Here is a 57,671-nt window from a genome sequence, read left to right as displayed (position 1 = left end):
TGGTGGCGATTTGTTGATAAAAATAGAATAGTCCAAATATTGCTTTTCGGAGCACTATTATCCATTCTCGTTGTTTTTTAGATGATATTGGAATAGAGGTACAACTTTGGTCGTATCAGTATCACCTAGTTCATATTTTACCTAAATTGCTTCTGATTGATTTAGGTATTATTATCGTGGCTCATATGTTTTTGTATCAATATTTTGTGACATGGAAAAAATTTATCATTGCTAATATGATTATGTCCGCTATTTTTACATTTGTTTTCGAACCTTTAACGGTTTGGATTGGAATATAAAAATTAGATAATTGGGAGTACATTTATTCTTTTCCAATATATATTTTAAAAGCTGTTTTTATTAAGTAGTGGCTAGTTGATGAATTTTTTCAAAAGAGAAAAGTTTCTTCTTAATTAAGGAAGTTTTGGGCTATTGAGCGTTTTCAATAGCTCTCTTCTGTATGCTTAAAACTGAAAAATCACTAATTAGCGTCCTTTTTCTTCATCTTATATAATACAATATATATCGCTAGAACACAAAAAATGTTCATACGCTCTTCCTCAATTTTTCTCTATACTCTAAAGCTAATCTATTTCCACATATAAGTGGATTAAAATGGAAACCATTGGCACTTAAAGTGATGAACCATGAAATAATAACGTAATCATTGTTAAATAATCTCTTCGAATATGGAGAATTCTCTAAAGTGGCTCTATTATGTTTTGAAAGACTACGGAAGTGAAATAGATGCAGTAGTAAGATTGCTAAATTGATTGTTTAGCTTAATTTTTTAAAATCACAGGAGGAATGTAACATGAAAAAGAAAGCACTATTAACAGCAGCATCTGCAGTGTTATCACTAGGTATTCTTGCAGCATGTGGAGATAATGAAAATGACGGCTTTGAAGAAAACAATGGCTTAAATGGCGGAAATAATATCGAAAATAACGAAACAGATTTCAATGAAGAAAATAATTTCGATAATAATGATGGCATGAATAACGATTTTGAAGATGAGAATGATGGCATGAACAATGATCTTGACGATAACAATGATTATGATGATGAAATGGACAATGACGAGTTTAATGATAACGACGAAAATATGTAATTGTTACACAGCTTAAATTTTTAAGCTTTTAAATAGATTTAACTTTTCTTTGATTCTTCTATTTCCCCCTTAATAATAGAAATCAAAATATGGACCGTTAGTGTTTAAAACACTAGCGGTCTTTTTTGGCTTAATCTCAATAACTTTTAAATTTTTTCGATTTGTTTTAATGCGTTGACACTTATCCACTCGCCATTGATCTTTAATCGTTTTAGCTGGTGGTCCATGTAATCGATAATTCCAATGATTTCTATGTTAGCACCATCTTGCCAATAAACAATTTTAACTTCTAGCGCGTAATGAAGGGAGTCCATTGCAACGATTCCAAGTTCGGTTAAATCATCTTCTGTGAGCGAAGGGGGAGCATCTTGCTCTGCTCGTTTTCTCCGTTGACGTAATGCTTGAATATGTTCAGGAAGCATCATTCGACTCCCTTCCCACATGAGGTTTCCACGCTTTAAATAATCGCTCATTTGTAGTGCCCTCCAATTTTAGCAGAACGTTCTTTCACTTGGCTTGCAGGTAACAATGACGCTGCACGCATAACGGCAGTTTTGCCGTATTTGTTTGTGATTTCATCGGTTGTGTAGCCTAAGTTTATTGACTGGGCGCGATCTTGTTGAAATAAATTCAGTTGAACCGTTTGGTCGCTCATTAAGCTACTTAAAGAGATGTGCAGTCGTCGAATTGGCTCTTCATCCCAAAATTTATCCAAGAGTTGACAAGCGTAATGAAACACTTCCATCGTCATATTTGTCGGATCTGACATTTTTTGCTGCCGGTGAAAGCCTGTTCGAATGTCATAACTAGCTCCGGAAATACCTAAAGTTACGGTTTCCCCCATGACACTAGCCATTCTCGCTCTTCGGCAAACTTCTTCACAAAGTTCCAACAACACGACTTTGATTTCTGCTTTTTCACTATAGTCACGGGGGAGGGTCATCCCGTTACCGATCCCCTTCTGTCCGTTTGTTGATGACAGAGAGATCGGAGAGTAATCGACGCCGTGGGCATTCATCCAAAGGACCTGACCGTGAATGCCCCAAACTCGCTTGATTTTGTTCACGTCCGTTTGTGCCAGTTCGCCAATCGTTCGTATCGCTCGTTTCCGCAAGTGCCGTGACATTTTCCCGCCTGCTCGAAACAGCTTTTCAATGGGCAAGGGCCAAAGTGTTTCTTCTAGCTCTTCTTTTTTTAAGTGGAAAATCCCATCCTTCTTTTTTTTTGCAAAGTTATCACATGCCATTTTAGCAAGTACTTTGTTTTCTCCTATGCCAACGCGGGCGACGACTTTTAACTTCGAGTAAATTTCGTGTTGAATGTGTTTGGCAATATCATAAGGATCACCAAAAAGCTTTTGCGAGTGCGTCACATCCATGAACTGCTCATCGATGCTATAAGGTTCTACGAGATCGGTCACACTTTCTAGAATGTCGGTAATGACAAGGGAATTATCAATGTATTCTTGCATATGAGGCGGGACCATGATGAGATTAGGGCACTTTTGCTCGGCCTCCCAAAGACGTTCACCATTTTGAATGCCATACTGTTTTGCAAGGGGGCAGGCAGCAAGGATGACACCGGAACGCCGTGTTGGATCCCCCGACACAACAAGTGGTCGATCGGTATCTTGATGATGTTTTGCCTTCTCCACGGATGCATAAAAAGACTGCATATCAACTAAGAAAATGACTTTTTTCATGATGTCTCACTCCTTCTTCTCTTAAGAATAACGAAAAAAGAAGCAAATAACAAGAACGTTTGTTCTATTTTTATAAAAAAAGAAAAACGGGCATTTGCCCGCTTTAAAAATTTTAGTGAACAGTGCGAAATACACCAATGACTCTTCCTAAAATATGCACATTTGTCAAAATAATAGGATCGAGTGTAGAGTTTTCTGGTTGCAGTCGAATATGGTCTTCTTCTTTAAAGAATCGCTTCACAGTCGCTTCATCGTCTTCTGTCATGGCGACGACGATATCTCCATTGTTTGCAGAACTTTGTTGTTTGACCACGACATAGTCTCCATCAAAGATCCCAGCTTCAATCATGGAGTCTCCAGAGATTTCTAGAATGAAAGAATTCTCATCTTGCACAAAACTAGCAGGTAGTGGTAAGTATTCTTCTACATTTTCGATCGCTGTGATCGGTTGACCAGCCGTTACTTTACCAATGACTGGGATGTGAAGATAAGGTGTTTCGGATACTTCGTTTGATCCGTTTTCTAATCCAATTACTTCGATAGCACGAGGTTTTGTTGGATCACGGCGAATATATCCCTTTTTTTCTAGTCTTGAAAGATGACCGTGAACCGTGGAGCTAGATGCAAGACCAACCGCTTCTCCGATTTCTCTTACTGAAGGTGGGTATCCTTTTGCTTTCACCTCCGCTTTAATAAAATCAAGAATGGATTGCTGACGAGAAGATATTTTTGTCATATGATACACCTCTTTTTCACATTATTTTTATACTCTTCAATGTTCTATTAGACGCTTGTCCAACATAGACATGATTTAGATTCTTATTTATTTACAGGAACATTATACCATGAGAACACGAGTTGCGCAAACGAACGTTCTATTTAACACTTGACACGAACACTCGTTCTAAGTATAGTAAAGGGAACAAACATTCTTATTTGAGGAGATGAAAGGAATATGAGTCATTTTCTACGTAAAAAGTTGGACGGGTCTATTCTAATTTTGCTATTATCTGTTGTATTATTTACATGGACACATTTTTCTGATCATGAGCAGGAACATGATTTTTATATGACATCACAATGGACGGTTTCACAAGGGGAATCGTTATGGACCATTGCAAGCGCGGCTTCCACTGAAATGGATTTGACGATTGAAGAAGCGATCGTATGGATCAAGCAAGAAAATGAATTGAACGACGAATCGATTTACCCTGGCCAAATGTTGAAAGTACCAGCGGAAATGAAGGGTGTTGCACAAGAGTGAAAGCGATCATTTATGTTAGAGTAAGCACAGAAAAAGAATCACAACAATCATCTATTTCTCGGCAAAAAGAAGAGTTGCTTGCCGCAGCAAAAAAATGGAAGATGACTGTTATCGACGTCATTGAAGAGCGAGCAAGTGGGTATGACGTTGACCGAGATGGTATCTTAACCGTGTTAGACCGGTTAAAAGAGGAAGATGCCAAGATATTACTCATCCAAGATGAAACACGACTAGGGAGAGGGAATGCGAAAATTGCCCTCATTCATCAGTTGAATAAATTAGACGTTTCGATTTATTCGCTGAAAGATGATGGAGAATTAGTTCTTTCAGAAACGGACACGATGATTTTAGATATTGTAGCAATTGTAGAAGAACACCAACGAAAACTACACAATGTAAAAATTAAACGAGGTATGAAAAGAGCAGTGGAAGCAGGATTTTCTCCATATGACAATTTATCAAATGTTGATCACTCCGGAGGAAGAAAGCGAAAAGATGTTCCCATTGATGAAATTGTCAAACTTCGAGAATCGGGAATGACCTTCCACGAAGTAGCGGCAATGTTAAGGGGGTTTGGTTATTCTTTATCCAAAGCAACTGCACATCGAAGGTATCAAGAGCACAAATTACAAGAAGAAATGGATGCAAAGAAATAAAATTAGTGGAGCTACGAAACGATGTTAACCTCTAGTATTATGGGAGACAAAATAATATGAAGCTTGAAATGACGCATTGGTTTTTACAAAAACCTTTGCGTTTTTTTGTTGTTAAATGAAAAACATAAGAGGTTAAATATGGTAAAATTGTAACAAATATTGATAGTTCAAATGAATTATGTTAATAAAAAGTAGACCGAAATGTAAGTATATCGTAAGCTTTTCAAAACTTTTCGGGACTTTCGAATAGGACTGCTTTATCAAATTGGACGAAAAATCGATGAGGCAATGAAACTAGTTTTTTATAAAAGATAATCATCCATAAACAAGTGAAAAATATTAATCAAAAATAATTGAAACGAAGTGCAATTGTAAAATATCTAACAGTTAGAGAAAAAGGGGGGAGAAAAATGAAGGCAGATAAAATAGATACAAGAAAAGTTGTAAAAGCGTTAAAAAAGCAAAAGATGCAGTTGCTGCTCGAATGGCTAAGTCAACGAGAACAGAAGCTTTTCCGTATAGGATACACCTATTTAAAAAGAGGAGAAGATGTGGAAGATGCATTGCAAAACACTGTTCTAAGGGTATTCGATAACATTAGCAAGTTAAAGGAGCCAGTTTATTTTGAGACTTGGCTTATCAGAATTTTTATAAACGAATGCAAACAAATGATCCGTATAAATCAAAAAACAGTTCCTCTTAGTGGTTATAAAGAAGCTGCTGAAGACTCTCATGGAATGAGGAGAGTAGAAATAGATGATCTGTTGAGTCCTATAGACGAGCCAGATCGGACGTATATAGTCATGAAATACATGGCTGGCTTTTCCTATCGTGAAATTTCAGAAGTGTTTGAAGAGAAAGAAAGCACTGTCAAAACAAGAGTGCACCGGAGTTTAAAGCAGGTACGTGCAAGAGAAGAAAGGAGGTCATCACATGAAATGTGAAACGTGTCAGTGGCAACTGATGGAAGTACTCGATGAGACTTTGGATGAAACGAATCGTAATCAAGTTTTAGCTCACGTTAAGACGTGTCCTCTTTGTCGAAAAGAATTGGAAGAGCTAAAAGAAGTTCATGGTATTCTCATACGAACGAACGATGAAGTAGAAGTGCCAACAGGGTGGCTCTCTCGGCTTGAAGAAAATGTGAATGAAAGAGCTGGTTTTAAAACGACTGGACGAGTGAAGCGTTGGTGGGCAGGTGTAGTAGCTGCACTATTTAGCTTTTTACTTGTAGCTACAGCTTTTGCGACAGATGGGTTCCGCGATTTTTCTACTTTTTGGCAGGACGTCACTGAAAGTGATCTGGAAGCTCGAGACCGAGTTATTGAAGCAGGTTACGGTGAGCGCTTAAATGAGTCTGTTGAACATAATGGCGTTCGCTTGACGATTACTGATGTGATTGCAGATGAGATTCAAACGGTTGTATATTATGAAGTGAAAGATTTGGAAGGAGACCGGCAATTGTCTCCGGTGTTTTCAGAGGGGATTCATATTAAAAATGAAGATGAGATCTGGCCATCACAAGAAGAATATGACAATTCGCTTGGCAGTCATGTGAATTTATATGAAGAAGAAGAAGGATTTAATCAAGGGAAGATTACTTTTGGACCAATTGAAACGGAAAAAGCTAGTATGGACCTTTTACTAACAAAGCTAGAGTTTCTACCGGAAGAAGGAACAACCAATGAAGAGAGCAGTATTGATCCATATTCTTATGAGTCAGAAGAAGTGGAAGGAGAGTGGTCGTTTGAAGTATCACTTACGAAGCATCCCCTTCGCACATATGATTTGGATGGAGAGATCTATGAAGTGAATGGGCATCGGTTTAAGTTTCAAGAGTTACTTATTGGTCCGACGACATCTCAACTCGTTTATGAATTTGAGTTGAATAATGAAGTAGAGCAAGAATTTGTTACGGACTTTGTTTCACTAGCGGGGATTAACGTGAACGGAACACTTTATGAAGAAGAAATGTTTGGACCAGGTGTATATAGTAGTGCAGATAATAGCAAGTTTTCTTCAGCAACAGTATCCTTTGAATCGATTTACTTCGAAACGTTTGATCAACTCGAAATTGATTTCGGGCAAGAAATGAGGTCATTTGATGAGATGAAAGAAGTGTCGTTTCATATTAATGAATTACCAACATCGTTCATTTATTTAGGTAATGAAGTCACGTTGATTAAAGCAGAAGAGCAAAATGGAGAATTAATCTTACAGGTGGAAGAGGACATTGATCAAGATCGAGTTTATGACCAGTTGAATGCGAATGTCAAAGTGGAAGGTTATCAAACACGAGGAAGTTCAGTTATGCCGAAAGTCATTGATGAGGGCGGGACAATTTATGGTCCGGAAGCGGCGTTTGCTATCAATGAGTTTGACAAGCCTCGAGTGATGTCGCACGAACATTATTTCCGTCTTGAACGAGAAGAAGAGGATGCGAACGCTCTGGATCAGCTTAGCGGAACGCTTATGATTCAAGGTCACTCATCTCTAGAAGAGCTTAACGAATCGATCAAAGTGGATTTGTTAAAAGATTAACTAAACTTTTCATTTATAAAAACACGAGAGAGATAGCCTCTTTCGTGTTTTATAGATTGAAATGTGAAGTTTTTAGTTAGAATAACTTTGGAAGTTCAATTTGTACTTTTATGAAAGAAAGAACAGATGAGTTCTGCCACAGCAAATATAATATGTGAGAAAAACAATATTACTTGAAATCATTCCTATTGTTTAATAAGATGAAACGAGTATTTTACAATAATGGAGGAATTCAAGTGATAAGCAACGATAAACTTCAGCGAATTAATGAATTGGCTAAAAAAGCGAAAGCAGAAGGTCTTTCCTTAAAAGAACAGAAAGAGCAAAAAAAGCTTCGAGAAGAATATTTACAAAACGTTCGACAATCTTTTAAAAATCAATTAACGTCTGTAAAAGTGGTGGATGAAGAAGGTAATGACGTAACACCAGAAAAATTAAAACATGAAAAAGAACAAAATAAAAATAAAGGTCCGTTGCATTAAATGAGCATTGACTAGAAATATTATAGGAGAAGGCTTGCCCGTGTTTATTCTAGTATAAACCGGATCAGTAACCGACTAGTTCTAACAATACACACGTTGTTATCATTTAATGTAAAAGCTAGTGAAATGCTTGTGGCGTAGCGGAATTTACGATGATCCTTTATCCATAATAACTTATTTGGAGGTATCTAAACCTTACGAATAATAGACTTTTTCGTTCGGAAAGAAATAACAAAAGCTATGTAAACGCTTTTGTTATTTCTTTTGTATAAAAAATAAATGATCAATTATTTTCCCGTTTTCAAGAAATGTTTTATCATGAAATATCTTAAATTCTCATCGAATAACGGTTGTCTAACGTCTCGAGAAAGTATATGATTAGTGTAGATTTGAGCAAATTAAAAGAAAAGAGGCTGATATTTTATGTCAACAAATATTGACAATATGTCCATTAATACGATTCGTACATTGTCGATTGATAGCATTGAGAAGGCAAACTCTGGTCACCCAGGAATGCCGATGGGGGCTGCACCAATGGCTTACACGTTATGGTCTAAGTATATGGATCATAATCCATCAAACCCAGATTGGTTTAACCGTGATCGCTTCATTTTATCTGCAGGCCATGGCTCAATGTTACTATATAGCTTGCTTCACTTACATGAATATGATGTCACGATGGAAGACCTTAAAGGATTTAGACAGTGGGGAAGTAGAACACCTGGACATCCTGAATTTGGTCATACTCCTGGTGTCGAAGCAACAACTGGACCGCTCGGTCAAGGAATTGCTATGTCAGTAGGATTTGCAATGGCAGAAAGGCACTTAGCTTCCACTTATAATCGAGACAACTTCAATGTTGTTGATCATTATACATATAGCATTTGTGGAGATGGAGATTTAATGGAAGGCGTATCTTCGGAAGCTTCCTCATTAGCAGGACATCTTAAACTTGGCAAATTAATTGTATTTTATGATTCCAATGACATTTCACTAGACGGAGAGCTTCACCAATCATTTTCTGAAAGTGTAGAGGATCGCTATAAAGCATACGGATGGCAAGTGATTCGTGTAGAAGATGGAAATGATCTAGCTGCTATTTCGAAAGCGATTGAATCAGCAAAAGCGGATGATCGCCCGACATTGATCGAAGTGAAAACCGTTATTGGATATGGTTCTCCAAACAAGAGCGGTAAGTCTGCTTCACACGGCGCACCACTTGGTGAAGACGAAGTGAAAATGACAAAAGAAGCGTACAAGTGGACATTTGAGCAAGATTTCCACGTACCTAATGAAGTTCGTGATCATTACAAAGCTCTTGCTGAGGAAGGCGCTAAAAAAGAAGCAGCGTGGAATGACACGTTTGCTGCTTACAAAAAAGCACACCCTGAACTTGCAGCTCAGTTAGAAACAGCGATGAATGGAGAACTTCCTGAAGGATGGGATAAAGATGTTCCTGTTTATGAAGTAGGAGATAATGCTGCTACTCGTGCATCAGGTGGAGACGTATTAAATGCGCTTGCGAAGAACGTTCCAAGTATGTTTGGTGGTTCTGCGGACTTAGCCTCTTCCAATAAAACAATGCTAAAAGGAGAATCAGATTTCTCTCGTGATAACTACGCTGGAAGAAATATCTGGTTTGGTGTTCGTGAATTTGCGATGGCAGCAGCAGTGAATGGTATGACGTTACACGGCGGATTGAAGCCATATGCAGCAACATTCTTCGTGTTCTCTGATTACTTACGTCCTGCGCTTCGTCTATCTGCACTCATGAAAATACCAGCAACGTACGTGTTTACTCATGATAGTATTGCTGTAGGGGAAGATGGGCCAACCCATGAACCTGTAGAGCAGTTAGCAGCTTTAAGAGCTATTCCAGGCCTGTCCATCGTTCGTCCAGCAGATGGAAATGAAGCGGCGGCAGCGTGGAAAGTGGCACTTGAAAGCACAGACCAACCTCATGCGCTCGTACTAACTCGTCAAGGGTTGCCAACACTTCCTGCTACGAAAGAGAATGCATATGAAGGTGTGAAAAAAGGTGCCTACGTAGTATCAGAAGCGAATGGCGACCTAGATGGTATTCTTCTTGCTACAGGATCTGAAGTATCCTTAGCTGTAGAAGGGCAACATGCGTTAGAAAAAGAAGGTATTCACGTATCTGTTGTAAGTATGCCAAGTTGGGATCGTTTCGAAAAACAATCTGCAGAGTATAAAGAATCTGTGATTCCATCACAAGTGAAGCATCGTTTAGGTATTGAAATGGGTGCGACATTAGGCTGGGACCGTTACACTGGTAGCGAAGGTTCTGTTTTAGGTATCGATATGTTCGGTGCTTCCGCTCCTGGAGATGTGATTTTGAAAGAATACGGATTTACACCTGAGAACGTTGTAAATCGTTTCAAACAACTTTTAGAAAAATAAAAAGGTAGCACCTGGTTTGTTTTATGAACCAGGTGCTTTTTGTTGTCTTTAGAGAATAAGATGTTCGAAATCGACGGGCATCTACCAAAAGAAGCTATCGATAGACAAAATTAGTCAATCTCTCCTTACACATTGTGACAAACGAATGAGGCCTTGTCTTTTATACTTAAGTAATAAAGAAAGTCCAACGTTCGCATGCGTTCTATAGTATAGAATGAAAAGGGGATGATGAATTTGTTGAGAAAGTATGAGATTGTATTGATCGATGAAGAAGTCGCTTATATGTATAGTGGAATGGAAAAGAAATTGTATCAGCTTTTTCAGGAAAATGTTTATTCAAAAGGGTTTCTCAAAACACTAACTACTCATCAAATTCGATATATTACAAAAGACTATAAAAGAAAAGAACTAAATGAATATATTTATCATTCCTTTTTTCATAAAAAGGATTATTCTTATTCGGATAATACTCATACGTTGAATGAGATGAAAAACAAAAATTATGCACAACTGACACTATATCCTGGAAAGATGATTTTAACTGCTAGAGGAAGTATTGATGCGGAGACAAGTTTTTTTGAAGTGTTGCGAAACTACCAGCCGTTTTTTCTAGCACTTAATCACGATACAAATAAATTTGGATGGTTACGTCCAATTCAAGTGATGAACATTATGGATGAAAGGTAGAGAATAAGAGAAAAAACTTCCAAGGCTCTTTTAAAGTGGGTTTGAATCATGTATAATGAATAGGGTTCACAAGAAAATAACTTACTATCCGACAACGTAGTAGATAGAAGAAGGAGGGTCAACGCCGATGTGGGTATATATTTTAATCGGTGTCATCGCTCTGTTAGCAGGAATCGCGATTGGATTCTTTATTGCTAGACAGTACATGATGAATTACATGAAGAAAAATCCACCAATTAATGAGAAGATGCTTCGAGTGATGATGATGCAAATGGGTCAGAATCCATCGCAAAAGAAGATTAACCAAATGATGAAAGCGATGAATAACCAAAAATAAGAACGAACACTCCGACAAGGGGTGTTTTTTCATACCAAGGTTAAGCAGTATCATTCGTTATAAAACGGGCCGTTTTCTTTTCGAGGTCTGGTATTCTATAATATTTCTAGAGGGTTGAAGATTTTAAAAATCTAAATGAAATAGGTGAATACATATATGCAAGAATATACTTTTCCATCTATATCTTATGAGCAAGTAAACGACAATAATCACTACGTCATAGATGTGAGATCGCCATCGGAGTTTGCAGAATTTCATTTGCCAGGAAGTATAAATATACCGTTGTTTTCCGACGTTGAGCGAAAGCTAGTGGGAACGATTTACAAGCAAAAAAGTATAGAAAAGGCGAAAAAAGTAGGGGTCGATGTATACGCACGTAAACTACCGGAATTTTATGAGCAGTGGATGCAATTGCAGCAAGATCATCCTGGAATGATCCCAGTTGTGACGTGTGCAAGAGGTGGCATGAGAAGTGGGTCCTTTGTTTCGATGATGCTTGCGATGAAACTTCCAGTGCTACGATTAGATGGCGGGATTCGTTCCGTACGGCAAAATGTGCAGAAAAAACTTGACGAATTTGCTGGTATGGACTGGAAAACGATCGTATTAGGTGGGCATACAGGTACGGGGAAAACGAAGTGGCTGTTGCAATTAAAAGAGCGTGGTTACCCCGTTATTGATCTCGAAGGGTTGGCAAGTCACCGTGGTTCTGTGTTTGGACATATTGGATTACCTCAGACGAGTCAAAAGCAATTTGAATTTGATTTAGTTCGTGAACTTGAAAAATACGCTGAGCAAAAAACAATGATTATTGAAGCGGAAAGTCAACGAATTGGGCGAATTGTTCTTCCACCGTTTATCTTGGAACAGAAAGAACAAGGAAGTGTTGTACATATTGAAGATAAATTAGAACGAAGAGTCAATCATATTATGGAAGATTATCGTCCCTTCCAGTTTTCGGATGAGATCGCTGAAGGGGTCGATAAAATAAAAAAACGGTTACCAACTGATGTGAAGCAACGTGTGGAAGAAACACTTGAAAATCAGCAGTATGAAGAATTATTTGGACTATTATTGCAACATTACTATGATCCAAGATATAACCATAAAAACCAAGATTATGACCAGAGTGAAGAGCAGAAAACGATTAGGCTAAATGACTTTGACGAAGATGAAATTACGTCTGTCATCCAAAAGAAAATGGATACGTTTATTGGACAAGATGTTTGATAGTATCGAATAGTTTCGGTGTTATCGTGCTTTGAAAACCTTTTCACTATTTTCAACATTCCTGTGGTAAAATAACGATGGTATTGTTTTACAGTTACTGAAAATATTGAAATTGAGGTGTGCCACACATGAAAGTTTTTATTGATTTAATGTGGTATTTCAAGCAGGAAAAGTGGCAATATGGTGGAGGAATATTAATTTTGATTGTTGTTTCGATTCTCTCCTTATTACCGCCGTATATTGTTGGTGTGATCGTCGACCATATTTCATTAAATACGTTAACGGAGCAAATCATATGGCAGTGGATGCTAATTATGTTTGCTTTAGCTGTTACTGTGTATATTTTAAGATACATATGGCGTATTTTAATCTTTGGCTCATCAATCCGCCTAGCTCGTTTGTTGCGAAATCAACTATACGATCATTTTTCGAGGATGTCGTCTTCGTTTTTTCAAAAACAACGAACGGGAGACTTAATGGCTCATTCTACAAATGATATTCGAGCAATTGAGCAAACGGCTGGAGCGGGTGTCCTGACTCTCGTTGATTCGTTAACGATGGGTGGATTTGTCATCTTAACGATGGCGGTGACGATCAGTTGGGAACTAACATTGATTGCGCTTATTCCGATGCCCTTTATGGCTCTTGCTACAAGCAAATATGGGTCGATGCTTCATCATCGCTTCTCCAAGGCTCAGGCAGCTTTTTCGTCGTTAAATGATAAAGTGCAAGAAAGTATGTCAGGTATTCGTGTGACGAAAACCTTTGGTTATGAAGAAGAAGATGCGGCGTCATTCCGAGAAGAATCGGATCATGTTGTGAAGAAAAACATTGAAGTGGCTAAAGTAGATGCGTTATTTGATCCGACTATTTCTCTAATTGTAGGGTTTTCATTCTTTTTGTCGATCGTGTTTGGGGCAAGGTACGTTGTTGCAGGCGACATTTCTATCGGACAGTTAACGAGTTTTACGGTTTATTTAGGTTTGCTCATTTGGCCAATGTTGGCATTTGGCTGGCTATTTAATATCGTAGAACGAGGTCGAGCATCTTACGACCGTGTGAGAAGATTACTAGCAGTGGAGCAAGATATCATCGATGAACCAGATGCGTTGACGAAACCTCCACAAGGAGATGTAACGTTTCAAATCGAAGCATTTTCCTATGATGAAGAAGAAGACTCGGCGCTTCAAGCGATTGACTTACATATTAAGCGCGGAGAAACGCTCGGAATTGCTGGACGAACCGGAAGTGGGAAAACGACACTCGTTCGCTCGTTAATGCGAGATTTTGATATTCAAGATGGGACGATTTTATTTGATGAGCGACCGATAGTTCGCTATACATTGGATGCTATTCGTACCGCCGTCGGATATGTACCACAAGACCATTTTTTGTTTTCGGCAACGCTTGCGGATAATATAAGTTTTGCTAAACCAAACGCTAGCTATGCAGAAATCATCGAAGCAGCGAGATTAGCGTCGATTCACGAAGATATTCTTCAGTTCGATGAAGGCTACGAAACGATGGTTGGTGAAAGAGGGGTCACCTTGTCTGGGGGACAAAAGCAGCGCATTTCTATTGCAAGAGCACTGTTGGCAGATCCAGAAATTCTCGTATTAGATGATTCACTATCCGCTGTTGATGCAAAAACAGAAGAACAAATTTTGAATCATTTAAGAGAAAATCGCCGAGGTAAAACGACAATTATTACGGCACATAGGTTAAGTGCGATTAAACATGCAGATCAAATTATCGTCATGGAACAAGGGACGGTAATGGAGCACGGTACACACGAACAACTCATGAGTAGAAGTGGTTGGTATCGAAGCATGTATGACCATCAACAGTTGGAGACGTTGGTTCATAAAGGGGGCGAATCTTCATGATTGATCGTCACAAACATTTACTGACCCCTTTGGCTCAAGGACCAGTGTTTAAAAGACTTTTCTCCTATGCAAAACCTCATTGGAAGTGGCTTACGATCGCGCTGCTTTTGCTGATTGGTGGGACAGGTGCTGAATTAATTGGTCCTATTTTAATTAAAATATTCATTGATGATTTTTTAACACCGCGTGTGTTTGATCTTCAACCCCTTCTGTTGTTAGGTGGAGGGTATATTCTTCTCCACATCTCAGCAGCAATAATGAACTATACGCAGCTTTTATTGTTTCAAAAAATTGCCCTTAAAATTATTCAAAAACTGAGAATCGATATTTTTGAGAAAGTCGAAAAACTAGGTTTATCGTTTTTTGACCAGTTTCCAACGGGTGGATTAGTCTCGCGGATCACCAATGATACCGAACAAGTAAAGGAACTTTACGTGAGCGTCATGGCTACTTTTATCCAAAATATCGTATTTCTCATCGGTGTATTTGTGGCAATGTTCTATTTGAACCCACAGTTAGCGTTGTTCTGTTTAATCCTATTACCGATGATTATCACCATTATGCAGTTGTACCGAAAATTCAGTTCGAAATATTATGCACAAATGAGTGAAAAACTAAGCGAGTTAAACGCTCGTTTAAACGAGTCGATTCAAGGGATGACAGTGATTCAATTATTCCGTCAAGAGCGGAGAATGAACCGAGAATTCCAGGAAATCAACGAAGGTCATCACGAAGCTTGGTATAAGAGCATGAAGCTAGACGGGTTATTATTACGACCAGCCGTTGATTTTATTTCTATTATGGCACTTGTTCTTGTTTTGACGTTTTTTGGCGTCACATCGTTAAATAACCCTGTGGAAATTGGTGTATTATATGCTTTTGTAAACTATTTGGATCGTTTTTTTGAACCTGTTAATCAAATCATGCAGAGGCTTTCGATTTTCCAACAAGCGATGATTTCAGCAGGAAGAGTGTTTCGTTTAATGGATCATGACGAATTATCTCCTGAGAAACAAGGAGACGACGAACCGCTAATCACTAGTGGAGAAATTGAATTCAAAAATGTCACATTCTCTTACGATGGCAAACAAGATGTATTGAAAAATATTAGTTTTAAAGTGAAGCAAGGAGAAACGTTAGCTCTTGTCGGGCACACAGGCAGTGGGAAAAGCTCGATTATCAATTTATTGATGAGATTTTATTCGATCAAACAAGGAGAGATTGTGATCGATGGAAATAATCTCGAAAGTTATGATAATGACGAACTTAGGAAAAATATCGGACTCGTCATGCAAGATCCGTTTTTGTTTGTTGGGGATGTGAAGCATAACATTCGCCTATTCGATAAAAACATTACGGATGAAGATGTGATCGAAGCAGCGGCTTTTGTCCACGCTGACTCGTTTATTTCCAAACTACCGAAAGGGTATAATCATCCTGTTGGAGAGCGCGGATCGACGTTTTCCAGTGGTCAAAGGCAACTTTTATCGTTTGCAAGAACGATGGCAAAAGAACCAAAGATTCTCGTTTTAGATGAGGCAACTGCTACTGTAGATACAGAAACAGAAACGGAAATCCAAGCAGCACTTGAGAAGATGAGAAAAGGCCGCACAACGATTGCGATTGCCCACCGACTTTCGACGATTAAAAACGCAGACCACATCCTCGTTTTACATCAAGGGGAAATCGTTGAACAAGGAAATCACCAAGAGCTGTTAAAACAAAAAGGGTTGTATGAGAAAATGTACTTACTCCAAAAAGGTGCAGAAAAACTCGGAATGGTGGAAGAAGAAGTGTAACTTTGTAGGAAAGGAAGAGTGCTATGGCAGATTTATTTGAAAAAGTTGTGATCGATTGCCCGATCGAGGTTGTGTTCGAGACAGTGGCAAATCCGAAAAATGCTGAAAAAATGTTCGTGAACGTGTCAGAAGTGGAAAGCTTGGATGATAAAGAAAAACAAGTTGGTGGAAAATACCGAGAATATCGCCAGTTATCAAACAGACGAGTAGGAACTGATATTGAAATCATTCAACGTGATCATAATAAAAAATATGGATTCAAAAGTTCCTCCAATGGACTATCAGTGGACTATGTTTATTCGTTTCAAGAGACGGATGAAAGGAAAACGAAAATTTCGTTTGAAGGAGCGGTCCACCCCGAGAAGTTACTGATGAGGTTGACGAAACCGTTAGTTGTTCGAATGCTAAAAAAGGAAGATCAGGACCATTTGAAATATATTAAGAATTATTTGGAGAAAAGCGAAGAATAAGGGATATGGATATTTGGACGGACGTAGAGACCAGAATTGTCTGACTCTCTTCGTTCGTTTTTTGGATTTGTGCGTGAGAATCCGGTTTTGTGCGTGAAAAAAATGGATTTATGCGTGAAAAGTGAAGTTTGTGCGTGAAAAATCTAACTTATGCGTGAGAACAGGTTTCTATGGATAAAATTCGGACCTCTATGGTGAAAAAACACTGTTCTATGGAGAAATTAAAATCATTATTACTAAATCAGCCTCACGATCCGGTCACTTATCTCCAAATTGCCGCATGAGAACCGTCCCCATTCCCCGCCTGTGACAATGAAGTGAACTTGGTTGACATAAATACTTACCGGGGGTATGGTATACATATAACTTTTAAACTTAATGGAATGATGAGGTGACCATCATGAGTGATGAAAAATTAACAATTCCTCTTACTCAAGAGAAAATACCAGTTAAGATGAGAACGGAAGAAGAAAAGAAACAGTTGATCTCACGATTGAAACGTGTCGAAGGACAAGTGAGAGGGATTCAAAAAATGATAGACGAGGAACGATATTGCGTCGATATTCTCGTTCAAGTATCTGCTATAAATGCGGCATTGAAAAAAGTCGGCTATCAATTATTAGAAGACCATACTCGCGGCTGCGTGACGAATGCCGTTCAATCAGGAGATGGGGAAGAAACGATTGATGAATTGATGAAAGTCATTCAGCAATTCTCGAAGTCGTAAGTAGAGGTGGAACAAGATGGGGATAAAAAAAATACAGTTACCTGTCCAAGGGATGACGTGTGCATCGTGCTCCTCTAGAATTGAAAAAGTACTGAACAAACAAGAGGGCGTCGAAGCGACAGTTAACTTAACGATGGAAAAAGCAACAGTACAATATGATGATGAAAAATATACAATGCAAGATGCAGTCGATAAAATTGAAAAACTAGGGTTTAAAGTAGAAGAAGAAAAACTCGATTTAGCGATAGAGGGAATGACTTGTGCAGCGTGTTCTGCAAGGATTGAAAAAGTCGTTTCCAAACTGGACGGTGTCCATCAAGCATCGGTAAATCTAACGATGGAACGAGGAAATATTACTTACACCCCCGGGGTGGTAGATGAAGAAACAATTATTAAACGAATTGAAAAGATAGGTTTTAAAGCAAAACCTCATCAAGCAGATGATGAAGAGAAAGCAAACAAAAAAGATGAAGCGGTTCGTAAGCAAAAGTTTTTATTTCTTTTTTCTCTCGCATTTTCCATTCCGTTATTCATTACGATGATCGATCATTTTTATCCTGAATCGATGCTGTTACCGCATTGGTTAATGAACGGTTACTTGCAGTGGGCATTGGCTACACCAGTTCAATTTTATGCTGGTTGGCAGTTTTATAGAGGGGCATATAAGTCGCTTCGCGGCGGTAGTGCGAACATGGATGTCCTCGTGGCAATGGGGACATCGGCGGCTTATTTCTATTCGGTTTATCTCGTATTAACAGGGGAAGTATATTTGTTTTTCGAAACAAGTGCTGTTATCATTACGCTTATTTTATTAGGTAAATTATTAGAAGCAAGAGCGAAAGGAAGTACGTCCGAAGCGATCAAAAAGCTTATCGGTCTTCAAGCCAAAAAAGCGATGGTTATCCGTCAAGGCGAAGAAATGTTGATTCCAATTTCAGATGTTCTCGTTGATGATCTTGTTCGAGTGAAACCAGGAGAAAAGATACCTGTGGATGGTATCGTTTCAAAAGGTAACTCCTCTGTAGATGAATCGATGTTAACTGGAGAAAGTCTCCCCGTCGACAAAAACGAAGGAGATGAAGTGATCGGTGCCACGATCAATAAACACGGATCGATCATTTTAAAAGCAACAAAAGTTGGGAAAGAAACGACGTTATCACAAATCATTAAAGTGGTGGAAGAAGCACAAGGATCAAAAGCGCCAATCCAGCGTATGGTCGATATTATTGCAGGTTATTTCGTACCAGGCGCCGTATTTATTGCGGTTGTATCATTTGTTGGCTGGTATTTCTTCGCTGGAGCATCTTTCCAAGATGCGCTTATCAACTTTACGGCTGTCCTAGTTATCGCTTGTCCATGTGCGCTAGGATTAGCAACACCAACGTCGATTATGGTTGGAACTGGTAAAGGTGCTGAGAATGGTATTTTATATAAAGGTGGGGAGCATCTTGAACGTGCTCACCATACCGATACCGTGGTTCTTGATAAAACAGGAACAATCACGAAAGGTACGCCTGAAGTAACAAATATCGTTGCTCTCGGATCCCTTTCAAAGGAACAACTTTTACAAATCGCTGCATCAATCGAAAATTATTCAGAGCACCCACTCGGCATGGCGATTGTTAACAAAGCAAAAGAAGACAAATTATCATTATTTGAAATAAATAATTTTGAAGCAATACCTGGTCACGGGTTACAAGGCAACTATGAAAAGTCTACGGTGCTCATCGGAACTCGGAAATTAATGGCGAAACATCATATTTCGATAGATGAGTATGAACGAGACATGGCAAAACTAGAAAGTGACGGCAAAACCGTTATGTTAGTGGCACAAAACGATCAACTTATCGGTTCGATCGCTGTTGCAGACCAAGTAAAAGAGACGTCTCAAGCAGCAGTTGCTGAATTAAAAAAAATGGGTTATCGAGTCATGATGATCACAGGTGATAACGAGCGAACAGCCAAAGCTATTGCTCAGTCAGTTGGTATCGACGATGTTTTATCTGAAGTATTACCTGAACAAAAAGCAGATCAAGTGAAAAAATTGCAAGATGAAGGTCGTCATGTGATTATGGTCGGTGATGGGATTAATGATGCACCAGCATTAGCGACCGCTGACATCGGCATGGCGATTGGAACTGGAACAGATGTTGCCATGGAAGCGGCAGACATCACGTTAATGCGAGGAGACTTGCGCTCGATCCCACAAGCGATTCGCTTAAGTCATTTGACGATGCGAAACATAAAACAGAACCTGTTCTGGGCGTTCATTTATAACTCTATTGGTCTGCCAATTGCTGCACTAGGATTTTTAGCGCCATGGATTGCTGGAGCGGCGATGGCCTTTAGCTCTGTATCTGTTGTTTCTAATGCTTTACGCTTAAAAAGGGTAAAGTTAGAAAATAAATATTAAAGATTAAAAGGAGAGATTTTAAAATGAAAAAAGAAACAATTCAAGTAGATGGTATGACATGTAATCACTGCAAATCAGCAGTTGAAGGTGCGTTAAATAACGTCAAAGGCGTAAAGAAAGCGGAAGTGAACTTAGACGCGAAAAACGTAGCAGTAGAATTTAATGACAGCGAAGTATCTGTTGCAACATTGAAAGAAGAAATTGAAGAACAAGGGTATGACGTACAGTAATAAAACAATTGGAAGTAGTACCTTATCATAGGTTCTGCTTCTTTTTTTATGTTATGATAATACCTATATGTGTATTTTAAAAAGTAGGTGGAAAGATGATTCAAAAAAGAGTGTTGTTTATTCTAATGGTTATTTCTATAGGTGGCTTTTTATGGTTAGCTCAAGAACAGCAAAACTTCGAACGAGGGACGATGGGTTCCATCGCACATGCACAGCCTGGACATCAAGCTCCGGATTTTAATGCAGAAACATTTACAAACGATCGATTTCAGTTAAACGGAGCCGGTAAAAATGGAACAGTACTTTACTTCTGGACTTCATGGTGTCCATATTGTCAAGCATCAAGCGAAGCGATGGAAGAAGCGTACCAGACTTATGGAGAAGACATAAACATTATCGGCGTGAATGCAGGGCAGCATGACCGTTTGTCAGAAGCAGAACAGTTTATTGAAAGAAATGAACTTCATTTTACAAATGTGTTGGACGAAGACGGTGCTATTTCAAGCGCTTATTATGTTCCGCCAGTACCTACGACAGTGTTTATAGATGAACAAGGGATCATGACGTACCGAAAAACAGGAGCCATCTCTTCTTCAGAGTTAACAACCGAAATTCAAGCGCTATTGAAGGGGGATTCGTAACGTGTTACATCCTTTAACAACGTGGTCTCTTGGACCATTAACAGTATCCGTGCAACTTCTTTTTCTAATGTTATCAGGTCTAGTCGGTTTAACGATTGTTTCCATCTACTTCAAAAGGCTGGCTGTGGAAGAAAGAGAAGCAATTGTCGATAAAATTACTTTAGCTTTTATTAGTTGGATACTTGTGTTTAAGTTATGGCCGTTTGTTCTAGAGCCAGGAATGGTGACAGATATGAGAAATGTCATCTACTTTTCTGGAGGACCTTGGGCAGTCGAAGCAGCAACGGCATTATCTTTCGGGATCCTTTTGTATTTTTACATACGAAATAAATGGCCATTCAAGATGTGGGAAGGTATGCTCGTTGGTGTTTTTGCAGCATTAATCTTTCATTCTTTGTTTGTTCGTGAAGTAGGTGCTTTATCGCCATGGATGATTGGCTTCGATGTCGGTGGAGAAACCGTTCACCCGATCAACTTTTATTACGTATGGTTATATAGCATAGCGTTAGCAGGTGCAGCTATCTTTTTTAATAAAAATACAATTTATGGTCGAAGTATTTACCTCGTTATATCACTAGGTGTGATTTATTTTCTCATCGCTCCTTTTCAAGCATAAAAGGAATGAATATGTTGAATATGTTATAATACTTACGATGATTGACTTGTAGGAGTGATGACGTTGTATGCTATCATATTTATGATATTAGCTGTGTTTATGGCAATGTTTGCACTATTCGTGCGAATGAAAGCGATGAAACGACCGGCAAATGTAAAAAAAATCCTTATACCACCGTTGGCTATGTCCACCGGATTTCTTATGTTTCTCTATCCGCCTGTACGTGAAATTACGTCGCTAGAAGTGATCGAAGCGTTTGCAGTTGGACTATTATTTTCGATTATTCTTATTAAAACATCCTCGTTTGAAATTCGCGGGAAAGATATTTATATGAAACGTTCGAAAGCTTTCCCATTCATATTAATTGGGTTGCTTGTAATCCGATTGGTGTTTAAGTTAGCGTTAGGTATTTATTTCGAATATGAAGTGCTGGCTGGAATGTTTTTTATCCTAGCATTTGGGATGATTTTACCATGGAGAATTGCGATGTATGTGAAGTTCAAAGAGGTAGAAAGACAGCTGAATTTATTTAAATCAGAAACAGAACGAGATTGGAAAGTAGAACCAGAAAACCCAACACCTTAGATGGAATATTCATCGCTAAGTGTTGGGTTTTTCTCTGGTTTTAAGGTATCGATTTTGCTAAGAAGATTGACGGAAGTATGGCTCATAAGGTTTCACATCAATATCTTTTTCTTTTAATTTCTTTCTTAAAAACTTGTGATCTCGCTTTGGTGTTGCCAAAATATACCCTCTAATAATAAGGGCCTCATGCATTTCAGATGCATTTTCTTCCATGGCTAATTCTCCGATTTTACCAGCGATTTTCATTTTTGCAATGTCACGGAAGAGTTCGGGCACAGGATCAACCAATTCATTTAAAAATTTTTTTTGTTCATCTGTCCATAAATGAAGCGTCTCATTTATATAATAGTCCTGCCAATCCAAGATCGATTTGCCATCTTCTTTTGGCATTTTTTTGAGAAACTTTCGGAACATGAAATAACCGCCAATAGAGACGAGTATAAAGATCATTAAAGACCATAATGCGATAAACCACATAAATAAATCACCAGGCACAGATTTACACCTCTTTCTTGTCCATCTATCATTTTACGATACTTCAGCGGTTCTGAAAAGAATGAAAGGACAATCCATACAAATTAACTAAGGTAAATACAAGTCTTGATGCGGAAAATCCACGAGACTCCCTTCGGAAAAACGGAATAACGCTGAAATACTAAAACAACTAAACCTTCATCGAGTTTTTGATTATATAATGGATACATCGTGTACATAAAGAAAGGTGATGAAGATGAAACATCGGTTTTTAGTTGGACTTGCATCATTATCTGTATTTATCATAGCACTTTCTATTTATCGAATGCAAAAGGATGATATACCTATGGTGAGTACATGGATTTGGAATACAGAAAAGATTCAGTCCTCAGAAAACAGAGAAGAAATGAAAGAATACTTAATCATTAATGACATTAAAATTGTCTATTTACAAGCGAATGAGACAGTCGGTTATGAATCTTATCAGTCATTTATCGAGGGATTAGCGGAGTATGGTATAGAAGTACATGCCTTAGATGGGGCACCAATATGGGGAGAAGAGGAACATCAAACTTTTCTAGATTGGTTCAATGACTATCAAAAACAAGCAGGCGAAACAGAAAAATTTACAGGGATCCATTTAGATTTGGAACCGTACATTCGAGAAGATTGGGATGAGAGAAGAGATGAGATCGTTTTAGATTATCAAACAAGCATACATGTCATGGCACAAGAAGCCTCAAATTTAGGTATTTCCTTTGGTATCGATATTCCTTTTTGGTTTGATGAAATCGATTTTGATAATTCATTTGGGAGTGGAACATTAGCTAAATGGCTGATGCAAGAAGTAGATGATATCACCATTATGGCTTATCGCAATCAAGCAGAGGGTGAAAATGGCATTATCAAACTAGTAGAACAAGAAATTCAGTGGGGGACTGATTTTGATAAAAATATTGTTATCGCTGTGGAAACGATAGAGTTACCGGAATCGCACACTAGCTTTTATGGTAAAAATAAGAGTGAAATGAATGAGCAATTAGTACTCGTGAATCAAAAATACAAAGATGACCCTTCTTTCAAAGGATTCGCCGTTCATCATCTTGAAAGTTGGATGGCGATGGGAGAGGAACAATAATTTTTAGATATCGTAAAATTGTTTCATTTTTCGTCATGTTAGGTAGCAGGTTAAAGAAGGAATATAGCTTTTTATGTCGAAAGTCAATTATAGCAACGAATTTAGAATGTCCAATAAATTGGTTTTTTTAGAAGGTAGAAATGAGGTGTTCGTTAAATGACATCAAAGTCATTTGAAAATAAATTAGATATGATCGATGTATTAGAAAATATGTCTGAAGCATGTTATTTTTTAAATTCTAATTGGGAGTTTGAATTTATTAATCGGGCAGCAGAACCTTATTTAAAGGTGGAAGAACTATTTTTTAACAAGTCAAAAGAAGAACTTATTGGAAAGAGCGTATGGGATGTATCAGCTATTTACACGGATACGGAAGTATATAATCTTTATCATAAGGTGTTTGAAGAACAAAAACCTCACGTATTTGAAATGATATCTAAGTACTCTAAACGTTGGTTTGAAATGAAGTTGTTTCCTAATAAAAGTGGACTTTTCATCATTTTTAGCGATATTACAGATAGAAAAGAAAGCGAAAAGATAAAGGCGCATTATGAAAAATTGAATGTCATTGGAGAAATGGCAGCGGGGGTTGCTCATGAAATTAGAAATCCACTGACGAGTGTGAAAGGTTTTCTGCAATTAATGGCTGAAAATCAAGAACTTATAAAGCAGAGCAGCGTTGTTCATTTGATGATTGATGAGGTAAACCGTGTGAATGATATCATTACAGAATTCCTTGATATTGCAAAGGTGAAACCGGAGAAAGTGGAAATTTGTTGTTTGAATGAATTAATAACGACAATTTTTCCACTACTTGAAACGAGAGCTTCAAAAGAAGGGAAATTAGTAGATTTAGACTTGAGTAAAATTTCTGAATTGCAAATTGATAAAAGCGAAATTAGACAACTACTATTAAATTTGGTGAATAATTCTTTAGATGCTATGCATGTTGGGAAAAAAGTTATAATTAAGACATATGAGGAGAAAGGTGAAACAGTATTAACTATTATAGATGAGGGTACTGGAATCCCTGCAGAAATTATCGGTAATATTGAAACCCCTTTTGTGACATCTAAAGATGAGGGCACAGGTTTAGGAATTCCGATTTGTTTTTCTATTGCGAAGAGAAATAATGCAAAAATAGATTATACATCAAGTCCAAAAGGCACAACATTCAATATTCGTTTTACTAATCTACCATCGTAATATTGAGTTTATAATTTTAGGCCGAAAAAGGCGGTTTACCAATGGATAAAAGCATAAGAAAGTTACATAGTAAAGATTATATATATTTTGAAGCAATGGATACTGGACTTGAAGAGGATTACGTCGGACGAATATTTGAAAAATTGACTTCAGGGAATCACGCTTTGTACGGCATGTTTATAGATAGTCGTATGGTTAGTATGGGAGGGTACTCGATTTTTGCGGGGCGCTACGCAATGTTAGGTCGATTAAGAAGCGACCGTCGTTTTAGGGGGAACAATTTTGCTACGGAATTGATTTCTCATATTATGAATGAAGCGTCACAAGTGAATGGGATTCATTGGGTAGGAGCGAATACGCAGGAGTATAATACTGCAGCCCGTCGTGTTCTAGAAAAACAGAAGTTAAATTGTTATGTAAAATTATATGGAGCAATTACAAACGATGTCTCCAATCTTGAAACAGGAGGAAAGCTGTGGAATCCAATTCTTTCTCTCGATCAAAAAAAAGAGTGGATCAAAGAAGTATATTTAAAGTCACCGTCAGTATTTCCGTATGAATGTTATTACACTTTTCCAACAACAGATGATTTATTTCAAGAGGAAGATATACAGAAATGGTCCTTTTTTGAAAGTGAAGATAAATCTCGCGTCCTTATTACGAAGTACGATCAAAAAAAAGATCATTACTTACATGCTGTCTATCCTTGGAGTGATATATCGACACAACGTGGATTATGGGAAACGATCACGAATGAATATAACAAGTTAGTTAAAAATACAGATGGTGAAACTTACATATGGATGGATTTAACGAAAGAAGAAGTAATCACTTTACCTAATGATCACAAATTTGAAGTGGATTCTCCTTGGATTTTATATGGAATGGATATTAAGAATGAGGCATAAAGAAAGCGACAGTTTATGAATGGTCGCTTTTTTGTACATTTTCCCGTTTTCACATTTTTCGAATAAGATGAAAAAGAACTGGAAATGATGTTGTAAGAAAGCAATTATCTGGAGGAATTTATATGAGAAAATCAGAATCAGCAAAATTAGCGGATAAAATGGTACAGGACATGAAAGATAGAAATGATAAGGCAAGGGAGCAAGCGAAGAAAGCTTTGGATAAATAAGAGAACCGATTAGCTTCGAAGAGATAAAAGCGTCGTAATGAATGATATGAGCTGACAGATTAACTGTCGGCTTTTTTTACGTAAAGATTATGTTTGTCATTTAAAGCTTTTAATGCTTTTTCTCGAGCACGCTTGTTATCAAGCTTATGCTTTAGAATATAGTTATCGGAGAGTTGTTTAGAGTATAGACGATCTTTATCTACTTGCCCCATTGAAAATCTCTCCTTTCTTCTAACTCCCACCGTTCTCATCTGCAAATTTATTTAATAATTCGCAACAAATCCAAAGAACTTCCTGAGTAATGGTTACATTTAACTTGCCAGTTTCTATTTTCATGTTTAATTTGTCTCGATTGGAGTCGTCTAAATGCAATGACATTATCCACTCCGAACCATCTTGCAGTGTCCTTTTCCATGATATGAAATCTGTCAGAATAAAAGGATTAGACTGATTTTTTTTCAAAGATCGAATGTAGGGATTGTTTTCTCTTTCTATTGGGATAAATACGTCGAGCTCTGCATTATTTATACCGTAAGCACCGATAATAGACAGGCCTTTTTCTTCCACTTTGTACAATGTGTAATTTGAACCGAAGTCAATGTTGTCCAAGTTAAATTGATCATTTACGAGTAGATTTAACTTTGATTTTAATTGATATAGAATGTCGATCATAAAATCAGACTTTTCTTTGAAAAAAATTGCCGCTGCTTCTGAACGATCTAATTCCTCTATTAGTATGTTCAGTGCATCATCTTTTTGATTGATGGCATCATATTTCTGTTCGATTACTTCTTTATTTTTCTTTAGTTCAGACTTCAATTTGTCTATATCTTCATTTAACTCCGATTCTAATTGTTCCCTTAAAGTGAGAATAAAGTCTTTCTCCTTCGCCATTGAAATTAATGATAAATACTCTCTTCTATTCCGTTTTTCATAAACACCGAGGTGAAACATCTCACTACTGACGGTACTCATTTCGTTTAAGACCAGGTTTCTTAAAAGAGCGCCTGACAGTAGAATGATTATGCTCGATAGGACAAGAATAGAACTGGCAGGTAGGTTTAATAAGTGATGAAATGCATCTGCCGTGTATGCGATTATCCAACCGGCTGAGATACCTAACCCTGTAAGGAGGCCCTTCACTGTACGTATGTTTCTCCACAGATATACTGCAGTATTATGCAAAACTAACTTAGGTGTTACTTTATCAATTTTTTTTGATGATTCGTGAAGAGCGTTAAGTAAATCATTTAATTCTTTAGAAAGAACAATGAGCTTATGTTTTCTTTTATTATCGATCATCACAGAACCTCCCTTCATTAATCTATTATTACTGTCCTATCATCAGCCATGTAACTTTCGGTAAATTCATGAGTGAGGTTTATCGCTCTAAAGAACATTCTTGAGTTGCAAGAAGATTATTCTCTATGAATAGATTCATTGAACTTTTATAATATTAAAAATCTCAGAATTGCTGATTTAAAAAGTTGTAGATTGAGGTATGGCATAAAGCGAAGTTTATATGTAAGTAAAAGTTTTTTTCTAAAATTGGAATGAGGATAAATTTCTTGTTATAGCAACAAGTGAGGTTTATGAAATCTTTTAAGAATGGTGGTAAACAAAAAAATGACTACTTATATACTATTCTTCAGGATATCAAAACATGCGAATGATTTGGGTTTCACGTCGGGACAGTCGTCACGGAATTTGGAAACGAGTGTCCTGAAACAGACGGAATCGAAAAAATCAGGTGTGATATTTTTAAAAATGTATAGTTAACTTTACAAAAAGTATGGTTTAATTTACAATTGAGGTGTTGATTAGTTAAAAGGGTGGTTTTTATGATAATAAAAAACCGAGTCAAAGAATTAAGAGCGAAGCATCATTTAACGCAAGGTTCTCTTGCAGAATCTGTAAATGTTACGAGGCAAACGATCGTAGCTTTGGAAAAGGGAAGTTATACACCTTCGCTTTTACTGGCCATGAATATTGCAAGAATATTTGATTTGCAAATGGAAGAAATATTTTTTTTGGAGGAGGATAATCAATGAGCATTTATCGGAATGTGTTGATCTCCGTTTTATTACTAGTATTGTTTGGGTGGGCACTGACTTCATTTTATTATGCATCAGTTGATATTTCTAAATATTTTAATGATTCGAGTCGCTCTGTTATGTTTGAACTAAATATTTTACCATTAATCATTCTTATTTTTGTAGGAAGCATCGTTTCCATCATAAGTTTTAGTAAGAAGAAAAATAAATTATGGTCAAAATCTTTGCTATTACCTGATGAATTTGAAGAAAGTGATGAACGAGAAAAGGAAATTACTAGCCGAGCTACTAGGAGGGCATATGTCAGCATGATGTATGCGACTCCTATCATTGCTAGTTTGCTTCTGTTTTATCCGTTTATATCTGAAACGATTCCATACTACCCTATAATTATCTTTTTTTTACTCCCACTAACACAAGTGGTTACTTACATGGTTTCGTGGAATGTTCAATATAATAAATAAGCTGTAACAAATTCACTGTAAATATATAAAAAGCGGCTTTTTATAATGAAGGGAACTCGCGCTTAGGAGTTCCCTCTTCGTTTGTTGTAAATAAGCATTACTTTTATATGAAACAATCCTCATGTTAACTAGATACAGAGGGCTCAAGCACAGATATTGTATTTTCTGTTGTATCAAGATTAACGGTAGCACCTATTGGAATGGCTGCTTTATAAAATCCGTGTCCAGTAGCAAGGTTGACCATCAGCGGTTTTCCTAGAAGGACTAACCAATTATTTATTAAATCTGTGTAAGTTGTTCCATAAGATACGAGACAATTCGTACATTCCCCCATAACAATCCCGATACAATCTTGAAATTTACCTGCCATAGATAGTTGAGTGAAATATCGATAAATCATATTAGTAGGAGCATTGATTTCTTCTAGAAATAGTATTTTTCCAGTGGTTTCAATTTCATATGGTGTACCTAGTGTGTTGACAAGAGACGTCATGTTTCCACCAACGATAGGGGCCGTTACGTTTCCTTGTACTAAACTAGTGAGTGGCATGTTGGGTGGGTTTTGGATGGATCTAGGAGAAATCAATGTAGAAGTAGCTTCGAAAAATTGATTATAATTATATGCAGGTGTATCTAATCTGAAATCAATCAGCATGAGGCTATGAAAGGTAATCAAATTACTAAATTGATACAAAGCATTAAGTAGTACAGTGATGTCACTGTAACCTGAGATTATTTTAGGGTTATTCCTTATGACATCAAAGTCTAAATATGGAAGAAGGGTTTGAACGCCTGTTCCTCCTCTTGTCGTCATAATCATTTTAACATCCGGATTTATGAACATGTTCATGATATCTTCAGCTCTTTGTTCAGCCGGAGCAGCTACAATACCATCAAATGAGTAAACATTTTGTCCAAATACGATATTAAAACCCATTTCACTCAAGTTTTGAGCTCTAGCATTAATCATATTAGCATCGATAGGACTTCCTGGAGTAACTAATCCAATAGAATCTCCTGCTTGCAACAGTGGTGGTCTATTTCCCATTCTATTCCTCCCCATTTATTCACATCATAAATCCGTAAAATACAGTGCCGTTTTATTTATAACTATATGAAAAAAACTATTTTTTATAAGGTGTTTTTAAAAATTTTTTGATTCTTTCCCTCTAATTAATTCCTTTCATAACGACTCGAAGTTTACTCGAGTAGCATTCTCGAGTTCGCCGAGTCAAACCCTTATTGCATTGGAAATATGTTAAAGTAAATGAATATATAGGAAGTTAAAGTGTTTTTAGGAGTGATTTTTTTGAAAAAATATATAAATGATAATTTAGATGAATACAATGATCCTGTTTTATATGATAAGGAAAATGAACCTTTTCAACAGGATATAGCATTAATATTGAAGTGGGCTTCTAGGGTAAAAGGCACAATCATTGATTTAGCATGTGGGACTGGAAGAGCCACCATTCCTTTAGCAAACAAAGGATACAACGTTATAGGTGTTGATTTAGAAAAAAAGATGCTAGATGAAGCAATTAAAAAGTCTTTGAAACAAAATCTATCTATAGATTTTATTCAACAAGACTGCACTCAACTTCATTTAAATATAAAAAGTCATTTCATTTATTCGATAGGAAACTCGTTCCAACACTTTTTAACGAATCATGCCCAGGACAAGTTTTTAGAGTCGGTAAATAAACATTTGGTGATGGGTGGAATATTCATCTTCGGAACAAGGTTTCCTTCGGAGGATGAATTAGTGGAGTCAAGCGAAAACAAATATTGGAGAACTTATGAAGATTCTGAAACAAAATATAAAGTAGAGGTCTATTTAAAAAGTGAGTATGATTCCATTACTCAGCTTCAGCATAATGAAACGACAAGAAGATTTATTAACAATGAAGGGAATATAATCAAGGAATCCAAAACAGAGTTGAGTTTACGGTACGTTTTTCCAAAAGAAATGGAACGCTTACTAAATAGTAGTGGATTTGAGATAGTCCATGTTTATGGAGATTGGAATGAGACACCATTAACTAATGCTAGTAATGAGATGATTTATATTTGCAAAAAAATAGCAAAGTGATTCTACATCTTAGCGAGGGGGTGGAGGTTTATATCAAACGCCAGGATTTGGAGATACAACGGACTTAGATGCGATTAAACAGCATTATCATTTATCGATTTCTGCAAATGATGGGATTATCGTTAAAGCTTTTAAAATGTCGATTTAAAATCAGTATAAAATATAAAAAGTATCAAATCTACACATGGGGATTTTCTTATCTCCATGTTTTTTAATGATTGTTATGAGTTTTCGATAATGGTTGAAGAAATGAATAGGAGTAAAAATCAAAGGAGGATAAATAGCATGTCATTTGGGTAATTATGCTAAAATTGAAACTAGCTTAAAACGTTTCTATAAATTTACTTAGGAAAGGATGAATCATTTGTTTAAAGTAACGATAGATAAAAAGACATACATAGCTTTATTAGAAGAAAGGCATGCTGAAGAATTATATCATTTAATAGATGAAAATCGTTTAAGTTTAGGTGAATGGCTTCATTTTCCTGCGGCAACAACTAAAATCCAAGACACGAGAGAATTTATTGAAAAATCTCTGAATAGATTTGCATCTAATAATGGGTATTGGGCTGGTATTTGGCATAAAGGAAAACTTGCTGGTTCTATTGGATATTTGTATATTGATTTATCGAACAACAAAACAGAAATAGGATATTGGTTAGGGGAGAATTATCAGGGAATAGGTTTAGCAACTCAGGCAAGTAAATTATTAATAGAACACGCATTTAACAATTTACAATTAAATAAAGTAGAAATAAACGTTGCAACGGAAAACTTAAAAAGTAAGGCTTTACCAGAACGGTTAGGATTTAAGAAGGAAGGAGAAATTAGAGATTACGAAAAACTTAACGGCAAGTACTTTAATAGAATTATTTATGGATTGTTAAAAGATGAGTGGCTTAATAAAGAATCATATTAGAATTACGATGGATGTTTTGAGGAGAAGGTAGATATGAAAAAAAGCAGTATGATTAAATTAGCTTTGAGCGTTATTCTTATTGTTACCGGAGTTTTTATATACGATAAAATGAAAAATACAACATATGAAGACGTTATGTCAGAGATGATAGGTGAAGAGGAAACAATAAAGAAAATTAAAATTGATAATATGCGTGCAAATAGTCAATTCAAGACAGAAGATAAGGAACGAATAGAAAAACTAATGTCAGAACCTTTAAATATGGAGATGAAAAAATCCAACGAAATTCCCAAAATTGATTATATGATAGTTATTCATACGGATAATAAAAATGTTTATGATTTAGGTTTAGGTGAAAATGGGGCACATTTAGGTTACTCTGGCAGTTATGAAATAGTCAGTGACAATGAACTTTATCAATTAATTGAAAGCGATGAATTAGGTTGGGAACCGTAATTTCAAGAAAAAAATAGTTAATGTGATAATACGTAAATGATCAAATGAGGGACGTCCCTCATTTGATATTATTTATTTATGCTCTTGAATATCTACTTTACCGTCCGTTTTTATAGCTGCTTTTTCTTTTTTTAACGTGTCCGTTACTTGTTCAACTTCATTTTTTTGACGTTTAGAAACAGAAACGTCATTTATTTTAACTGGCTCCTTATTAATTTCAATCTGTTCTTCTTTTAAAGGAATTCGGAATTCTTCTTCATCGCCAGATTCAATAACCATTTCTTCTCGTCTAACAGGGATGGAGAATGTTTTCTGTTCTTCAATCACATCTTTGCGAATGTCAACTTCGTTTGTTTGGACACGATTTTTACGAACATGTAACTGTTCTTCTTTAAGTTGCATCTTTTTATCATCATCGGATTCTAATGTTTCTTCTCTGGATGATTTTCTGTTCAGTTGAAACGTATAACTCATGCCGCCTACTGCAGCTCCAAGAACTAGCCCTCCTGAGACGGGCACATTCAATATCCATGCAATAATATATCCTATGATGGCTCCTGTAACAACATATTTAACCATTGATATTCCTCCTGAAGTTTTTTATTATTATGTTCCATAATGTTATTAATATGAAAAAAAAGAAGTGACTGAAAAGGTAATCGTTACCTTTAAAGTCACCCCAAGGAAATTCCAACGAGATTTATTCTCTATCTAAGGTTGTATCACCTTTTGTTTTAACATCTGCTTCTCCCTTAACGTCTACATCTGCAACTTCTTTGTGAATGACATCTCGAACTTGTTCTGTTTCTTCCACATCCCGCTTCTCGGCAGAAATTTCCCCTGTGATAACCGTGTGTTTATCGACATCGACTTCTTCTGCTGTAACTGGGATATGAACCGTTTCTTCCTCTGTGATAGGTTCATCTGTTGGTTCGTGATCCACAGATTTTTGTTCAATGACTACTTGATCATGGGATACGGGAACGTTAACGGTTTGCTCTTCTTCCGTAATATCCTTATGAACAGCAACTTCTCCAGTTTCCATGCGATCTTTGTCAATATCCAGTTCTTCTTCACGAAGATCTAAGTGTGCATTCTCCGAAGCGAATTCTGTATCTGTTACTTGAGATGCATCACGTTTTTCTTTTCGCTTATTTTTCTGCGGTTCTTCTTTCTCGTTAAACCAATCGAAAAAGCTCATTGTGAAGGCCTCCTTGAAATGTTTTCAACAGGTGATACATCTTTTATCTTTCCCTAAGGAAGGAAAGATACCCTGAATAAAAAGACCGATTTCAATCGATTCCCCAAAAAGCCGCTTCGCATATAAAACATCAAATAACAAATACTAACCCTGTGCAGATGTTCGTTTTGTATCACTACTCATCATGTTTTTAATCTGCTCTACAAATCCTTTAAATAAGCTGAAATTGTGCTCGTCCGATTTATAGCTAAACTCTGGATGCCATTGAACAGCTAAGATAAATTTTTTATTTCGCATAGAAACCGCTTCAATTAAGTCATCAGGTGCTTTTGCTATCGAAGTTAAATGGGGAGAGAGCGTTTTAATTCCTTGATGGTGATAGCTATTAACTTTCATCACATCTGTTTTTACGATGGAATGCAGTAGACTTTCTTTTTTTATAAAAATGTCGTGAACGGGTTTATCATATGGCGGATGTTGTTTGTGTGCAATCACTTCATCCGACTTACGCTGAGATGGGATATCTTGATAAAGCGTTCCTCCTAAGAGAACATTAAATAATTGGATAGCGCGACAAATACCGAGGACCGGTTTGTCCAATTCCATTAGTCGGTTAAATAGTAATTTCTCCATTTCATCTCTTTCAGTACAAGTTTCTCCACAAAATATTTCTCGTTCTTCTCCATACATTGCTGGATGAACATCTTGACCTCCCGTAAATAGAAAACCATCAAATGATTTGGCAATATCGAAAATATCTTCTTTATTAGTCGTTAGGGGAAGCATCACTGGTATTCCTCCCGTCTCCTCCAACCCTTTCATATAGCCAGGTAACATCCAATAACTATCTTTAGCTGCATCGTACAATGGTAAGACTCCGATCATAGGCTTTGTCATTATTCCCCTCCAAAAATATGTCTAGGTATCGTTCATTATTCATTTATTCTAATCAAATACAATAATCATTCCTATATTATTGTAAAAAACAAAGGAGGTCCTTTCTCAGATGTTGAATAAGTTAAAAGGATTCTTACAGTTATATTACTTTTACTTGGTCAGATGTTCAGAAAAAGGAGAAATGAATGGTACATAAAATGAGGTTATGAAGAATATTTTGATGCAGTCAAACAAGGAAAAAAAGCAGTTGAGATCCGTTTAAATGATGAAAAGAGAAGAAAAATTAAGGTAGGTGATAGGATTGAATTTCAAAAATTATCATCCCAAAAAGATACGATTATTGTTGAAGTGATCAACCTTAGAAAGTACAAAAATTTTAAGCAAATGTATGAAGACATTCCATTTCAAGAATTAAATTGTGAAGGAAAACCAATGGATGAGATGTTGGAAACCATTTATGAGATCTATTCACCTGAAAAAGAAAACCAATGTGGGACATTAGCAATAACAATAAGCTTATGCTGTTAAAATGGAATGGAGAAGGGTAGAATTCCTATGCAACAATTCATTGTCATACGAATTAGTTTTTGTTATCTAAAAATCAGAAAGAACGAGTAAAGAAAGAGTAGCTGTGAAACGTCAGCCACCCTTTCTGTTGTTAATTCAGATCTTCCGATAACACGGTAAGAGAGTTTATGTCATCCCATCCATAGGCGTATTCTACTAATTCTTTCCCACCTACCGTTGTTTTCTTTTCATATACTTGTTGTCCGGCAAGGTGTTTGAAAAATGAACATGAGTCAAGATTTCCAAACGTCCATAATGCCATAGAAGAAAAGTGGACGGATGCAAGGTGCTCTGCTACACTTTCGAATAGTTTTTTACCAAGACCTTGCCCTTGATAATCGGGGTGGACATACAACCCATAAATTTCCCCTGTGTATTTAATCCGTAACCGAGCATCTCTCATCGTCCCACCTAATGCAAATCCTACGATTTCATTGTTTTGATCTTCTGCTACATACGTCATCGTTCCGCCATTTATCGATTTTTGAAGATCTTTTTGCCATCTTTTTTCACGGTCTATATAAGTAAACTTTTCTAGAGTGTTAGAAGGTAAAGTCTCGGAGTATGCTGAATGAAGACAGTCAACATGGACGTGGGCAATACCTTTCCAATCATCTAGTTTTGCTTGTCGAATAATCAAATTGTAACCTCTCCTCTCAATCGATTTATAGTGTTGAGTTTATCAATAAATGAGCCAAAAGTATATTTATAAAATCGACACAATGACAATTAGAAAGAGAATTTTAAATATGGTGAACTTTACTAAATAGTAGTTCACTACAAGATAGAAAATTATAGTCTAGACTGATTTTATGGATCAATAAACTATTCACTTTTCAGAAATGTCATATGTTTCATAAATATTAGTTGAAAATCGGAAGAGCGGAAACTATTTGAGTTGGTTGAATATACTATTTCATGATTCCTATTAAAAAGACTTATATACACTTTTTAAAAGGGGAAAATAAAAGAATGGAGAGATATGATGGATCCAAGTGTGATTAAGCAACTTTCATTTGTTCGTCAGCTTACGACGAATGCTGTAAAGGGACTGTCAGAAAAAGAATTGGATAACGTTCCAGAAAATTTTAACAACAATGTGAGGTGGAACCTAGGGCATATTTACGTTATCCAAGAGAAGTTAGCTTTTCATGCTGCTAACGAAGCGATGCAACTACCAGAAAACTTTGAACGGTTATTTGCAAGAGGTACGAAACCTAATGATTGGAACGAGGAGCATCCAAGTATTGATAAATTGCTTGAAATGCTTACAGAGCAACCAAATCGGATTCAAAAAGAATTAGGAAATCGCATAGATGAAAAAGTAAACGAACCGTATACAACAAGTAGCGGATTAACGTTAATGACGATCGGAGAATTTTTAAGCTTCTCCCTTTACCACGAGGGTCTGCACTTTAATACTATTAAACTTCTGAAGCGATTTTCAAGTAACCATTTGTAGACAGGTGATAAGACAAATATGTGTTATATGAGTAGTACATTTCTTCATACAGTAATTTGGTTTTATACGAGAGAGAACAAATAGTAGAAGTAAAAGGGGCTTTCACGATGTTTTTAATTGTAGTTGAGTTAACTACTCTAGTCGTAGTTTTCATGGCACTAATTACTGTTTTTATTCATAAAAAAACCATCTATGGTTTAGAATAGATGGTTGAGAAAATTTCACGTTTAAAGTTAAAATTGGCGGGACCGTGTGGGAATCGAACCCACCGGAGACGGCACGCGCCTCCCTGAAGGTTTTGAAGACCTCGGCAAGCACCAGCTACACATCCGGCCCCTTAGTTTTAAGAACATAGTTAATTATAATCGTGAAATAACATCTTCGCAACCTTTTTTACTAAAATGAATCCCCCTTAAACGTTTATGGCTAAAAACATGATTAATAGTTCTTCGGTTTAAAGGACTTCATTATATTTTTACGATCAGAAAAAGTGTCTGCAAAGATTTCACTTCATTGGTATGGTAAAATAAATGAAGAATTCGTTGAATTTAAAGGGAAATCATTGGAGGGGTCATGATGTCGAAACGATTTTATACGATTGGTATGGCGGGGCATATCGACCACGGCAAAACAACGTTAACAAAAGCATTAACAAACATAGATACAGATCGTTTAAAAGAAGAAAAGGAACGATCGATATCCATTGAATTAGGGTACGCACCATTGAAATTGGACGATGACTCGCAAGTATCGGTCATTGATGTGCCTGGGCATGAGAAATTTATTAGACAAATGATTGCAGGAGTAGCAGGAATTGACCTAGTGATTCTCGTTGTTGCAGCGGATGAAGGGGTCATGCCACAAACAGTGGAGCACTTGGATATCTTAAACTTGTTAGGGATTCACCAAGGGCTCATTGTTGTCACAAAAATGGATCAAGTGGAAGAGGATATGATTGAACTGATAGAAGCGGATATTTCTGATCAAGTGGAAGGGACGTTTTTTGAAGGATCTGAATTACTTTTTGTTGATAGCCTTTCACAAAAAGGGATTCCAGAGTTGCGCGAGGAGATCAAGCGCCGATTGTCTACGATCCCAATGAAAAATTCCAAAGGAGCGTTTCGTCTGCCCATTGACCAAGTATTTACAGTTCATGGCCAAGGGACGGTCGTCCGTGGAACCGTTTATGAAGGGGAAGTGCATGAAGGAGATACGTTGGAAATTCTTCCGCAAAAAAAGAAAGTCCGTGCAAGGCAACTTCAAGTGCATCATGAAGCCCAAAAATCAGGGAGAGCAGGGCAAAGGGTTGCTATCAACTTAGGTGGCGTGTCCAAACATGAACTAAGTCGCGGTGATGTTCTTGTGTCAACTCAACATTATAGTACAACGAATACAATCGATATTTCGTTAGACACGGTTGATCAATTGAAATACCCGGTGAAACAAAGAGGTTATATTAAATTACATATTGGCACTGCGGAAGTTTACGGGAAAATTGTCTTTTTCGATCGAAATGAATTAACAGATGATAAAAACGTTCTCTGTCAGCTTCGTCTTGATGATCCAGTTGTGACAAAGCGTGGGGATCGATTTATTTTGCGCCGGCCTTCACCAATGGAGACGATAGGCGGTGGAATTGTCATTGATCCACAAGGAGATCGTTATAAATTCGGGGAAGAAACGATTGAAAAATTGGAGCGAAAAAAAGAAGGATCTCCAACGGAAAGACTGATGGACTTATTAAAATTAAAGAAATCATTATCGAAAAAAGAAGCGTGTGCAGAGTTGTCGTTATCCGATGAAGAGTTTACAGAGTTTGTTGCCCCTCTTTTAGAAGAGGAAACATTATTACGTTTCGGCGAGAACTATGTTTTAGCGATGACTTACGAAGAAATGTTAGAAATCATCGAAGAAGAATTGCTCACATATCACAAGGAATATCCCCTTCGAGATGGAATGGAATTAGCACAATTAAAGCAAGACTTAGCCTCTTATGGAAAAGAAGTGGCATCTTCTGTCATCGATAAAGGCATCCGTGATAAGCAATTTAAGAAAAGCGGTTCTGCAGTTGCTTCCGTGACATTTGAACCTGGATATCCAAAGCAATGGGAAAAGCGAATGAAGCAAGTGGAAGAGACGTTAATGAAACAAGGATTAGAGGTTGAACCTATAGCAATGATTGTGGAAAGAGCCGGACTTCCTGAACAATGGGCACAAGAGTTAAAGCATTTTCTTATCCGACAAAAACGAGTGATGGAAATGGATGAGAAACACTTACTATCTGTTTCATCGTTTAGGCAAGCAATGAATGATTTATATGAACAAACAGAAGACCGATTCACATTACAAGACGCGAAACAGGTCCTTGGTCTAACTCGGAAATATTTAGTTCCGATGATGGAGAAAATTGATCAATCAGGTTTTACGAAACGAGAAGATAATGAGCGGGTGTGGCTTAAGAAGCCGGAGTATTAAGAGAATAATAGTTGACGAAAACTGAAATAAAAGGCTATGTTAAAGTATTTTGACTTTTCAAATTCAACACAGAATACTAGCAGAACCAAACTGGGACGGAAATTAATTTCCGTCCCAGTTTGTGTTACAGATGGTTTTTACTGCTTGAATAACTGGATCATTTTCATTGTTCCGATGATAAATGAGAGAGAAGGTTCTTGTGGAGTCAAACATATGAACAACCTGTACTCTTTTTTCTTCGATCGCCTTTGATCCAGATAATTGAGAAATGATTGATATGCCTAATCCGTTTTCTACAAAAGCAATAACCGCTTCCGTATCTTGTACCGTTGCGATGCTGTTCATCTCATTTATTGAAATTTTTTCTCTTTTTAATAATTTCTCTACTTCATGTTGCGTTCCGCTTGTTTTTTCCCGTGAAATAAACGGTTTTTTTACGATAGATTCCATGTCAGATTCTATATTCCACTCAGGAGAAGCAATCAAGACGAAACGATCGGTATAAACGGGGTGTGAAACGAATGAATGATCAACTTTATCCGTGCCTACAATCGCTAAGTCACAATCGCCGTCGTAAACTTTTTTAATCATTTGCATCGTATCTGCTACTTGAATATGAAAGCGAAGGGACGGATGTTTTTGTGTCACCGATGCTAATAAACGAGGTATTAAATGCGTACTAGCTACGGTGCTAGCCCCCAACTTCAATAATCCAGCAATTTGGTGATCAGCTAATTTCACTTCTGTCTGCATATTTTCAATAGACTGAACGATTTCTCGGCCTTTTGTAAGAACAATTTCACCGGTTTTGGTTAACGTGAAACGTTCGCGATCTAGCAAGGCCGTACCCATTTCTTTTTCGAATAACTTCAGTTGTTGACTTACTGCAGGTTGTGTCATGTTTAGTTTTTGTGCTGTTTTAGAAAAACTTTTCGTTTCTATTAACGTAATAAACGTTTCCAACCGTTTGACGTTCATTGAATTGACTCCTCCTGTCCATCCAAAATCGAAAGAAAAAGGTCGCAAACGTGCGACCTTTTGTCTTTCTATTTCGAAACATAAATGTCTTTCTCTTTTTTCTCTGTAACATCACCTATGACAACAGCGGCAAAGGGTGCTTTTTCGTTCATTTCATTAATGTACCCATCGACTTCTTCTGCTGGAAGACTAATTAATAATCCGCCACTCGTAATCGAATCGCAAAGAATTAGCTGATCGTGCTTTTTCAAAGATGAATCGTACGTAATGTTTGGGCTTAACCAAGCATGGTTATCTCTAGCGCCACCAGGGATGACACCGCCTTTGGCATGTTTTAATGTTCCATCGATCAATGGAACACTGCCATAGCTAATGTCAAAACTAACGTCGCTGCCACTTGCCATTTCGTAACCATGACCAAGCAAACCAAAGCCCGTTACGTCTGTCACAGCATGAGGATGGTAGCTTTTTAGAACTTCCGCTGCCACTTTATTTAGTGTTGCCATCGTGTTCGTAGAAGCTTCTTCTTCTTGTTCAGAAGCTTTTCCGAATTTAATAGCGGTCGTTAAAATGCCTACACCAAGTGGTTTCGTTAAGACTAATTTGTCACCTGGTTTGGCACCGACATTTTTAAAAATTCTGTCTGGATGGACAATTCCTGTGCAACTTAATCCAAATTTTGGCTCTTGATCATCAATGGAATGGCCTCCAGCAATAACAGCACCTGCTTCTTTCGTTTTATCAGATGCCCCTTTTAAAATTTGAGCTAGAATTTCATGGGAAAGCTTTTTAATTGGAAACCCAACGATATTTAAAACCGTTTTCGGTTCTCCACCCATGGCATAAACATCACTTAGCGCATTGGCCGCTGCAATTTGGCCAAACATATATGGGTCATCTACGATAGGTGTAAAGTAATCGACCGTTTGCACTAATGCAATGTCGTCTGTTAATTGATAGACGCCGCCATCATCTGATGTATCTAATCCAACAAGGAGTCGCTCATCTTCATCTTTAGAAGGTAAATGACGCAAAACTTGCGCCAGGTCATCAGGACCAATTTTGCATCCTCAACCGGCTTTTTTTGTCATTGATGTTAAACGTTTGTTAGAAGAAAATATATTTTTTACCATACTGTAAGCACCTCCTTTACTATCATCCATTATAAACCTTTTCATTGACCTTCGACAAATGATCTTTTAAAATGTAAGTCAACGTACAAAAAATTCACAAAACTTTCACAAAGGAGTTTTTTATAATGAAATTGAACATCACCGTAGAATTTTGCATGCAGTGAAATTATGCGCCTAAAGCTGCGAGTTTCGCAGAAGACGTGTTTGAAGATTTAAGAACGGATATTGAAGAGATGAAATTAATTCCTAGTTCAGGCGGTGTTTTCGAAGTCTCTGTAAATGGGAAGAAAATATTCTCTAAATGGGAGACAGATCGATTCCCTGATCATAAAGAACTGATTAATGAAATCGAATCAATCAAAAATTATGGTTAGAAAGCTTTATAATAGGGATTGACGAGTGGAATATCGATTATATTCAAATCGTTTTTAACATGAAAATGGGGATGGGATGTCTTAAAAGAAATTGCTGAAACTTTTGAGACATCTCTTTTGGTGTTTTCATCTGCTTGCAACTTTTGTATAATAATAAGAGATAATCGTTTTTATTTATGTATCGAAGGGGGAGACCGAAATGTTAAAGAAATTTTTTAAAGGTTTGGGGATTGGTTTAGGAATTGGACTAGCTATTTATGCTGCTGGTTTTGCAAAAGATTACAAAGATCAACAAGAGATTGCACGAGAGCGTGAAACATTTGGCAAAGGTGAATAAAGGTACATATGAAAAAGGTGGTCTCCAAGGACCACCTTTTTCTCGAGTGAATGTGTCTTTCTTCTAGGGTAAAGTCGATGTTTATCTTTTGTTAACACCTCATTACTTTCGTTTTTACTTCCTTTACTGATGTTTCTGCTTTTCTTGCTACGTTAGTAGGCCAAGCGTACCACCCCTCAAGGTTATATCAACGAATCCTGTACAAAAACAATATCATTCACTCGTTGAAGAAGGTTATTGACCTTCCTCACTAATTAGAATGACCAATGCATACAAGTTTTATAAATGGAAATTAATAGAAGTGTCTGAGCGTTAATATACCAATTATCAGAAAGGAGGAAGATGATGGAAACCCTTTTTAGAAAATTGCCTCCTGTTCATGAAATGATGGACTCCGAGGAATTTACGACCATTCACGAACAAGGTCAAATTCCTCTAAAACAATGGAAAGAATGGATAAATGAAGAACTACATAACCTCCGTGAACAACTTAAAATCGATGCTTCGGGATTTGAATCTTATGAAAGAGAAGATTTCACCGAGTACCTATTTGATCAACTCAAAAACCGAACTCGTTCTTATCACCCATTTAACTTAAGAAGAGTCATTAATGGAACAGGAACCGTTCTTCACACAAACTTAGGAAGAGCAAGATTGAGTGAAAAAGCGATGAACCAGGTTTTGCAAACATCTAGATATTATTCTAATTTGGAATATGACATTGATTCAGGTAGTCGAGGATCTCGTCATAGTTTGCTGGAGGATCTTTTGATTAAAGCAACAGGTGCGGAAGCTGCGATGGTTGTTAACAACAATGCAGCTGCTGTGTACTTAGTTTTGCGAGGATTAACGAAAGGGTCGGAAGTTGTAGTTTCAAGAGGGGAACTTGTGGAAATCGGTGGTTCTTTCCGTGTATCTACGATCATGGAAGAGAGTGATGCGACACTTGTGGAAGTCGGAACAACAAATAAAACGCATCCATACGATTATGAAAATGCCATTTCTGATGCAACAAAAATGTTTATGAAAGTGCATACGAGCAATTTCAAAGCCGTTGGGTTTACGTCTGATGTGTCGGTGAAACAACTAAAAGAAATTGCTAGAGACAACAGAAATGATTCGTCTGTCATCGTCTACGAAGACTTAGGAAGTGGGTCGTTATTTCCGTTCATTCATGAAGGAATCGGCGAGGAACCCGTCGTGAAACAATCGATTGCTGATGGTGCTGATATCATTTCGTTTAGTGGGGATAAATTATTAGGAGGTCCTCAAGCAGGCATTATCGTTGGGAAAAAGGAATATATTTCTAAACTTAAAAAACACCAGTTAGCTCGGGTGCTTCGTGTTGATAAAATGACGTTAGCAGCATTAGAGGCAACGTTACACGATTATGTTTATGAACCGGAAAAGGTAAAGCAAATTCCTGCCGTTCGAGATATTTTGAAAACTAAAGATGACATTTCTCTTGAAGTGGATCATTTCATACAGAAAATGGCTGTCCAGTTTAAAACGTTATCCATTCGTAAAGAAGAAGATGTTTCAAAAGTAGGCGGTGGAACGATGCCTATCGAAGAGTTGCCGACATACGGAGTAGCGGTTGAAAAAGAACATTTGAGTGTCAATCGTTGTGAAGCATTTCTCAGAACAGGGAATATTCCATTGATCACAAGAATTAAAGAGAATCGTTTATTTATTGATTTTCGGACGGTATCGTCGGACGAATTAACAGATGTAGAAGATCAATTGATATCATTAGATCAACATGATGGAGAAGGGTAAATTTACCCTTCTCCATCCGTTTGTCCTTTTCGGTGTTGTTTGCGCGTTCGTTGTGTCCCTTTCATCGGTTTCGGTTGACCGGAATCCGCGTTTCCTCCTTTTGGATTAGCACGTCGTTGACTTTTATACGTGTTTTTTTCGATGTCTTCCACCCCCTCATTTTCAAAATCTGTTTTCAATTGTTAGCATACTCTTGAAGCGATAAACCATACTATTAAGGAAGTGTTCATTATAGTATCCGTATCCACATAATGGGTACCGGTTACGATAATCGTTTTAGAAGGGGGATGTGGAGATGCCTTATCAGAAAAACAAACGTCAAGCGTTTGAAAATGCGCAGCAAGCTTATAGTCAATTGCAAGATGCGTTTCATCAAATGGATCCATACTCGCCGGAGTTTGGTCATCAAGTGAAGTTGGCAGAAGAAGAAATAAATGAAGCGAATCAAATTATTAACAAGGCGTATACAGTAGCTTCAGAGCACCAAAAAGAACAATTAGAATTATTTTCAAGGGAGATTGCTCAACGAAAACAGGAAATCATGGATTAGAAAATTCGGGACTCGGCATAAGTTATGCTGAGTCTTTTTGAGTGTAACAGAAGTCCTTTTTCAAAAAAATAGAATTAATGTACAAAATGACGTTTGTTATTCCAGAAAACGAGAAACGGTTAAAGTGGAATGAATTTAGTAATACGCAAGCAGTAAATATGTCATTCAATCATAGAAGTGTTATTCTAGTAAAGCGAATATGTGACAAATTTTCGAAAAAAGGTTTTAGACAATTAAGAAAATCTGTTATATGATAGAACATGAAGGAGGGAATACATATGTCAAATGAAAACAAAGCATTGTATAACTCAAAGAAAACCTTTGACGTTAATGGTGAAACTTATCACTATTTTGATCTGAAGGCGATTGAAGAGGCCGGAGTTGGAACCGTTACCAACCTTCCTTACTCAATTCGAGTCCTTTTAGAATCATTGTTACGTCAACATGATGGAAGAGTTATTAAAGAAGAGCACGTGGAAAACTTAGCGAAGTGGGGAACAGATCAAGTAAAAAATATTGATGTTCCATTTAAGCCGTCGCGCGTCATTTTACAAGACTTCACAGGAGTTCCATCCGTTGTGGATTTAGCTTCGCTTCGAAAAGCGATGGCAGATCTCGGTGGAGACCCGAAAGAGATTAATCCAGCCATTCCAGTTGATCTTGTTGTCGATCACTCGGTCCAAGTGGATGAATTTGGTGGGGCAAATTCTCTTATGAATAATATGAAATTGGAATTCCAACGAAATGAAGAGCGTTACAAGTTTTTAAGCTGGGCTCAAAAATCATTGGATAATTACCGAGCAGTACCACCAGCTACGGGGATTGTTCACCAAGTAAACTTGGAGTATTTGGCCAATGTAGTACAACAAGGTGAAAATGAGCAAGGAGAAAAAGTTGCTTTTCCTGATTCACTAGTAGGAACAGATTCTCATACAACCATGATCAACGGACTTGGTGTCCTAGGTTGGGGTGTAGGTGGAATTGAAGCCGAAGCAGGTATGTTGAAGCAACCATCTTATTTCCCTGTCCCAGAAGTCATTGGTGTTAATTTAAAAGGTGCGATGCCAGAAGGTGCAACTGCAACTGACTTGGCGTTGAAAGTAACACAAGCACTACGTAAGAAAAATGTTGTTGGGAAGTTTGTTGAGTTCTTCGGAACAGGACTTGCTGATATGACATTAGCCGACCGTGCAACAATTTCTAACATGGCACCTGAATATGGGGCAACAGTTGGTTTCTTCCCAGTAGATGATGAAACTTTGAACTATTTACGTTTCACAGGTCGAAGCGAAGAATTAGTGAAATTAGTTGAAACGTACACGAAAGCAAATGGAATGTTCTATACACCTGGAGAAAACGATCCAGAATTCACAGATGTTGTAGAAATTGACTTAACAGTCATTGAACCGAACTTGTCTGGACCTAAACGTCCGCAAGATTTAATTCCATTATCAGAAATGAAAAAAGAGTGGGGGAAAGCAATTTCTGCTCCAGTGGGAAGTTCTGGATTCGGTTTGTCACCAGAAGAAATTGGCAAAGAGGCAAAAGTGACGCATTCAAATGGGGAAACGTCTACTCTAAAAACAGGTTCAGTTGCCATTGCTGCGATTACAAGTTGTACAAATACGTCTAATCCTCACGTTATGCTTGGAGCTGGGTTACTCGCTAAGAAAGCTGTTGAAAAAGGCTTGAATGTTCCTGCTTATGTAAAAACAAGTTTAGCACCAGGTTCGAAAGTAGTAACTGGTTATTTACAGAATGCAGGTTTAATGTCTTATCTTGACAAGCTAGGATTTAACCTTGTTGGATATGGTTGTACAACCTGTATCGGTAATAGTGGACCACTTCCAGAAGAAATTGAAAAAGGTATTGCTGATGAAGACTTAACTGTTTCGTCTGTTTTAAGTGGTAACCGTAACTTTGAAGGACGTATTCATCCTTTAGTGAAAGCTAACTATTTAGCATCGCCACCACTTGTAGTTGCATATGCGTTAGCTGGTACAGTAGATATTGACCTATATAATGAAGCTCTTGGTCAAGATCAAGATGGTAATGATGTCTTTTTCAAAGACATTTGGCCTTCAAACGCAGAGATTGATGCTGTCATGAAGCACGCTGTCGATCCAAAACTATTCAAAAAAGAGTATGAGCGTGTGTTTGATGATAATGCGGAATGGAATGCATTGGAAACATCTGATGGAGATCTGTATCAATTTGATTCAGAGTCTACGTATATTCAAAATCCACCATTCTTTGAGAACCTTTCTCCTGAGCCTGAGGATGTAAAAGAACTTAATGAATTACGTGCAGTTGGTAAATTCGGTGATTCCGTAACAACTGACCATATTTCACCGGCTGGTTCTATTGCTAAAAATAGTCCTGCAGGGAAATTCTTGATGGATAAAGGTATAAAACCTGCAGAATTTAACTCGTACGGTTCTCGCCGAGGAAATCACGAAGTTATGATGCGCGGTACGTTTGCAAACATTCGTATCAAAAATCAACTTGCACCTGGAACAGAAGGCGGTTATACAACGTTCTGGCCAACTGGTGAAGTCATGGCGATTTATGATGCATGTATGAAATACAAAGAAACAGATACAGGATTGGTCGTTCTTGCTGGTGACGATTACGGAATGGGAAGTTCTCGTGACTGGGCAGCAAAAGGAACAACGTTACTTGGAATTAAGACAGTTATTGCGGCAAGCTTCGAACGTATTCACCGTAGTAACTTAGTGCTTATGGGTGTCCTACCACTTCAATTCAAAAAAGGTGAAAATGCCGATACTCTTGGATTGACTGGTAAAGAGCACTTTGATGTTAAAGTGACAAATGACATTCAACCTCGTGATCATGTTGAAGTGATTGCTAAGGATCCTGAAACTGGTAAAGAAACTAAATTTGAAGTGTTAGCTCGTTTTGACAGTGAAGTTGAAATTGACTATTACCGACATGGCGGTATCTTACCAATGGTTCTTCGTAATACGTTAGCAAAAAAATAGATAAATAATTTTTCAGCACTTGCGATTTTCGCAGGTGCTGTTTTTGTTTTATTAATGGTGATAGATAAGGAGGAGACTGTGTTTTGTAACCGTATGTTTATTCTCGAGAAAGTTTAGCGAGCTTGTGCCCAAGTTGGAGAAATATACTGTGGATCTGTCACAAGAGAAGGCATCATGTGACCGTTGCGAGTTGATTTTGGTGAAAGACGGTCACAAGCGTATATTTCCTCTTTTCTCTTTTAACCTATATTCACAAACTCGAAAAGCTATAAAAATATAAACAAAACAACTATCCTTGCCTTTGCACTCTTGTATAGATTTATCAGAAAATCACATACTATGATTTAGATATAACCGCATGAAGTGAGGGATAGGCGTGTTCGACTTTTGGCAAGGAGCAGAGGATTTACCGATATATGGATTTCTCATTCGAGCTTCCATTGTTTACATCTATGTTTTTTTACTGATTAAAATATTAGGACAACGTTCCATGACAGCAGTAAACCCGATCGATTTTCTATTTGGCGTAATTATAGGGGATGTTGTGGGAGAGCCTTTAGCTGATGGAGAGACACCTTTAGGAGGACCATTAGCTGCTGCATCACTGATTGGAGGTACTCATTTAGGTTTATCTTATGTTGCTCTAAAATTACCTCGTTTTAGGAGAGTTATTGAAGATGAACCTCTTGTGTTAATGGAAAAAGGGAAAATTCTTCACAATGAAATGGCAAAAGCAAAAGTAACGGTAGAAGCATTGTTAATGGACCTACGACTGAATAGCTCGATTGATTTAAATGAAGTGGATTATGCGGTGTTGGAAGCTAACGGACAAATTAGTGTAATCAAAAAATCGCAGTTCGATTCATTAACACCTAGTGATATGAATAAAGTGGCATCAGATAAAGGTTATCCTACTGTCCTCGTACAAGATGGTCGTTACATTGATGCTAATATTAAAAAAGTCACGACAAGAAGTTGGGTAGATAGCCAAATTAGGAAACAAAATATTAGAGATGTGAATGATGTATTTTTAATGACCTTAGATAATTCAGGTGGCGTCTACATTAGTGAAAAATAGAATGCATTTCTTCAATAAGTATAAAATATTTACAATATGGATGATAATGGTATAAGTAGTGCAATGAAAGAGCAAATAAAAAGGAGGTATACCATGAGGAAAAAATTAAAACAAAGATACGAAGATCTATATAAGCAAAATATAACTTCATTAATGAAGGATGAAAAAGAGATTGAAAAAATCGAACAACGAATTGATAAAAAACATATGGATCGATTAGGTAGTTGATAACGATAGTAAAGGGGGTGTTAAAAAGTGGGAGGAAATCGAAATTACAATAAGCAATTCAGGCCTGATTTTCCAGGGACACAGCCTGTGGCAAGCGATGCAAACAAGGGGAAGAAAATGAATACAAAGGGCTCTGCTAAACCAGATTATGTTCCTGATAAAGGAAAATAAAAGCCTATTCTAACCAAGGAGCAGAAATTTCTGTTCCTTTTTTAGTTGGTATAGATCTCCAGAAAAAAAGATTTATTATCGATTTAGAGAATTTTTGAGGATTTAAAGCTTGTCAAAATCACATGAGCGTATGATAATGAAACAACGGGAGCAGGAAGTAACCATTGTTAGGAGTGCAACTATTGGGGAATAAAAAAAGCAAAAAAAATGTTTTTAAATTTCCAACATCGTTGGTTATTTTTATGTTCATTTTATATATGAGCGTGTTATTTTACGTTACTTTTTTCGCTTGGAACTATGGCTCATCATTTGGACCGGTTGGACCAGGGGGAAGAAATTATAATTTAGATCCTTTTTTAAGCATTTACCGAATCGCTGTTTACAGTGAAGACTTGGTCGATCCTATTCGGATATTAGTTGGCAATGTCGTGTTATTTATTCCGTTTGGTCTATTATTTTCGCTATTAATAGAACGTCTTCGTCGAAAAGTGAAACCGACGAGCATTATATTGACCGTGTTTGTGTCGATCTTATTGTCTTCATTTATAGAACTGAATCAGTATCTATACACATTTAGAGTGGCGAATATTGATGATGTTATTTTAAATACAACAGGTGGCCTCATCGGAGCTATTCTTTATCGGATATTAAGGTTTTTAAAAGCTTTTTAATCTTATCAAACTAGTGAAACGTTAGAATAAGGGACTTCCAAGTTCGGCTTGTCATGTATCTAGCCGAATCCTTGAAAGTCCCTTTTTTAATGCTCTTATGAGCGGGGTGTTTTGGCAACGATGGTTTTTTGTTCAATATTCTTTAACCAAAGCTTGTATCCGCTATAAACAATCGTAAGAAAAACAGCATAAATGACAATCATATAAATTAATTCAATCGGATCGGTTACAATGGTATGACCAACAAAAGCAAACAACGTCATCGCGGGTATTTTTCCTAATCCTGAACCAAGCGCATAAATCATAAATCGAACGCGACTTAGTGCAGCATAAGCATTGATAATAATAGACGGGATAACAGGAATCATTCTCAAAATCGTAATAGACATGAATGCGTTTTGTTCAAAAAGCAGTGTAAGTTTTTTCGTTGCGGCATACTTTAAATGAACTTTCGTGCCTAACTTATGGAATCCCCCATAACGAATAAGGGAGAAAAAAATGATTGATGCAACTGTGGATCCTGTCCAAATGATAACAGCACCATAAGCGGGACCATAAGCGGCACCAATGACACTTCCGACTAATGGGTAAGGGATGACAGGGAAAAGCGACATGAGTGTTGCGATGACCGTCACTAGAAACCATTGATCTTGATCGTTGTTTTGAACCCAATGTAATAATGATTCATGATAAAATATAAGACCTATAACAACAAGAACACTTCCTAAAAGAACGAAACCTTTGCGGTACATAGATTTTTTCTCCTTTGATATCGTGGCAATAGGATTAGTATACAGGAAGTGATGCCATTCTGTCAGCTGAGGAGAATGGTACTAAAAGTAGAAAAAAATGCTGAAGTAAGGTATATTTCGAGTAACGAAGAAAAAGGAGATTATATTTATGAAAAAGTTACTAACAACAAAACCGTGGCTAATCTATGTCATGCTTGCTTTAGCCACAAGTAGCTGGGGAAGTGCATTTATAGCAGGTAATTTTGCCACACAAGATTTAAGCCCAATTACTGTTGCCTTTTTCCGTTTCTTTTTTGCGGCTATTTTATTAATTCCAATTATGTTAGTGATGGATAAAGGTGGAAGGCGCCCAAAAGGAAAAGAGTGGATTCTCGTTAGCATTCTTGGACTTACGGGTATTGCTCTTTACAATATCGCTTTTTTTGTTGCTACAAGAGACGCACCAATTGTGAAAAGCTCCCTTTTTATTGCATCAAATCCAGTGTTGATCGTTGTTTTATCGGGTATATTTCTTAAAGAAGTCATTACGAAACGAAATATTATTGGTTTGATATTAGCTTTAACAGGAGCAACAATTATTATAACTGAAGGAAACTTTCGTCAACTATTCGAATCAGGTTTAGCACCCATTGATCTTGTCTTATTACTTGCAGTCATTTGCTGGGCGTTGTATAGTGTGGTTGGTAAAATTGCCTTGCAAAAATTCGGCTCAATTACGACAACTACATACGCAGTGGTGATTGGAACCCTTATGCTTATGCCATTTGTGTTTTTCGAAACAAGTGTCATAGAACTTCAACAGGCAAGTTTGTTAACGTGGGGATCGATTCTTCACATGAGTGTTATCGTCTCGGTCGTTAGTTTCATTATGTATTATCAAGGAATAAAAATGATAGGTGCAGCTAAAGCGTCGATATTCATAAATTTAATGCCATTGTCAGCTGTTCTTTTGGCAACGCTCTTATTAGGTGAGCAGTTATTATTTGTACATATCTTAGGCGCATTTTTTGTCTTGACAGGTGTTACGTATGGCACGTGGAAAGCGCGAGTAAAAGAGCAACCAAATCAAAAGGTTAGTGATGTGTCTCTTCGAGAAATGAGGTGAACAAAATGAAAGAGTCAAAGTTAAATGAAGATGAGCGATTAGATAAAATCAAGAGTTGGAAAAAAACTCGCTATGATCAACTGAAAGAAGGAGAAATTGTTCGAATGATGGATGTTTTGGATTCATCCGAAAAGAACAATGACCAGTTTGGAGAACTTCAAGCGATGGCAGCCGTTGCAAGGTTTCACAGAAAAAAAGAGTGGGATCGTCGCATCGATGATTGGCTGACGAGAGCGATGAACGTTTCATCATCTGACTATATTTCAAAAGTGGTTGTTTATATTGCTCTTGAAACAATGAATGAGTCTTGGTTTCAAGAAGACTTTCCTAAAATTCGTGAAACGGATCATAGCCAAGGAAAGAAAAAAAAGATTGATCAGATGCTTATGATGCTACAAAAAGGCAAAGGATGGCAACAAGAGCTCCAAGCGAGAAAGATTCAAATCAACGAGGCAATTGGTCTACGAGAGGATGATGAAGCAAGATTTTTAACGAAAGGTCTAGATTTAATAAACGACATCGGTCAAGAAATAGATGAGTTAGTAGAGGCTGCAACTCATTATCGGAAAACGATTAGTGGCATTTACTCATCGAAAGATAAAAAGCAGTTGATGGAAGAAAAGACGAAGCAATTACAGCATCAATTGGATAAATGGGAAATATGGAGAGAAACAATCGGAACTGAATCGGAAAGCGACGCACTTGATGAATTGAACACGATGGTTGGTCTAGATGAAGTGAAAAATAAAGTCGAAACGTATTTTTATTATTTACAGTATCAACGAGAACGGCAACGTCAAGGTTATCACTTTGAAAGTGAACGTAATTTAAATATGATTTTGACTGGGAACCCTGGAACAGGAAAAACAACGATTGTTCGCTTACTTGCGAGAATATACCATCAATTAGGGGCTCTACCTCGAGAAAATGTTGTAGAAGTAGATCGCTCTCACCTTGTTGGAGCGTATGTTGGACAAACAGAAGAAAAAACAATGAATGTTATTCAAGAAGCAGTTGGTGGAGTTTTATTTATTGATGAAGCGTATAGCTTGAGACGAGAAGGAGCGAGTGGTTCAGATTATGGGCAGACAGCTATTGATACATTAGTATCTGCGATGACAAGCGGAGAGTATGCCGGAAAATTTTCTGTTGTTTTGGCTGGATACACAGAAGAAATGAGGACTTTTTTATGGAGTAATCCTGGTCTAAGGAGTCGGTTCCCTGAGACAAACCATATTCATTTACCTGATTTTTCGATGGATGAACTAGTGGAAATAGCTGAACATGTAGCGTTAGATAACGATTATTCTTTAACGGATGAAGCCATAAAACAACTGAGAAAGAAAATACATAAAGAAAGGATCGACGAAAGTTTTGGAAATGCTCGTACAGTAAAAAATCTCGTTCTAGAAGCGATCTTTCAAAAAGGAGCGAAAGCCGCCCAAGAGAAAGACTACTCAAAAAATAGCTTAACCGTGTTGGATGAAAACGCATTTATGATGAATGATCAGAAAAGTGAAGACGAAAGTCAAGCGGGCGAAGAAAAGCTTAATCACTTAATTGGACTTAAAAACGTAAAAGAAGAAGTTAGACAACTCTCTTCCTTTGTCAAAATTCAAAAACAACGAGAGAAGAATGGTTTGCCTTCTATTCCAATTCAGCTTCATGCAGTGTTTTCAGGACCACCTGGGACTGGTAAAACAACGGTCGCCCACATTTATAGTCAAATTTTATATGAACTTGATTTACTTAAACGAGGTCACGTTGTTATTACAGGGAGAAGTGACCTGGTGGCAGGGTATGTAGGGCAAACGGCGATCAAAACAAAGCAGAAAATCCGTGAAGCTTTAGGTGGAGTTTTGTTTATTGACGAAGCGTATTCTTTGTTAAGTAAAGGAGAACAAGATTTTGGCCGTGAAGCAATTGATACGTTAGTAGAAGAGATGACAAAACATGAAGAGAATCTGGTCGTGATTTTAGCCGGATACTCCGACTTAATAAATTCGTTGCTTGAAAGTAATCCTGGGTTATCTTCTAGGTTTAAAAAATCGATTGTATTTCCGCATTATTCCGTTTCTGAGCTCATGGAAATTATCAACCTTTACGTGAATGAATTTGGTTACGAAATGGAATCAGACGTGACGAACGCTTTGTTTGAAAAGATTACAAACGATCCACCAGCTGGAAATGCTCGTTCCATGAAAGATATGGTAGAAGAAGCGATTCAAAGGCAAGCATATCGATTAGTATATGAACAAAACCAAGACGACCTTTCTATTTTAACGAAAGAGGACTTTTCGATTTTTGAGGAGGAACGATAAATGCTAGTTGCAACAACTAATGTGGATGTAAGGTATGCAGAAACGGACCAAATGGGCGTTGTTTATCATGCTAATTATTTAGTTTGGTGCGAAATTGGTCGAACGAAAATGATTGAAGAAATTGGATTTAGTTATGCGGATATGGAAAAAACAGGTACATTATCGCCAGTCACTAATGTACAAATGAATTATCATTTTCCTGCTAAATACGGACAATCAGTAACGATTCATACGTGGATTGAAGACTATAATGGTATACGTATTACCTATGGATATGAAATAAAGAATGATGAGGGGAAACGATGTTTAACTGGAACGAGTGAACATGTTTGTGTGGATGCCAAAACATTTCGTCCGATGAAAATTAAAAAACATTTCCCAGCATGGCACGAAGCATATGAAAAGTACAAAAAACAACCTGAAGCGTAGATGTACGAATGTTTTTTTAGCTAAGGAACAAACTAAGAGAGATAATACCTAAAGGAGGCGTTTTCTCTCATGGCGAAAAAAGATAAGCGTTCTAATAACGTGGAACGGTTGCAAACGATGGTTGCTAATACAGAGGAAAATATTGCAGAGGCAAAGTTAACACTAGACGATGATGGGTTAGCGGATGCTGAAAAACAAGCGATTAGACAAAAAAATGATCGTAGAGAAGAAAGCATTGAAGCATTTAAGAATGAAATCGCCGATGAAAAAGGCGATCGGGAAAACGGAAGGTATTAGCAATAGATTGGGCCCAAATGTAAAAACACGACACATTTGGGCTTTTGATTGTTTTGTGAAGAAATCTTAATAGACGTTTATTCATGTGTAAAAAATTATGATAGGGGAAAGTGTGTAATATAACCTCTCAATCTAATGGTTATCCCTTGAATCCACTTAAAATCTATTATTTAATAGAATTGTGAAGGGAGAGCGAGTTATTATGGCTTTTGGTGTGACAAAATCAGAATTATTCCGTTGGAAAGAAAAAGCGAGGCAAGGTAAAGTGTCGTTTTTGACACACTTTTGGTACGACACTCGTTTTCCTCAATATAAAACGGTAACGAAAGCAGCATGTGTTAATCGGGAAACGCTAGTTTTGTGGGGAGAAAAACACGGGTTAAAAGAGAAGTGGATTCATGAAAGAGAAGAATTTCCACATTTTGATCTCATTGGAGACATCGAGAAACAAATATTAGTAAAAGAAGGCTACGAAGAAAAACTACTCCATTTACAAGAAAAAGCACTCTCTAGCGCTAAAAAGGAATAGACGTTTACTTTCCAGTTAGACACGGTAATCAGTTTAGCAAATACATCGAATGTGTCGTATTTCTAGATTTTTAATCATTTGAAAGGAATGATCGTATGTTACAAATGCAACAAGATATTATTGCGACGTTAAAAGTGAAACCAACAATAGATCCAAAAGAAGAAATAAAAGCTAGAGTTGATTTTTTGAAAGCTTACTTGAAAAAATCAGGTATGAAAGGATATGTTCTTGGAATCTCTGGAGGACAGGATTCCTCGTTAGCTGGGAAATTGATCCAACAAGCAATGGAAGAATTAAACGAAGAAGAAAAGACCGATCACTATACATTTATAGCCGTCCGTTTACCACATGGTGTGCAAGCTGATGAAGATGATGCGCAAACAGCGTTGGATTTTATTCGTCCATACAAACAGGTGACAATCAATATAAAACCAGCGGTGGATGCTTCGTTTGAGCAGTTTAATGAAGCGGTAGGAGAAACAATGAGTGACTTCGTCAAGGGGAACACAAAAGCAAGGGAAAGAATGAAAGCTCAATATGACCTTGGTGCTCATTCTGAATGCTTAGTCGTAGGAACAGACCACGCTGCAGAAGCTGTCACTGGGTTTTTTACAAAACATGGAGACGGAGCATGTGACATTGCACCATTATTTGGCTTAAACAAACGTCAAGGAAAAGCAATATTAAAAGAACTGCAAGCGCCAGCTAAATTATATGAAAAAGTTCCGACGGCAGATCTTGAAGATGACCAACCTTTATTGTCTGATGAAGAGTCTCTAGGGATGACGTATGATCAAATTGACGACTATTTAGAAGGAAAAGACATTCCGAATGATATAAAAGAAAATTTAGAAAGACGATACAAGGCGACAGAACATAAACGCCAGCTTCCAGTCACACGTTATGATCATTGGTGGCAATCATAATGGGGGATCATTTAAAAGCAGATATCCATATGCATTCCACTTGCTCAGACGGTGGATATACTCCTGAACAATTGATGGGAAAGTGTGCAAAAGCAGGATTGTCTATTGTGTCACTTACAGATCATGACACAACTGCTGGTTTGGAGCAGGCTAGCAAAATCGCCGAAAAGCACGAGATGACATTTATCAACGGTATCGAGCTTTCCACACGAACAGAAGGAGTAAGCGTCGATATTTTAGGATACGGGTTTAATATTGACGATCAATCATTACAAAAAACGTTAGCATTTCATCGGGATAAACGAAAAGCTCGCATGGATGAAATGATAGGGAAGTGTCAGGAATATGATCTACACGTTACAATTGACGACGTAAAAAAACAAGTGACAGGGGAAACCTACTCTCGTCCCCATCTTGCTAAAGCACTTATAAGCAAAGGGTATGTGGAGACAGTAAGTGAAGCTTTTGATAAGTTTATTGGCTATGGTAAACCTTGTTACGTATTGAAAGAGGAAGAAATGAAGCCACAAGAGGCCATTTCATTAATTCATCAAGCTGGTGGAGTAGCAATTGTTGCACATCCTGTCTTTTATAACTTAGATGATCACATTTATTCTTGGTTTGAGCAGTACGGATTAGATGGAATCGAAGTTTATCACCGTGATCATCATCCTACTCATGTAGAGCGTTTTAGGAAGCTAGCACAAAAAGTTGAGAATGATCGAAAGGAAAACATTTTTAAAACAGGAGGCTCAGATTTTCATCATGAGTCATTTGGAAGAGTTGGTGAAGAGTTAGGTATCACCAAACTTCCATATCATGAAGCCGAACGTCTTTCTGATTTTGTTTTACAAAAAAATAAAATATAGAACAACATTGTATTTCTTTATCTCGCAATACGAACGTCAGCGTTCTCGATTCATTCGGGGACGCTATCTTTCTTGCATAGAGCAGATGGATATGGATTTTAATCGTTGTTTTATAAACGTGGATAACCGTCAGAAGAAATTGGCTTAATGATTCAACATACTCTAGTGGACCTAAGAAAAGAAAAGCATCTAATTGGATTAGGCGTGTTATAATAATCATAAATGAAATTGAAAAGTTGTTAAAAAGGGGGGCTGTTAATGGACCCGTTAGATGTAATAGAAAATATCTCGCGAGTGTTTCCACAATATCAGCCAATAATGAACTCTGAAGAGTATAAAATTATAGGTTATGAAGTTGTCGGTCGGATTGATTTAAACGGAGAAGTTCATTCGTTAGCTCCGTTTTTTTTAGATCCAACTGTACCTGTTGATTATAAGTGGGAAGTGGATAAAGAAATTCATCGAAAAGCGGTGAAGTATGCTTGCACTTATTCAAATCACCCTCGATTATTTTTTAATATTGATCCAGATACATTGGTTCACCTAGATTGCCTTGAAGAATTAATGGAGAGTTTCGAACGCTATCAGCAAGAGGGATTACTGCGAGATCGTGTTGTATTTGAATTTCGTATGAATGATTATGCCGGCAATATTAATGATTTAAGTCATATGCTACTTTATATGAAAGCGAGTGGCTACCATGTATCATTAGATGATATTCGTACAAACGATACAAATCTAGATCATTTCTCAAAGTTAGAACCTAATGTTATTAAAGTGGATTTATCGGATTTAAAAGAAGGAACGAATCACTCCACGTATAAAGATATTCTTAATGGATTGGCCACGTTTGCGAGAAAAATTGGTGCTACGCTTCACTTTAAAGGGATTGAAAATTCTCATCATTTGCACACAGGCTGGAAGCATGGTGGTCGATATTTACAAGGGGAATACTTATCAGAGGCTGTTGATGGATTTATCGCTTCAAAGGAAGTAAGAGCTATTTTAGTTAAAGAAATCCATTCATTTATTGAAATGGCTCATCGAAAACTAGAAAAGCAAATTACGTTTATTCAATCGATGGATCAAAACATTAATATAATAATAAGAGGAAGACAACTAACGACAGAAACGTTAGCGGAAGTTATCTCAAAAGAAACAGAAAATGTTTCGTTTCGTGTGTACATTTGTGATATGTACGGGTATCAAAAAACGCCTAACTGGGTAAAAACAAATGAAAAAAAATGGATTTCGGATGAGGTAGCTATTGGGAAAAATTGGAGTTGGCGTACATACTTTTTAGCCCAAATCATGCAAATGAAATATCGAAAAATTGGAATGCTGTCTGATAAATATCGTGACATTGAAACCAATGATGTTATTCGAACGTATTCGTATCCAGTTGATGATGAACATTATGTCTTTATTGACTTGGATCCATCCTATTTGTTTGAAAACGACTGGTTACTCTAAAATTTATCTCGAATACTAATAATCATGTTTATTAACAATAATGTTTAAAGTTAAAGTGCTGTTTTACTTATGAAAGGATATCTATTATGAAATCTGTTTGGAAACTTAAAGGGATGTTATTCTTTTTTCATTCCTCCATGACCATTATGATTAGTTATTTACCAGTTTATTTTCAATTTTTAGGTTTATCTGGATCAGAAATTGGACTACTTCTTGCTGTAGGACCAGCAGCGGCAATTATTGCACAACCTTTTTGGGGTTATATGAGTGATCGTTGGAAAACCGTTAAACGCATTTTATTACTTTGTTTATCGAGTGCTTTAGCAATTGG

The 57,671-nt window shown here is 37.1% G+C and carries 62 protein-coding genes, 1 tRNA gene and 2 pseudogenes (2 of these 65 cut by a window edge); 49 read left to right on the top strand and 16 right to left on the bottom strand.

Annotated elements, in window-relative coordinates:
* A protein-coding gene (locus QDN89_RS20105) for a hypothetical protein (RefSeq protein ID WP_280771964.1) crosses the window boundary here: on the top strand, window positions 1–81 show its 3' end. The gene continues 147 nt to the left of window position 1, outside the view; the window shows 81 of its 228 coding nt (coding positions 148–228); the start codon falls outside the window, past its left edge; the stop codon is at window positions 79–81.
* 733 nt (window positions 82–814) lie between these two features.
* Entirely contained in the window at window positions 815–1,111 is a 297-nt protein-coding gene (locus QDN89_RS20100) for a hypothetical protein (RefSeq protein WP_280771963.1), read from the top strand.
* Window positions 1,112–1,257: 146 nt separating this feature from the next.
* Here the strand turns inward: QDN89_RS20100 and QDN89_RS20095 are convergent, their stop codons facing one another.
* From QDN89_RS20095 to lexA, 3 genes are all read right to left on the bottom strand, one after another.
* Entirely contained in the window at window positions 1,258–1,584 is a 327-nt protein-coding gene (locus QDN89_RS20095) for a YolD-like family protein (protein ID WP_280771962.1), read from the bottom strand.
* Window positions 1,581–2,816, bottom strand: coding sequence for a DNA polymerase IV (locus tag QDN89_RS20090; RefSeq protein WP_280772004.1), 1,236 nt, complete (start codon window positions 2,814–2,816; stop codon window positions 1,581–1,583). Before QDN89_RS20090 ends, QDN89_RS20095 begins: the two co-directional genes overlap by 4 nt.
* Window positions 2,817–2,925: 109 nt before the next feature.
* Window positions 2,926–3,549 carry a transcriptional repressor LexA gene (lexA, locus tag QDN89_RS20085; protein WP_280771961.1) on the bottom strand — a complete coding sequence of 208 codons (624 nt, stop codon included), beginning with the start codon at window positions 3,547–3,549 and terminating at the stop codon, window positions 2,926–2,928.
* 219 nt (window positions 3,550–3,768) lie between these two features.
* On the opposite strand from lexA, the gene yneA reads away from it, so the two are divergent.
* From yneA to QDN89_RS19995, 18 genes are all read left to right on the top strand, one after another.
* On the top strand, window positions 3,769–4,077 hold the full coding sequence (gene yneA, locus QDN89_RS20080) for a cell division suppressor protein YneA (protein WP_280771960.1): 309 nt from the start codon (window positions 3,769–3,771) through the stop codon (window positions 4,075–4,077).
* Entirely contained in the window at window positions 4,074–4,733 is a 660-nt protein-coding gene (locus tag QDN89_RS20075; RefSeq protein ID WP_280771959.1) for a YneB family resolvase-like protein, read from the top strand. Before yneA ends, QDN89_RS20075 begins: the two co-directional genes overlap by 4 nt.
* Before the next feature lie 410 nt (window positions 4,734–5,143).
* Window positions 5,144–5,677 carry a sigma-70 family RNA polymerase sigma factor gene (locus tag QDN89_RS20070; RefSeq protein WP_280771958.1) on the top strand — a complete coding sequence of 178 codons (534 nt, stop codon included), beginning with the start codon at window positions 5,144–5,146 and terminating at the stop codon, window positions 5,675–5,677.
* Entirely contained in the window at window positions 5,667–7,274 is a 1,608-nt protein-coding gene (locus QDN89_RS20065; protein ID WP_280771957.1) for a DUF4179 domain-containing protein, read from the top strand. The genes QDN89_RS20070 and QDN89_RS20065 overlap by 11 nt, the downstream gene beginning before the upstream one ends.
* 236 nt (window positions 7,275–7,510) lie before the next feature.
* Window positions 7,511–7,756 (top strand): DUF896 domain-containing protein, encoded by a 246-nt coding sequence (locus QDN89_RS20060; protein ID WP_280771956.1) that lies wholly within the window; start codon window positions 7,511–7,513, stop codon window positions 7,754–7,756.
* Between the two features lie 423 nt (window positions 7,757–8,179).
* Window positions 8,180–10,177, top strand: coding sequence for a transketolase (gene tkt, locus QDN89_RS20055; RefSeq protein WP_280771955.1), 1,998 nt, complete (start codon window positions 8,180–8,182; stop codon window positions 10,175–10,177).
* 234 nt (window positions 10,178–10,411) lie between these two features.
* On the top strand, window positions 10,412–10,864 hold the full coding sequence (gene sirA / locus QDN89_RS20050; protein WP_280771954.1) for a sporulation inhibitor of replication protein SirA: 453 nt from the start codon (window positions 10,412–10,414) through the stop codon (window positions 10,862–10,864).
* Window positions 10,865–10,991: 127 nt separating this feature from the next.
* The gene (locus QDN89_RS20045; RefSeq protein WP_280771953.1) at window positions 10,992–11,201 is read left to right on the top strand and encodes a YneF family protein; all 210 of its coding nucleotides are present in this window, start codon (window positions 10,992–10,994) and stop codon (window positions 11,199–11,201) included.
* Window positions 11,202–11,357: 156 nt separating this feature from the next.
* Window positions 11,358–12,431: a tRNA 2-selenouridine(34) synthase MnmH gene (gene mnmH / locus QDN89_RS20040; RefSeq protein WP_280771952.1), complete on the top strand. Its 1,074-nt coding sequence runs from the start codon at window positions 11,358–11,360 to the stop codon at window positions 12,429–12,431.
* Between the two features lie 128 nt (window positions 12,432–12,559).
* The gene (locus QDN89_RS20035) at window positions 12,560–14,317 is read left to right on the top strand and encodes an ABC transporter transmembrane domain-containing protein (RefSeq protein ID WP_280771951.1); all 1,758 of its coding nucleotides are present in this window, start codon (window positions 12,560–12,562) and stop codon (window positions 14,315–14,317) included.
* Window positions 14,314–16,116, top strand: coding sequence for an ABC transporter ATP-binding protein (locus QDN89_RS20030; RefSeq protein WP_280771950.1), 1,803 nt, complete (start codon window positions 14,314–14,316; stop codon window positions 16,114–16,116). The genes QDN89_RS20035 and QDN89_RS20030 overlap by 4 nt, the downstream gene beginning before the upstream one ends.
* Before the next feature lie 23 nt (window positions 16,117–16,139).
* Window positions 16,140–16,586 carry an SRPBCC family protein gene (locus QDN89_RS20025; RefSeq protein ID WP_280771949.1) on the top strand — a complete coding sequence of 149 codons (447 nt, stop codon included), beginning with the start codon at window positions 16,140–16,142 and terminating at the stop codon, window positions 16,584–16,586.
* A gap of 400 nt (window positions 16,587–16,986) precedes the next feature.
* Window positions 16,987–17,313, top strand: coding sequence for a metal-sensing transcriptional repressor (locus QDN89_RS20020; RefSeq protein ID WP_280771948.1), 327 nt, complete (start codon window positions 16,987–16,989; stop codon window positions 17,311–17,313).
* Window positions 17,314–17,329: 16 nt separating this feature from the next.
* Window positions 17,330–19,726, top strand: a complete 2,397-nt coding sequence (locus QDN89_RS20015) for a heavy metal translocating P-type ATPase (protein ID WP_280771947.1) — start codon at window positions 17,330–17,332, stop codon at window positions 19,724–19,726.
* A gap of 23 nt (window positions 19,727–19,749) precedes the next feature.
* Window positions 19,750–19,956 carry a copper chaperone CopZ gene (gene copZ, locus QDN89_RS20010; protein WP_280771946.1) on the top strand — a complete coding sequence of 69 codons (207 nt, stop codon included), beginning with the start codon at window positions 19,750–19,752 and terminating at the stop codon, window positions 19,954–19,956.
* A 95-nt stretch (window positions 19,957–20,051) separates the two neighbouring features.
* Entirely contained in the window at window positions 20,052–20,597 is a 546-nt protein-coding gene (locus tag QDN89_RS20005) for a TlpA family protein disulfide reductase (RefSeq protein ID WP_280771945.1), read from the top strand.
* Between the two features lies 1 nt (window position 20,598).
* Window positions 20,599–21,213 (top strand): hypothetical protein, encoded by a 615-nt coding sequence (locus QDN89_RS20000; RefSeq protein ID WP_280771944.1) that lies wholly within the window; start codon window positions 20,599–20,601, stop codon window positions 21,211–21,213.
* Window positions 21,214–21,270: 57 nt separating this feature from the next.
* Complete coding sequence (locus tag QDN89_RS19995; RefSeq protein ID WP_280771943.1) at window positions 21,271–21,798, top strand: CcdC family protein; 528 nt, start codon at window positions 21,271–21,273, stop codon at window positions 21,796–21,798.
* Between the two features lie 57 nt (window positions 21,799–21,855).
* Here QDN89_RS19995 and QDN89_RS19990 read toward each other — a convergent pair whose 3' ends face one another.
* Window positions 21,856–22,275 (bottom strand): DUF2621 domain-containing protein, encoded by a 420-nt coding sequence (locus tag QDN89_RS19990; protein ID WP_280772003.1) that lies wholly within the window; start codon window positions 22,273–22,275, stop codon window positions 21,856–21,858.
* Between the two features lie 253 nt (window positions 22,276–22,528).
* Between QDN89_RS19990 and QDN89_RS19985 the strand changes: the two genes are divergently transcribed.
* The 3 genes from QDN89_RS19985 to QDN89_RS19975 all read left to right on the top strand — a co-directional run bounded on the left by QDN89_RS19985 (window position 22,529) and on the right by QDN89_RS19975 (window position 25,524).
* Window positions 22,529–23,410 (top strand): hypothetical protein, encoded by an 882-nt coding sequence (locus QDN89_RS19985; RefSeq protein WP_280771942.1) that lies wholly within the window; start codon window positions 22,529–22,531, stop codon window positions 23,408–23,410.
* A 156-nt stretch (window positions 23,411–23,566) separates the two neighbouring features.
* Window positions 23,567–24,616: a two-component system sensor histidine kinase NtrB gene (locus QDN89_RS19980; RefSeq protein WP_280771941.1), complete on the top strand. Its 1,050-nt coding sequence runs from the start codon at window positions 23,567–23,569 to the stop codon at window positions 24,614–24,616.
* Between the two features lie 41 nt (window positions 24,617–24,657).
* Window positions 24,658–25,524 (top strand): GNAT family N-acetyltransferase, encoded by an 867-nt coding sequence (locus QDN89_RS19975; protein WP_280771940.1) that lies wholly within the window; start codon window positions 24,658–24,660, stop codon window positions 25,522–25,524.
* Window positions 25,525–25,810: 286 nt separating this feature from the next.
* Here QDN89_RS19975 and QDN89_RS19970 read toward each other — a convergent pair whose 3' ends face one another.
* Both QDN89_RS19970 and QDN89_RS19965 read right to left on the bottom strand, forming a co-directional pair.
* The gene (locus QDN89_RS19970; protein WP_280771939.1) at window positions 25,811–25,963 is read right to left on the bottom strand and encodes a hypothetical protein; all 153 of its coding nucleotides are present in this window, start codon (window positions 25,961–25,963) and stop codon (window positions 25,811–25,813) included.
* A 19-nt stretch (window positions 25,964–25,982) separates the two neighbouring features.
* A complete protein-coding gene (locus QDN89_RS19965; protein WP_280771938.1) occupies window positions 25,983–27,053 on the bottom strand; it encodes a MotE family protein in 1,071 nt (356 codons plus the stop codon).
* 539 nt (window positions 27,054–27,592) lie between these two features.
* Between QDN89_RS19965 and QDN89_RS19960 the strand changes: the two genes are divergently transcribed.
* A complete protein-coding gene (locus QDN89_RS19960; RefSeq protein WP_280771937.1) occupies window positions 27,593–27,802 on the top strand; it encodes a helix-turn-helix transcriptional regulator in 210 nt (69 codons plus the stop codon).
* Entirely contained in the window at window positions 27,799–28,269 is a 471-nt protein-coding gene (locus QDN89_RS19955) for a hypothetical protein (protein ID WP_280771936.1), read from the top strand. The genes QDN89_RS19960 and QDN89_RS19955 overlap by 4 nt, the downstream gene beginning before the upstream one ends.
* 124 nt (window positions 28,270–28,393) lie before the next feature.
* Here the strand turns inward: QDN89_RS19955 and QDN89_RS19950 are convergent, their stop codons facing one another.
* Window positions 28,394–29,317 (bottom strand): S66 peptidase family protein, encoded by a 924-nt coding sequence (locus tag QDN89_RS19950; protein WP_280771935.1) that lies wholly within the window; start codon window positions 29,315–29,317, stop codon window positions 28,394–28,396.
* A gap of 261 nt (window positions 29,318–29,578) precedes the next feature.
* Between QDN89_RS19950 and QDN89_RS19945 the strand changes: the two genes are divergently transcribed.
* From QDN89_RS19945 to QDN89_RS19930, 3 genes are all read left to right on the top strand, one after another.
* A complete protein-coding gene (locus QDN89_RS19945; protein ID WP_280771934.1) occupies window positions 29,579–30,361 on the top strand; it encodes a class I SAM-dependent methyltransferase in 783 nt (260 codons plus the stop codon).
* A 364-nt stretch (window positions 30,362–30,725) separates the two neighbouring features.
* The gene (locus QDN89_RS19935) at window positions 30,726–31,280 is read left to right on the top strand and encodes a GNAT family N-acetyltransferase (protein ID WP_280771933.1); all 555 of its coding nucleotides are present in this window, start codon (window positions 30,726–30,728) and stop codon (window positions 31,278–31,280) included.
* A gap of 33 nt (window positions 31,281–31,313) precedes the next feature.
* Window positions 31,314–31,736: a hypothetical protein gene (locus tag QDN89_RS19930; RefSeq protein ID WP_280771932.1), complete on the top strand. Its 423-nt coding sequence runs from the start codon at window positions 31,314–31,316 to the stop codon at window positions 31,734–31,736.
* A 72-nt stretch (window positions 31,737–31,808) separates the two neighbouring features.
* On the opposite strand, the gene QDN89_RS19925 is transcribed toward QDN89_RS19930, so the two are convergent.
* The 3 genes from QDN89_RS19925 to QDN89_RS19915 all read right to left on the bottom strand — a co-directional run bounded on the left by QDN89_RS19925 (window position 31,809) and on the right by QDN89_RS19915 (window position 33,834).
* Window positions 31,809–32,315, bottom strand: coding sequence for a YsnF/AvaK domain-containing protein (locus QDN89_RS19925; RefSeq protein WP_280771931.1), 507 nt, complete (start codon window positions 32,313–32,315; stop codon window positions 31,809–31,811).
* A gap of 121 nt (window positions 32,316–32,436) precedes the next feature.
* Window positions 32,437–32,937 (bottom strand): YsnF/AvaK domain-containing protein, encoded by a 501-nt coding sequence (locus QDN89_RS19920; RefSeq protein WP_280771930.1) that lies wholly within the window; start codon window positions 32,935–32,937, stop codon window positions 32,437–32,439.
* A gap of 144 nt (window positions 32,938–33,081) precedes the next feature.
* The gene (locus tag QDN89_RS19915) at window positions 33,082–33,834 is read right to left on the bottom strand and encodes a gamma-glutamyl-gamma-aminobutyrate hydrolase family protein (protein WP_280771929.1); all 753 of its coding nucleotides are present in this window, start codon (window positions 33,832–33,834) and stop codon (window positions 33,082–33,084) included.
* A 219-nt stretch (window positions 33,835–34,053) separates the two neighbouring features.
* Here QDN89_RS19915 and QDN89_RS22030 point away from each other — a divergent pair.
* Window positions 34,054–34,362: pseudogene (locus QDN89_RS22030) on the top strand (ASCH domain-containing protein); the annotation flags it as partial.
* A 130-nt stretch (window positions 34,363–34,492) separates the two neighbouring features.
* Here QDN89_RS22030 and QDN89_RS19910 read toward each other — a convergent pair.
* Window positions 34,493–35,041: a GNAT family N-acetyltransferase gene (locus tag QDN89_RS19910; protein ID WP_280771928.1), complete on the bottom strand. Its 549-nt coding sequence runs from the start codon at window positions 35,039–35,041 to the stop codon at window positions 34,493–34,495.
* A 345-nt stretch (window positions 35,042–35,386) separates the two neighbouring features.
* On the opposite strand from QDN89_RS19910, the gene QDN89_RS19905 reads away from it, so the two are divergent.
* Window positions 35,387–35,863 carry a DinB family protein gene (locus QDN89_RS19905; RefSeq protein ID WP_280771927.1) on the top strand — a complete coding sequence of 159 codons (477 nt, stop codon included), beginning with the start codon at window positions 35,387–35,389 and terminating at the stop codon, window positions 35,861–35,863.
* A gap of 240 nt (window positions 35,864–36,103) precedes the next feature.
* Here the strand turns inward: QDN89_RS19905 and QDN89_RS19900 are convergent.
* A tRNA-Sec gene (locus QDN89_RS19900) sits at window positions 36,104–36,200 on the bottom strand.
* 239 nt (window positions 36,201–36,439) lie between these two features.
* Between QDN89_RS19900 and selB the strand changes: the two genes are divergently transcribed.
* A complete protein-coding gene (selB, locus tag QDN89_RS19895; RefSeq protein ID WP_280771926.1) occupies window positions 36,440–38,338 on the top strand; it encodes a selenocysteine-specific translation elongation factor in 1,899 nt (632 codons plus the stop codon).
* A gap of 102 nt (window positions 38,339–38,440) precedes the next feature.
* Here selB and QDN89_RS19890 read toward each other — a convergent pair whose 3' ends face one another.
* Window positions 38,441–39,316, bottom strand: a complete 876-nt coding sequence (locus QDN89_RS19890) for a selenium metabolism-associated LysR family transcriptional regulator (protein ID WP_280771925.1) — start codon at window positions 39,314–39,316, stop codon at window positions 38,441–38,443.
* Window positions 39,317–39,384: 68 nt separating this feature from the next.
* A complete protein-coding gene (gene selD, locus QDN89_RS19885; protein ID WP_425335431.1) occupies window positions 39,385–40,407 on the bottom strand; it encodes a selenide, water dikinase SelD in 1,023 nt (340 codons plus the stop codon).
* Between the two features lie 218 nt (window positions 40,408–40,625).
* Between selD and QDN89_RS19880 the strand changes: the two are divergent.
* The 3 genes and pseudogenes from QDN89_RS19880 to selA all read left to right on the top strand — a co-directional run.
* Window positions 40,626–40,823: pseudogene (locus tag QDN89_RS19880) on the top strand (Rdx family protein); the annotation flags it as partial.
* A gap of 199 nt (window positions 40,824–41,022) precedes the next feature.
* Window positions 41,023–41,160 carry a hypothetical protein gene (locus QDN89_RS19875; protein WP_280771923.1) on the top strand — a complete coding sequence of 46 codons (138 nt, stop codon included), beginning with the start codon at window positions 41,023–41,025 and terminating at the stop codon, window positions 41,158–41,160.
* Window positions 41,161–41,505: 345 nt separating this feature from the next.
* Window positions 41,506–42,939 (top strand): L-seryl-tRNA(Sec) selenium transferase, encoded by a 1,434-nt coding sequence (gene selA, locus QDN89_RS19870; protein ID WP_280771922.1) that lies wholly within the window; start codon window positions 41,506–41,508, stop codon window positions 42,937–42,939.
* Window positions 42,940–42,941: 2 nt separating this feature from the next.
* Here the strand turns inward: selA and QDN89_RS19865 are convergent, their stop codons facing one another.
* Window positions 42,942–43,118, bottom strand: a complete 177-nt coding sequence (locus QDN89_RS19865; RefSeq protein WP_280771921.1) for a small acid-soluble spore protein P — start codon at window positions 43,116–43,118, stop codon at window positions 42,942–42,944.
* 116 nt (window positions 43,119–43,234) lie between these two features.
* Here QDN89_RS19865 and QDN89_RS19860 point away from each other — a divergent pair, with 116 nt between their 5' ends.
* The 6 genes from QDN89_RS19860 (at window position 43,235) to QDN89_RS19835 (ending at window position 48,639) form a co-directional block, all read left to right on the top strand.
* Window positions 43,235–43,489, top strand: a complete 255-nt coding sequence (locus tag QDN89_RS19860) for a hypothetical protein (protein ID WP_280771920.1) — start codon at window positions 43,235–43,237, stop codon at window positions 43,487–43,489.
* Between the two features lie 278 nt (window positions 43,490–43,767).
* Window positions 43,768–46,491 (top strand): aconitate hydratase AcnA, encoded by a 2,724-nt coding sequence (gene acnA, locus QDN89_RS19855; protein ID WP_280771919.1) that lies wholly within the window; start codon window positions 43,768–43,770, stop codon window positions 46,489–46,491.
* Window positions 46,492–46,867: 376 nt separating this feature from the next.
* Window positions 46,868–47,569 (top strand): DUF421 domain-containing protein, encoded by a 702-nt coding sequence (locus QDN89_RS19850; protein ID WP_280771918.1) that lies wholly within the window; start codon window positions 46,868–46,870, stop codon window positions 47,567–47,569.
* A gap of 93 nt (window positions 47,570–47,662) precedes the next feature.
* Window positions 47,663–47,797 carry an FbpB family small basic protein gene (locus QDN89_RS19845; protein WP_280771917.1) on the top strand — a complete coding sequence of 45 codons (135 nt, stop codon included), beginning with the start codon at window positions 47,663–47,665 and terminating at the stop codon, window positions 47,795–47,797.
* A gap of 27 nt (window positions 47,798–47,824) precedes the next feature.
* Entirely contained in the window at window positions 47,825–47,968 is a 144-nt protein-coding gene (sspN, locus tag QDN89_RS19840; RefSeq protein WP_280771916.1) for a small acid-soluble spore protein N, read from the top strand.
* A gap of 182 nt (window positions 47,969–48,150) precedes the next feature.
* Complete coding sequence (locus tag QDN89_RS19835; protein WP_280771915.1) at window positions 48,151–48,639, top strand: VanZ family protein; 489 nt, start codon at window positions 48,151–48,153, stop codon at window positions 48,637–48,639.
* Between the two features lie 95 nt (window positions 48,640–48,734).
* Here QDN89_RS19835 and QDN89_RS19830 read toward each other — a convergent pair whose 3' ends face one another.
* Complete coding sequence (locus tag QDN89_RS19830; protein WP_280771914.1) at window positions 48,735–49,391, bottom strand: TVP38/TMEM64 family protein; 657 nt, start codon at window positions 49,389–49,391, stop codon at window positions 48,735–48,737.
* Window positions 49,392–49,539: 148 nt separating this feature from the next.
* Between QDN89_RS19830 and QDN89_RS19825 the strand changes: the two genes are divergently transcribed.
* From QDN89_RS19825 to QDN89_RS19785, 9 genes are all read left to right on the top strand, one after another.
* A complete protein-coding gene (locus QDN89_RS19825) occupies window positions 49,540–50,496 on the top strand; it encodes a DMT family transporter (protein WP_280771913.1) in 957 nt (318 codons plus the stop codon).
* 5 nt (window positions 50,497–50,501) lie between these two features.
* Window positions 50,502–52,817 carry an AAA family ATPase gene (locus QDN89_RS19820; protein WP_280771912.1) on the top strand — a complete coding sequence of 772 codons (2,316 nt, stop codon included), beginning with the start codon at window positions 50,502–50,504 and terminating at the stop codon, window positions 52,815–52,817.
* Window positions 52,818–53,246: an acyl-CoA thioesterase gene (locus QDN89_RS19815; RefSeq protein WP_280771911.1), complete on the top strand. Its 429-nt coding sequence runs from the start codon at window positions 52,818–52,820 to the stop codon at window positions 53,244–53,246. It abuts the gene before it with no gap.
* 69 nt (window positions 53,247–53,315) lie between these two features.
* Window positions 53,316–53,543 carry a small acid-soluble spore protein Tlp gene (tlp, locus tag QDN89_RS19810; protein ID WP_280771910.1) on the top strand — a complete coding sequence of 76 codons (228 nt, stop codon included), beginning with the start codon at window positions 53,316–53,318 and terminating at the stop codon, window positions 53,541–53,543.
* A 202-nt stretch (window positions 53,544–53,745) separates the two neighbouring features.
* Window positions 53,746–54,072, top strand: a complete 327-nt coding sequence (locus QDN89_RS19805) for a hypothetical protein (protein WP_280771909.1) — start codon at window positions 53,746–53,748, stop codon at window positions 54,070–54,072.
* Window positions 54,073–54,176: 104 nt separating this feature from the next.
* On the top strand, window positions 54,177–54,998 hold the full coding sequence (nadE, locus tag QDN89_RS19800) for an ammonia-dependent NAD(+) synthetase (RefSeq protein WP_280772002.1): 822 nt from the start codon (window positions 54,177–54,179) through the stop codon (window positions 54,996–54,998).
* Window positions 54,998–55,867: a PHP domain-containing protein gene (locus tag QDN89_RS19795; RefSeq protein WP_280771908.1), complete on the top strand. Its 870-nt coding sequence runs from the start codon at window positions 54,998–55,000 to the stop codon at window positions 55,865–55,867. The genes nadE and QDN89_RS19795 overlap by 1 nt, the downstream gene beginning before the upstream one ends.
* A 258-nt stretch (window positions 55,868–56,125) precedes the next feature.
* Window positions 56,126–57,340 (top strand): EAL-associated domain-containing protein, encoded by a 1,215-nt coding sequence (locus QDN89_RS19790; RefSeq protein ID WP_280771907.1) that lies wholly within the window; start codon window positions 56,126–56,128, stop codon window positions 57,338–57,340.
* An 86-nt stretch (window positions 57,341–57,426) separates the two neighbouring features.
* Window positions 57,427–57,671: the 5' portion of an MFS transporter gene (locus QDN89_RS19785; protein WP_280771906.1), read on the top strand. Its footprint extends 922 nt past the window's final position; 245 of the gene's 1,167 nt are visible here — the first part of the coding sequence; it begins with the start codon at window positions 57,427–57,429; its stop codon lies beyond the right edge, outside the window.

This window comes from Salipaludibacillus daqingensis (assembly GCF_029891575.1).
Classification (GTDB): Bacteria; Bacillota; Bacilli; order Bacillales; family Salisediminibacteriaceae; genus Salipaludibacillus; species Salipaludibacillus daqingensis.
Note: the sequence above shows the minus strand (reverse complement) of the source record. Positions and strands in the feature narration are given on the sequence as shown.

Bases quoted from the DNA above. Each gene is read 5' to 3' on its own strand.
- QDN89_RS19890 (WP_280771925.1), bottom strand. From the start codon at position 39,316: ATGAACGTCAAACGGTTGGAAACGTTTATTACGTTAATAGAAACGAAA.
- QDN89_RS19955 (WP_280771936.1), top strand. From the start codon at position 27,799: ATGAGCATTTATCGGAATGTGTTGATCTCCGTTTTATTACTAGTATTG.
- QDN89_RS19875 (WP_280771923.1), top strand. From the start codon at position 41,023: ATGTTAAAGAAATTTTTTAAAGGTTTGGGGATTGGTTTAGGAATTGGA.
- QDN89_RS19795 (WP_280771908.1), top strand. From the start codon at position 54,998: ATGGGGGATCATTTAAAAGCAGATATCCATATGCATTCCACTTGCTCA.
- copZ (WP_280771946.1), top strand. From the start codon at position 19,750: ATGAAAAAAGAAACAATTCAAGTAGATGGTATGACATGTAATCACTGC.
- QDN89_RS19995 (WP_280771943.1), top strand. From the start codon at position 21,271: ATGACGTTGTATGCTATCATATTTATGATATTAGCTGTGTTTATGGCA.
- QDN89_RS20005 (WP_280771945.1), top strand. From the start codon at position 20,052: ATGATTCAAAAAAGAGTGTTGTTTATTCTAATGGTTATTTCTATAGGT.
- QDN89_RS19960 (WP_280771937.1), top strand. From the start codon at position 27,593: ATGATAATAAAAAACCGAGTCAAAGAATTAAGAGCGAAGCATCATTTA.
- QDN89_RS20020 (WP_280771948.1), top strand. From the start codon at position 16,987: ATGAGTGATGAAAAATTAACAATTCCTCTTACTCAAGAGAAAATACCA.
- QDN89_RS20095 (WP_280771962.1), bottom strand. From the start codon at position 1,584: ATGAGCGATTATTTAAAGCGTGGAAACCTCATGTGGGAAGGGAGTCGA.
- QDN89_RS19905 (WP_280771927.1), top strand. From the start codon at position 35,387: ATGGATCCAAGTGTGATTAAGCAACTTTCATTTGTTCGTCAGCTTACG.
- QDN89_RS19825 (WP_280771913.1), top strand. From the start codon at position 49,540: ATGAAAAAGTTACTAACAACAAAACCGTGGCTAATCTATGTCATGCTT.
- nadE (WP_280772002.1), top strand. From the start codon at position 54,177: ATGCAACAAGATATTATTGCGACGTTAAAAGTGAAACCAACAATAGAT.
- tlp (WP_280771910.1), top strand. From the start codon at position 53,316: ATGGCGAAAAAAGATAAGCGTTCTAATAACGTGGAACGGTTGCAAACG.
- lexA (WP_280771961.1), bottom strand. From the start codon at position 3,549: ATGACAAAAATATCTTCTCGTCAGCAATCCATTCTTGATTTTATTAAA.
- QDN89_RS19930 (WP_280771932.1), top strand. From the start codon at position 31,314: ATGAAAAAAAGCAGTATGATTAAATTAGCTTTGAGCGTTATTCTTATT.
- tkt (WP_280771955.1), top strand. From the start codon at position 8,180: ATGTCAACAAATATTGACAATATGTCCATTAATACGATTCGTACATTG.
- QDN89_RS20030 (WP_280771950.1), top strand. From the start codon at position 14,314: ATGATTGATCGTCACAAACATTTACTGACCCCTTTGGCTCAAGGACCA.
- mnmH (WP_280771952.1), top strand. From the start codon at position 11,358: ATGCAAGAATATACTTTTCCATCTATATCTTATGAGCAAGTAAACGAC.
- QDN89_RS20025 (WP_280771949.1), top strand. From the start codon at position 16,140: ATGGCAGATTTATTTGAAAAAGTTGTGATCGATTGCCCGATCGAGGTT.
- QDN89_RS19860 (WP_280771920.1), top strand. From the start codon at position 43,235: ATGCCTTATCAGAAAAACAAACGTCAAGCGTTTGAAAATGCGCAGCAA.
- QDN89_RS19845 (WP_280771917.1), top strand. From the start codon at position 47,663: ATGAGGAAAAAATTAAAACAAAGATACGAAGATCTATATAAGCAAAAT.
- QDN89_RS20065 (WP_280771957.1), top strand. From the start codon at position 5,667: ATGAAATGTGAAACGTGTCAGTGGCAACTGATGGAAGTACTCGATGAG.
- QDN89_RS20100 (WP_280771963.1), top strand. From the start codon at position 815: ATGAAAAAGAAAGCACTATTAACAGCAGCATCTGCAGTGTTATCACTA.
- QDN89_RS20035 (WP_280771951.1), top strand. From the start codon at position 12,560: ATGAAAGTTTTTATTGATTTAATGTGGTATTTCAAGCAGGAAAAGTGG.
- QDN89_RS19805 (WP_280771909.1), top strand. From the start codon at position 53,746: ATGGCTTTTGGTGTGACAAAATCAGAATTATTCCGTTGGAAAGAAAAA.
- QDN89_RS19925 (WP_280771931.1), bottom strand. From the start codon at position 32,315: ATGGTTAAATATGTTGTTACAGGAGCCATCATAGGATATATTATTGCA.
- QDN89_RS19965 (WP_280771938.1), bottom strand. From the start codon at position 27,053: ATGATCGATAATAAAAGAAAACATAAGCTCATTGTTCTTTCTAAAGAA.
- QDN89_RS20070 (WP_280771958.1), top strand. From the start codon at position 5,144: ATGAAGGCAGATAAAATAGATACAAGAAAAGTTGTAAAAGCGTTAAAA.
- QDN89_RS20045 (WP_280771953.1), top strand. From the start codon at position 10,992: ATGTGGGTATATATTTTAATCGGTGTCATCGCTCTGTTAGCAGGAATC.
- QDN89_RS19830 (WP_280771914.1), bottom strand. From the start codon at position 49,391: ATGTACCGCAAAGGTTTCGTTCTTTTAGGAAGTGTTCTTGTTGTTATA.
- QDN89_RS19970 (WP_280771939.1), bottom strand. From the start codon at position 25,963: ATGGGGCAAGTAGATAAAGATCGTCTATACTCTAAACAACTCTCCGAT.
- acnA (WP_280771919.1), top strand. From the start codon at position 43,768: ATGTCAAATGAAAACAAAGCATTGTATAACTCAAAGAAAACCTTTGAC.
- QDN89_RS19950 (WP_280771935.1), bottom strand. From the start codon at position 29,317: ATGGGAAATAGACCACCACTGTTGCAAGCAGGAGATTCTATTGGATTA.
- QDN89_RS19915 (WP_280771929.1), bottom strand. From the start codon at position 33,834: ATGACAAAGCCTATGATCGGAGTCTTACCATTGTACGATGCAGCTAAA.
- QDN89_RS19920 (WP_280771930.1), bottom strand. From the start codon at position 32,937: ATGAGCTTTTTCGATTGGTTTAACGAGAAAGAAGAACCGCAGAAAAAT.
- QDN89_RS19815 (WP_280771911.1), top strand. From the start codon at position 52,818: ATGCTAGTTGCAACAACTAATGTGGATGTAAGGTATGCAGAAACGGAC.
- QDN89_RS19975 (WP_280771940.1), top strand. From the start codon at position 24,658: ATGGATAAAAGCATAAGAAAGTTACATAGTAAAGATTATATATATTTT.
- QDN89_RS19990 (WP_280772003.1), bottom strand. From the start codon at position 22,275: ATGTGGTTTATCGCATTATGGTCTTTAATGATCTTTATACTCGTCTCT.
- QDN89_RS19820 (WP_280771912.1), top strand. From the start codon at position 50,502: ATGAAAGAGTCAAAGTTAAATGAAGATGAGCGATTAGATAAAATCAAG.
- QDN89_RS19790 (WP_280771907.1), top strand. From the start codon at position 56,126: ATGGACCCGTTAGATGTAATAGAAAATATCTCGCGAGTGTTTCCACAA.
- selA (WP_280771922.1), top strand. From the start codon at position 41,506: ATGGAAACCCTTTTTAGAAAATTGCCTCCTGTTCATGAAATGATGGAC.
- QDN89_RS19980 (WP_280771941.1), top strand. From the start codon at position 23,567: ATGACATCAAAGTCATTTGAAAATAAATTAGATATGATCGATGTATTA.
- QDN89_RS20015 (WP_280771947.1), top strand. From the start codon at position 17,330: ATGGGGATAAAAAAAATACAGTTACCTGTCCAAGGGATGACGTGTGCA.
- yneA (WP_280771960.1), top strand. From the start codon at position 3,769: ATGAGTCATTTTCTACGTAAAAAGTTGGACGGGTCTATTCTAATTTTG.
- selB (WP_280771926.1), top strand. From the start codon at position 36,440: ATGTCGAAACGATTTTATACGATTGGTATGGCGGGGCATATCGACCAC.
- QDN89_RS19985 (WP_280771942.1), top strand. From the start codon at position 22,529: ATGAAACATCGGTTTTTAGTTGGACTTGCATCATTATCTGTATTTATC.